General features: G+C 62.8%; 53 protein-coding genes (1 of these 53 only partly in view). 29 read left to right on the top strand and 24 right to left on the bottom strand.

Annotated features, from left to right (window positions below; genetic code table 11):
• Positions 1-122 precede the first annotated feature (122 nt).
• Positions 123-539 (bottom strand): cytochrome c oxidase subunit 4, encoded by a 417-nt coding sequence (locus ACFQ6H_RS08825; RefSeq protein ID WP_003941723.1) that lies wholly within the window; start codon positions 537-539, stop codon positions 123-125.
• A 39-nt stretch (positions 540-578) separates the two neighbouring features.
• Positions 579-1,643: a cytochrome c oxidase subunit II gene (locus ACFQ6H_RS08820; protein WP_378447998.1), complete on the bottom strand. Its 1,065-nt coding sequence runs from the start codon at positions 1,641-1,643 to the stop codon at positions 579-581.
• A 320-nt stretch (positions 1,644-1,963) separates the two neighbouring features.
• Here ACFQ6H_RS08820 and asnB point away from each other — a divergent pair, with 320 nt between their 5' ends.
• Positions 1,964-3,889 (top strand): asparagine synthase (glutamine-hydrolyzing), encoded by a 1,926-nt coding sequence (gene asnB / locus ACFQ6H_RS08815; RefSeq protein WP_378645480.1) that lies wholly within the window; start codon positions 1,964-1,966, stop codon positions 3,887-3,889.
• 65 nt (positions 3,890-3,954) lie between these two features.
• Here asnB and ACFQ6H_RS08810 read toward each other — a convergent pair whose 3' ends face one another.
• From ACFQ6H_RS08810 to ACFQ6H_RS08800, 3 genes are all read right to left on the bottom strand, one after another.
• Positions 3,955-4,929, bottom strand: coding sequence for a carbohydrate kinase family protein (locus tag ACFQ6H_RS08810; RefSeq protein WP_378538848.1), 975 nt, complete (start codon positions 4,927-4,929; stop codon positions 3,955-3,957).
• Positions 4,930-5,125: 196 nt separating this feature from the next.
• Positions 5,126-5,476: an iron-sulfur cluster assembly accessory protein gene (locus tag ACFQ6H_RS08805; RefSeq protein WP_007730053.1), complete on the bottom strand. Its 351-nt coding sequence runs from the start codon at positions 5,474-5,476 to the stop codon at positions 5,126-5,128.
• A 116-nt stretch (positions 5,477-5,592) separates the two neighbouring features.
• Positions 5,593-6,693: a glycerate kinase gene (locus ACFQ6H_RS08800; RefSeq protein WP_378645477.1), complete on the bottom strand. Its 1,101-nt coding sequence runs from the start codon at positions 6,691-6,693 to the stop codon at positions 5,593-5,595.
• A 134-nt stretch (positions 6,694-6,827) separates the two neighbouring features.
• Between ACFQ6H_RS08800 and ACFQ6H_RS08795 the strand changes: the two genes are divergently transcribed.
• The 6 genes from ACFQ6H_RS08795 (at position 6,828) to ACFQ6H_RS08770 (ending at position 11,946) form a co-directional block, all read left to right on the top strand.
• Positions 6,828-7,484 (top strand): DUF3043 domain-containing protein, encoded by a 657-nt coding sequence (locus tag ACFQ6H_RS08795; RefSeq protein WP_007730051.1) that lies wholly within the window; start codon positions 6,828-6,830, stop codon positions 7,482-7,484.
• A 2-nt stretch (positions 7,485-7,486) separates the two neighbouring features.
• Positions 7,487-8,074, top strand: a complete 588-nt coding sequence (locus ACFQ6H_RS08790; RefSeq protein ID WP_378645474.1) for a bifunctional adenosylcobinamide kinase/adenosylcobinamide-phosphate guanylyltransferase — start codon at positions 7,487-7,489, stop codon at positions 8,072-8,074.
• 110 nt (positions 8,075-8,184) lie between these two features.
• Complete coding sequence (gene cobT / locus ACFQ6H_RS08785) at positions 8,185-9,243, top strand: nicotinate-nucleotide--dimethylbenzimidazole phosphoribosyltransferase (RefSeq protein ID WP_378645489.1); 1,059 nt, start codon at positions 8,185-8,187, stop codon at positions 9,241-9,243.
• 2 nt (positions 9,244-9,245) lie between these two features.
• Entirely contained in the window at positions 9,246-10,013 is a 768-nt protein-coding gene (locus ACFQ6H_RS08780) for an adenosylcobinamide-GDP ribazoletransferase (RefSeq protein ID WP_378645471.1), read from the top strand.
• A gap of 9 nt (positions 10,014-10,022) precedes the next feature.
• Positions 10,023-10,997 (top strand): GlxA family transcriptional regulator, encoded by a 975-nt coding sequence (locus tag ACFQ6H_RS08775; protein ID WP_378645466.1) that lies wholly within the window; start codon positions 10,023-10,025, stop codon positions 10,995-10,997.
• A gap of 112 nt (positions 10,998-11,109) precedes the next feature.
• Positions 11,110-11,946, top strand: coding sequence for a dienelactone hydrolase family protein (locus ACFQ6H_RS08770; RefSeq protein ID WP_378645463.1), 837 nt, complete (start codon positions 11,110-11,112; stop codon positions 11,944-11,946).
• Here ACFQ6H_RS08770 and ACFQ6H_RS08765 read toward each other — a convergent pair.
• Complete coding sequence (locus ACFQ6H_RS08765) at positions 11,940-13,043, bottom strand: branched-chain amino acid aminotransferase (RefSeq protein ID WP_378538854.1); 1,104 nt, start codon at positions 13,041-13,043, stop codon at positions 11,940-11,942. The two genes, ACFQ6H_RS08770 and ACFQ6H_RS08765, sit on opposite strands and share 7 nt — an antisense overlap.
• Before the next feature lie 32 nt (positions 13,044-13,075).
• Positions 13,076-14,176 (bottom strand): glycine cleavage system aminomethyltransferase GcvT, encoded by a 1,101-nt coding sequence (gene gcvT / locus ACFQ6H_RS08760; protein WP_378645460.1) that lies wholly within the window; start codon positions 14,174-14,176, stop codon positions 13,076-13,078.
• 156 nt (positions 14,177-14,332) lie between these two features.
• Between gcvT and ACFQ6H_RS08755 the strand changes: the two genes are divergently transcribed.
• Positions 14,333-15,850 (top strand): leucyl aminopeptidase, encoded by a 1,518-nt coding sequence (locus ACFQ6H_RS08755; RefSeq protein ID WP_378645457.1) that lies wholly within the window; start codon positions 14,333-14,335, stop codon positions 15,848-15,850.
• A gap of 55 nt (positions 15,851-15,905) precedes the next feature.
• Here ACFQ6H_RS08755 and ACFQ6H_RS08750 read toward each other — a convergent pair whose 3' ends face one another.
• On the bottom strand, positions 15,906-16,256 hold the full coding sequence (locus tag ACFQ6H_RS08750) for a hypothetical protein (RefSeq protein ID WP_003941713.1): 351 nt from the start codon (positions 16,254-16,256) through the stop codon (positions 15,906-15,908).
• A gap of 364 nt (positions 16,257-16,620) precedes the next feature.
• Here ACFQ6H_RS08750 and sucB point away from each other — a divergent pair, with 364 nt between their 5' ends.
• The 5 genes from sucB to ACFQ6H_RS08725 all read left to right on the top strand — a co-directional run bounded on the left by sucB (position 16,621) and on the right by ACFQ6H_RS08725 (position 22,056).
• Positions 16,621-18,363, top strand: a complete 1,743-nt coding sequence (gene sucB, locus ACFQ6H_RS08745) for a 2-oxoglutarate dehydrogenase, E2 component, dihydrolipoamide succinyltransferase (protein ID WP_378645454.1) — start codon at positions 16,621-16,623, stop codon at positions 18,361-18,363.
• A 120-nt stretch (positions 18,364-18,483) separates the two neighbouring features.
• Entirely contained in the window at positions 18,484-19,371 is an 888-nt protein-coding gene (locus ACFQ6H_RS08740) for a TIGR01777 family oxidoreductase (RefSeq protein WP_378645451.1), read from the top strand.
• 29 nt (positions 19,372-19,400) lie between these two features.
• Positions 19,401-20,162, top strand: coding sequence for a lipoyl(octanoyl) transferase LipB (lipB, locus tag ACFQ6H_RS08735; protein WP_378645448.1), 762 nt, complete (start codon positions 19,401-19,403; stop codon positions 20,160-20,162).
• Between the two features lie 51 nt (positions 20,163-20,213).
• Complete coding sequence (gene lipA, locus ACFQ6H_RS08730) at positions 20,214-21,224, top strand: lipoyl synthase (RefSeq protein ID WP_378447986.1); 1,011 nt, start codon at positions 20,214-20,216, stop codon at positions 21,222-21,224.
• A 76-nt stretch (positions 21,225-21,300) separates the two neighbouring features.
• Positions 21,301-22,056 carry a DUF4191 domain-containing protein gene (locus tag ACFQ6H_RS08725; RefSeq protein WP_003941625.1) on the top strand — a complete coding sequence of 252 codons (756 nt, stop codon included), beginning with the start codon at positions 21,301-21,303 and terminating at the stop codon, positions 22,054-22,056.
• A 72-nt stretch (positions 22,057-22,128) separates the two neighbouring features.
• On the opposite strand, the gene ACFQ6H_RS08720 is transcribed toward ACFQ6H_RS08725, so the two are convergent.
• Positions 22,129-22,602: an RDD family protein gene (locus ACFQ6H_RS08720; protein ID WP_172932084.1), complete on the bottom strand. Its 474-nt coding sequence runs from the start codon at positions 22,600-22,602 to the stop codon at positions 22,129-22,131.
• Positions 22,603-22,815: 213 nt separating this feature from the next.
• On the opposite strand from ACFQ6H_RS08720, the gene glnA reads away from it, so the two are divergent.
• Positions 22,816-24,252 (top strand): type I glutamate--ammonia ligase, encoded by a 1,437-nt coding sequence (gene glnA, locus ACFQ6H_RS08715; RefSeq protein ID WP_003941609.1) that lies wholly within the window; start codon positions 22,816-22,818, stop codon positions 24,250-24,252.
• Between the two features lie 329 nt (positions 24,253-24,581).
• Here glnA and ACFQ6H_RS08710 read toward each other — a convergent pair whose 3' ends face one another.
• The gene (locus ACFQ6H_RS08710) at positions 24,582-25,202 is read right to left on the bottom strand and encodes a YdeI family protein (protein ID WP_378645446.1); all 621 of its coding nucleotides are present in this window, start codon (positions 25,200-25,202) and stop codon (positions 24,582-24,584) included.
• A 118-nt stretch (positions 25,203-25,320) separates the two neighbouring features.
• On the bottom strand, positions 25,321-26,286 hold the full coding sequence (locus tag ACFQ6H_RS08705) for a helix-turn-helix transcriptional regulator (RefSeq protein ID WP_378645443.1): 966 nt from the start codon (positions 26,284-26,286) through the stop codon (positions 25,321-25,323).
• Positions 26,287-26,396: 110 nt separating this feature from the next.
• Here ACFQ6H_RS08705 and ACFQ6H_RS08700 point away from each other — a divergent pair, with 110 nt between their 5' ends.
• Positions 26,397-27,338, top strand: coding sequence for an alpha/beta fold hydrolase (locus tag ACFQ6H_RS08700; RefSeq protein WP_378645441.1), 942 nt, complete (start codon positions 26,397-26,399; stop codon positions 27,336-27,338).
• 42 nt (positions 27,339-27,380) lie between these two features.
• Here the strand turns inward: ACFQ6H_RS08700 and ACFQ6H_RS08695 are convergent, their stop codons facing one another.
• The 3 genes from ACFQ6H_RS08695 to ACFQ6H_RS08685 form a co-directional block, all read right to left on the bottom strand.
• On the bottom strand, positions 27,381-27,632 hold the full coding sequence (locus ACFQ6H_RS08695; RefSeq protein ID WP_378645438.1) for a hypothetical protein: 252 nt from the start codon (positions 27,630-27,632) through the stop codon (positions 27,381-27,383).
• 319 nt (positions 27,633-27,951) lie between these two features.
• The gene (locus ACFQ6H_RS08690; RefSeq protein ID WP_378645436.1) at positions 27,952-28,410 is read right to left on the bottom strand and encodes a DUF5994 family protein; all 459 of its coding nucleotides are present in this window, start codon (positions 28,408-28,410) and stop codon (positions 27,952-27,954) included.
• A 96-nt stretch (positions 28,411-28,506) separates the two neighbouring features.
• Positions 28,507-28,665, bottom strand: a complete 159-nt coding sequence (locus tag ACFQ6H_RS08685) for a hypothetical protein (RefSeq protein ID WP_378645433.1) — start codon at positions 28,663-28,665, stop codon at positions 28,507-28,509.
• Positions 28,666-28,996: 331 nt separating this feature from the next.
• On the opposite strand from ACFQ6H_RS08685, the gene ACFQ6H_RS08680 reads away from it, so the two are divergent.
• From ACFQ6H_RS08680 to ACFQ6H_RS08660, 5 genes are all read left to right on the top strand, one after another.
• Positions 28,997-30,184 (top strand): anion permease, encoded by a 1,188-nt coding sequence (locus ACFQ6H_RS08680; RefSeq protein ID WP_378645430.1) that lies wholly within the window; start codon positions 28,997-28,999, stop codon positions 30,182-30,184.
• A 14-nt stretch (positions 30,185-30,198) separates the two neighbouring features.
• The gene (locus ACFQ6H_RS08675) at positions 30,199-30,480 is read left to right on the top strand and encodes a hypothetical protein (protein ID WP_003941641.1); all 282 of its coding nucleotides are present in this window, start codon (positions 30,199-30,201) and stop codon (positions 30,478-30,480) included.
• Between the two features lie 34 nt (positions 30,481-30,514).
• Positions 30,515-30,841: a DUF3349 domain-containing protein gene (locus ACFQ6H_RS08670; RefSeq protein ID WP_020908123.1), complete on the top strand. Its 327-nt coding sequence runs from the start codon at positions 30,515-30,517 to the stop codon at positions 30,839-30,841.
• A gap of 11 nt (positions 30,842-30,852) precedes the next feature.
• Entirely contained in the window at positions 30,853-31,191 is a 339-nt protein-coding gene (locus tag ACFQ6H_RS08665) for a DUF3349 domain-containing protein (RefSeq protein WP_378538868.1), read from the top strand.
• Positions 31,192-31,341: 150 nt separating this feature from the next.
• Positions 31,342-32,370 carry an alpha/beta hydrolase gene (locus ACFQ6H_RS08660; RefSeq protein WP_378637076.1) on the top strand — a complete coding sequence of 343 codons (1,029 nt, stop codon included), beginning with the start codon at positions 31,342-31,344 and terminating at the stop codon, positions 32,368-32,370.
• A 72-nt stretch (positions 32,371-32,442) separates the two neighbouring features.
• Here ACFQ6H_RS08660 and ACFQ6H_RS08655 read toward each other — a convergent pair whose 3' ends face one another.
• Positions 32,443-32,835, bottom strand: a complete 393-nt coding sequence (locus tag ACFQ6H_RS08655; RefSeq protein ID WP_378645427.1) for a VOC family protein — start codon at positions 32,833-32,835, stop codon at positions 32,443-32,445.
• Positions 32,836-32,891: 56 nt separating this feature from the next.
• Here ACFQ6H_RS08655 and ACFQ6H_RS08650 point away from each other — a divergent pair, with 56 nt between their 5' ends.
• Together ACFQ6H_RS08650 and ACFQ6H_RS08645 are read left to right on the top strand one after the other, a co-directional pair.
• Positions 32,892-33,671 (top strand): helix-turn-helix domain-containing protein, encoded by a 780-nt coding sequence (locus ACFQ6H_RS08650; RefSeq protein ID WP_378645424.1) that lies wholly within the window; start codon positions 32,892-32,894, stop codon positions 33,669-33,671.
• Positions 33,672-33,673: 2 nt separating this feature from the next.
• On the top strand, positions 33,674-34,024 hold the full coding sequence (locus ACFQ6H_RS08645) for an inorganic pyrophosphatase (protein ID WP_378645422.1): 351 nt from the start codon (positions 33,674-33,676) through the stop codon (positions 34,022-34,024).
• On the opposite strand, the gene ACFQ6H_RS08640 is transcribed toward ACFQ6H_RS08645, so the two are convergent.
• Genes ACFQ6H_RS08640 through ACFQ6H_RS08630 form a run of 3 tightly spaced genes read right to left on the bottom strand, consistent with a single transcriptional unit; the run spans position 34,017 to position 36,935 of the window.
• A complete protein-coding gene (locus ACFQ6H_RS08640) occupies positions 34,017-35,126 on the bottom strand; it encodes an LLM class flavin-dependent oxidoreductase (RefSeq protein WP_378645419.1) in 1,110 nt (369 codons plus the stop codon). The two genes, ACFQ6H_RS08645 and ACFQ6H_RS08640, sit on opposite strands and share 8 nt — an antisense overlap.
• Positions 35,126-35,971: a hydroxyethylthiazole kinase gene (thiM, locus tag ACFQ6H_RS08635; RefSeq protein ID WP_378645416.1), complete on the bottom strand. Its 846-nt coding sequence runs from the start codon at positions 35,969-35,971 to the stop codon at positions 35,126-35,128. The genes ACFQ6H_RS08640 and thiM overlap by 1 nt, the downstream gene beginning before the upstream one ends.
• Before the next feature lie 43 nt (positions 35,972-36,014).
• Complete coding sequence (locus ACFQ6H_RS08630) at positions 36,015-36,935, bottom strand: sulfurtransferase (protein ID WP_378645413.1); 921 nt, start codon at positions 36,933-36,935, stop codon at positions 36,015-36,017.
• Between the two features lie 128 nt (positions 36,936-37,063).
• On the opposite strand from ACFQ6H_RS08630, the gene ACFQ6H_RS08625 reads away from it, so the two are divergent.
• The 6 genes from ACFQ6H_RS08625 to ACFQ6H_RS08600 all read left to right on the top strand — a co-directional run bounded on the left by ACFQ6H_RS08625 (position 37,064) and on the right by ACFQ6H_RS08600 (position 42,246).
• On the top strand, positions 37,064-37,750 hold the full coding sequence (locus ACFQ6H_RS08625) for a GntR family transcriptional regulator (protein ID WP_378645411.1): 687 nt from the start codon (positions 37,064-37,066) through the stop codon (positions 37,748-37,750).
• A gap of 179 nt (positions 37,751-37,929) precedes the next feature.
• Complete coding sequence (locus ACFQ6H_RS08620) at positions 37,930-39,093, top strand: ABC transporter substrate-binding protein (RefSeq protein ID WP_378645409.1); 1,164 nt, start codon at positions 37,930-37,932, stop codon at positions 39,091-39,093.
• Positions 39,094-39,112: 19 nt separating this feature from the next.
• Positions 39,113-40,147 (top strand): FecCD family ABC transporter permease, encoded by a 1,035-nt coding sequence (locus ACFQ6H_RS08615; protein ID WP_378538878.1) that lies wholly within the window; start codon positions 39,113-39,115, stop codon positions 40,145-40,147.
• A complete protein-coding gene (locus ACFQ6H_RS08610) occupies positions 40,140-40,931 on the top strand; it encodes an ABC transporter ATP-binding protein (protein ID WP_378645407.1) in 792 nt (263 codons plus the stop codon). The genes ACFQ6H_RS08615 and ACFQ6H_RS08610 overlap by 8 nt, the downstream gene beginning before the upstream one ends.
• The gene (locus ACFQ6H_RS08605; RefSeq protein WP_378645405.1) at positions 40,928-41,575 is read left to right on the top strand and encodes a hypothetical protein; all 648 of its coding nucleotides are present in this window, start codon (positions 40,928-40,930) and stop codon (positions 41,573-41,575) included. The genes ACFQ6H_RS08610 and ACFQ6H_RS08605 overlap by 4 nt, the downstream gene beginning before the upstream one ends.
• Positions 41,572-42,246 (top strand): hypothetical protein, encoded by a 675-nt coding sequence (locus ACFQ6H_RS08600; RefSeq protein ID WP_378538881.1) that lies wholly within the window; start codon positions 41,572-41,574, stop codon positions 42,244-42,246. The genes ACFQ6H_RS08605 and ACFQ6H_RS08600 overlap by 4 nt, the downstream gene beginning before the upstream one ends.
• A 9-nt stretch (positions 42,247-42,255) precedes the next feature.
• Here ACFQ6H_RS08600 and ACFQ6H_RS08595 read toward each other — a convergent pair whose 3' ends face one another.
• The 4 genes from ACFQ6H_RS08595 to ACFQ6H_RS08580 form a co-directional block, all read right to left on the bottom strand.
• Positions 42,256-42,774, bottom strand: coding sequence for a hypothetical protein (locus ACFQ6H_RS08595; RefSeq protein WP_378645403.1), 519 nt, complete (start codon positions 42,772-42,774; stop codon positions 42,256-42,258).
• A gap of 18 nt (positions 42,775-42,792) precedes the next feature.
• Positions 42,793-43,821: a cupin domain-containing protein gene (locus ACFQ6H_RS08590; RefSeq protein ID WP_378645401.1), complete on the bottom strand. Its 1,029-nt coding sequence runs from the start codon at positions 43,819-43,821 to the stop codon at positions 42,793-42,795.
• 59 nt (positions 43,822-43,880) lie between these two features.
• Positions 43,881-44,702 (bottom strand): alpha/beta fold hydrolase, encoded by an 822-nt coding sequence (locus tag ACFQ6H_RS08585; RefSeq protein WP_378538884.1) that lies wholly within the window; start codon positions 44,700-44,702, stop codon positions 43,881-43,883.
• 185 nt (positions 44,703-44,887) lie between these two features.
• Positions 44,888-46,015: an NDMA-dependent alcohol dehydrogenase gene (locus tag ACFQ6H_RS08580; protein ID WP_378645398.1), complete on the bottom strand. Its 1,128-nt coding sequence runs from the start codon at positions 46,013-46,015 to the stop codon at positions 44,888-44,890.
• A 166-nt stretch (positions 46,016-46,181) separates the two neighbouring features.
• On the opposite strand from ACFQ6H_RS08580, the gene ACFQ6H_RS08575 reads away from it, so the two are divergent.
• The gene (locus tag ACFQ6H_RS08575; protein ID WP_378645395.1) at positions 46,182-47,042 is read left to right on the top strand and encodes a spermidine synthase; all 861 of its coding nucleotides are present in this window, start codon (positions 46,182-46,184) and stop codon (positions 47,040-47,042) included.
• A gap of 9 nt (positions 47,043-47,051) precedes the next feature.
• Here the strand turns inward: ACFQ6H_RS08575 and ACFQ6H_RS08570 are convergent, their stop codons facing one another.
• Positions 47,052-50,066: a bifunctional [glutamine synthetase] adenylyltransferase/[glutamine synthetase]-adenylyl-L-tyrosine phosphorylase gene (locus ACFQ6H_RS08570; RefSeq protein WP_378645392.1), complete on the bottom strand. Its 3,015-nt coding sequence runs from the start codon at positions 50,064-50,066 to the stop codon at positions 47,052-47,054.
• Positions 50,063-50,320, bottom strand: the 3' end of a protein-coding gene (locus ACFQ6H_RS08565; protein WP_003941637.1) for a glutamine synthetase family protein. 1,083 nt of this gene lie beyond the right edge of the window; 258 of the gene's 1,341 nt are visible here — the last part of the coding sequence; the start codon falls outside the window, past its right edge; its stop codon occupies positions 50,063-50,065. Before ACFQ6H_RS08565 ends, ACFQ6H_RS08570 begins: the two co-directional genes overlap by 4 nt.

Raw genomic sequence — 50,320 nt, 5'->3', positions numbered from 1 at the left:
TTGTTTTTTTTTATTGTGTAGTTTTAATCCGTGCCCCTTCCCCACCAACACACCCTCAAACCGACAACAGTCCGCCCTCTCGTCTGCGGCCCGCCCCCGCCTCTGTTCGAGTGCAGGTGAAACTAGTGCTTCTCGGGTCCGGTGTAGTACTCGAACACCAGGCCGGCAGCTGCGGCCAGCACACAGACAACTGCGACTGCGATGAGCCACGGCTGGAAGTACGCCAGCGACACTGCCGCGAGTGCAGCAGCGGCGGCCAGCAGGATCGGCCAGAAGCTACCCGGGCTGAAGAAGCCCAGTTCTCCTGCACCGTCCGAGATTTCAGCGTCGTCGTAGTCCTCGGGACGGGTGTCCAGACGACGAGCAACGAAGCGGAAGTAGGTACCCACGATGAGCGTCAGACCTGCAGACAGGACGATGGCCGTCAGTCCGGCCCACTCGATACCTGTGCGTGACAGAGCGGTGAACACTCCGTAGATGATCGCGACGAGAATGAAGAACATCGTCAGGATCTCGAAGAGCTTGGCTTCGATCTTCATATCAGCACTTGTCCTTGTTCAGTGAAGAGGCTGGCCGGCTCAGTTGCCTGCAGTGGCGACGGTTGCCTGACGGTACTCGCGGTCGGTGTTGAACGGCGTGGTCGACGTAGCCACCGGCGACTGACCGATTGCCTGCAGAGCCTCAGCGGTCGTCAGACCACCATTGCCCTCCGCGTCACCCTTGCGCAGTTCGATGTACTTGGCGAAGTCCTCCGGCGAAACCGCACGAACCTCGAAGTTCATCATCGCGTGGAACGTGCCACACATTTCTGCACAACGCCCGACGAATGCGCCTTCCTTCTCGATCTCACTGATCTGGAAGATGTTGTCCGAGTGGTTCTCTTTGGGGTTCGGGAGAACGTCACGCTTGAACAGGAACTCGGGCACCCAGAATGCATGGATGACGTCCGAGGAAGCGAGTTCGAACTGGATTCGCTTGCCGGTGGGCAGAACGAGGATCGGGATCTCCTGGCTGGAGCCGACGGTCTCGATCTTGTCGTAGTGCAGGTAGCTCAGGTCCTCGGTGCTGTTGCCGTGGATCGGGCCGGGAACTTCTTCGCCGTGATCGTTGACAGTGGAGCCCTCGGTCTTGGCAGCCTCTTCGGCCTCGACGTCGATTCCGTTGTACTTGGCGGAACCGTCACCGAACTCGATGGAGCGGTAGCCGAACTTCCAGTTCCACTGGAAGGCCGTGACGTCTACGACGACGTCAGGGTTGTCCGTCTTGTCCAGAACATGGTTCTGAACGATGACGGTGAAGTAGAAGAGAACCGCGATGATGACGAAGGGAACTGCCGTGTAACCGAGTTCGAGCGGCACGTTGTATGCCGTCTGACGCGGGAATTCCGGCGAGTCCTTCTTCTTACGGTGGAAGATGACGGCCCAGAAGACCAACCCCCACACCAGCACACCCATGACGAGGGCGGCTACAACCGACCACGTCCACAGCTCACGCATGCGCGTCGCTTCCGGGGTGATGCCCGAAGGCCACCCGAAACGAAGCACTTCGTTGTCGATGGAGCAACCCGACAGCAGCAAGGCAGCAATGCCCAGAGATACTGCCAGCCCCGCTCGCCGAAGGATCCGACCTTGCGCCACGTTCACGCCTTCCTGATCGCCACAAAATTCAACTAGGGCATGCCCGGAGGGAAGGCCCAATTACTACGCAGCGTAGACCAAAGCCGGGCGCTATCCATCCTCGGGTCCTCGCCCGTGTCGCGGCGGACGTCACACAGCTCTCTCAGGTGCTGCTCAGGAACGGCTCAGGTCGTTTGGGCGACACACATCACGTCGATTCGTTCCGCCGCGATCGGCAGAGACGTCGATCTGCGGCATACTTTCGACAAGAGTTCGTTGACCTCTCCCCGACACTCGTGTCCGGGAGCCTTCTGTACGAAAAATTCTGAATCGAGGAACCGGACGCTGTGTGTGGACTGCTCGGGCTACTGACATCTGGCGGAACCAGCGAGGACGCCGTCTCGCGGGTCGACCAGGCGATGCATTGCCTTCGTCACCGCGGGCCGGACGAACACGGGACGTGGAATGACGACCACCTCGTCTTCGGGTTCAACCGCCTGGCGATCATCGACATCGCTCATTCCCACCAGCCGCTGCGTTGGGGCCCGCCGGAGAATCCGGAGCGCTACGCGCTCACGTTCAACGGCGAGATCTACAACTATCTGGAGATCCGCGCCGAGCTGGTCAAGGACCACGACGCGAAGTTCTTCACCGAGGGTGACTCGGAAGCCATCGTCGCTGCATTCCACTACTGGGGTGAAGATGCAGTCCGGCGCCTGCGCGGAATGTTCGCGTTCGCGATCTGGGACACCGACACACGTGAGCTGTTCATCGCGCGCGATCCGTTCGGTATCAAGCCGTTGTTCATCGCGACCGGCGGCGGCGGCACCGCGTTCGGCAGCGAGAAGAAGAGCCTGCTCGAACTTACCGATCTGATCGGCATCGGTACCGAACTGGATCCGCGCGCCATCGAGCACTACACCGTTCTGCAGTACGTACCGGAGCCGGAAACACTGCACAAGCAGATCCGACGCCTGGAATCGGGCAGCTTCGCGCGGGTGCGTCCGGGCGAGGAGCCCACGTTCACGCGGTACTTCACGCCGAAGTTCCCGGCCAAGCCTTTTGCGCCGGGCACGGAGAAGGCGCGCTACCAGGAAATCGCCGAGGCACTCGAGGATTCGGTTGCCAAGCACATGCGCGCCGACGTCACCGTCGGTTCATTCCTGTCCGGCGGTATCGACTCCACTGCCATCGCGGCGCTGGCGATGCGTCACAACCCCAACCTGATCACCTTCACGACAGGTTTCGAACGTGAGGGCTATTCCGAGGTCGACGTTGCTGCAGAATCCGCCGCAGCGATCGGCGCGAAGCACGTCGTCAAGGTGGTCTCCCCCGCCGAGTTCGCCGCTGCCATTCCCGAGATCGTCTGGTACCTCGACGACCCGGTGGCCGATCCGGCATTGATTCCGCTGTGGTTCATCGCGAAGGAAGCTCGCAAGCACGTCAAGGTGGTGCTGTCCGGCGAGGGCGCCGACGAGCTGTTCGGCGGCTACACGATCTACCGTGAACCGTTGTCGCTCAAGCCTTTCGAGTACCTCCCCAAGGGGCTGCGTCGGGCCGCGGGCAAGTTGTCCGAACGCATCCCGGACGGCACTCGCGGCAAGAGTCTGCTCAACCGCGGCTCCTTGACGCTCGAGGAGCGCTACTACGGCAACGCTCGTAGCTTCAACGACGCTCAGCTTCGCGCCGTCCTGCGCGACTTCCGACCCGAGTGGACTCACCAGGACGTCACCGCGCCGATCTACGCGCAGTCTCGGGACTGGGATCCGGTTGCCCGGATGCAGCATCTCGACCTGTTCACGTGGTTGCGAGGCGACATCCTCGTCAAGGCCGACAAGATGACGATGGCCAACTCGCTGGAACTGCGTGTGCCGTTCCTCGATCCCGAGGTCTTCGACGTCGCCTCACGCGTTCCGCTCGATCAGAAGATCACGAAGGACACTACCAAGTACGCGCTGCGTCAGGCCTTGGAAGGTATTGTGCCGCACCATGTTCTGCACCGCGCCAAGCTCGGATTCCCGGTTCCCCTGCGCCACTGGCTTCGCGGCACCGAACTCTTCGACTGGGCACATCTGCAGATCGAAGAGTCGGGAACCGACCACATCTTCGACAAGCAGGCCGTCGTGAAGATGCTCAACGATCACCGCGAGGGCGTTTCGGACCACAGCCGACGCCTGTGGACCGTCTTGACCTTCATGGTCTGGCACGGAATCTTCGTGGAGAAGCGCATCGTGCCGCAGATCCAGGAACCGGTGTACCCGGTCAATATCTAGGCCTTCGGCCCCGTGAGCGGTTAGGGAGTCTCCGGACTCCTCAACCACTCACGGGGCGCAGCCCCCTAGGGCAGAATCGTTGCGATCTCGTCCGCTGCCGCGCTGCCGTACGCCTCGGTGAGACGCTTGAGGGCCTCGTCGCGGTTGAACACCCACTCCTGGGTTCCGACGGTCTCGAGGATCAACACAGCGACCAGCGATCCCAGCTGGGCGGCACGCTCGAAGCTCAGACCAGCGCCGTGTGCGAGCAGGAAGCCGGCACGGAAGCCGTCGCCAACACCCGTCGGATCAACCTTGCCCGTCTCGGGCACTACGTCGACGCGCACCCAATTACCTTCGGCATCAACAATTTCCACACCCTTGGAGCCGAGGGTGGTGACGCGGATGCCGACCTGTGCGCGGATCTCTTCCTCACTCAGACCCGTCTTCTGCTGAAGCAGACCCCACTCGTACTCGTTGGTGAACAAGTACTTCGCACCGTGGATGAGCGCCTTGGCCTCGTCACCGGACAGGCGGGCAAGCTGCTGCGACGGATCAGCTGCGAACGGAATTCCGAGCAGGCGGCATTCGTCGGTATGGCGAACCATTGCTTCGGGGTCGTTTGCGCCGACCAGCACAAGATCCAGCGCACCCGCGGTCTTGGCCACTGCTGCGAGTTCGATCTCGCGGGCCTCGCTCATCGCGCCGGGGTAGAACGACGCGATCTGCGCCATGTCCTCGTCGGTGGTGCACACGAAACGCGCGGTGTGTGCCTTGTCCGAGATGCGGACCGCGCTGCAATCGACGCCGTTGTCCTCGAGCCAGGTGCGGTATTCGGCGAAGTCCGCGCCGACCGCACCGACGAGCAACGGCGATCCACCGAGCACGCCCATTGCGTAGGCGATGTTGCCGCCGACGCCGCCGCGGCGGATCACGAGGTCGTCCACCAGGAAGCTCAGCGAAATGTGGGCGAGCTGATCGGCGAGGAGCTGATCGGCGAAGCGGCCGGGAAAGCGCATCAAGTGGTCGGTGGCAATGGAACCGGTTACCGCAATAGTCACGGATCGTGGCCTTTCAGCGAAGTGAGTACAAGAATGAAAGAGGAGCAAAAGTTCACGTTACTGCCCGTAGCGCCGTCTTTGGCACCCGAGCCGTCAGATCGGAACCGCCTGGGTACGAGTCACCACAAACAACTGACGCGAAACCGAATGTCGGTTCCGCGTCAGTTGTTTGCGAATTGAGTTGTGATCGACGGACTCAGTTGAACGAGTCACCGCAGGCGCAGGAGCCTGTTGCGTTGGGGTTGTCGATCGAGAAGCCCTGCTGCTCGATGGTGTCGAGGAAGTCGATGGACGCACCTTCGACGTACGGCGCGCTCATCCGGTCGACAACCAGGTTGACGCCGTTGAAGTCGACGGTGAGGTCACCGTCGAGCGTGCGGTCGTCGAAGAACAGCTGGTACTTCAGTCCGGCACAGCCGCCGGGCTGCACTGCGATACGCAGCGCGAGGTCGTCGCGACCCTCCTGATCGAAGAGTGCCTTCGCCTTGGCGGATGCGGCCTCGGTCATCTTGACGCCGTGGGTGGCGGTCTCGTTCTGCACAGTCATGGGCTCTCCCTAATGTTCGTACCAACCCGTGAACGCTTCAACGGTACGCCGCTGCCGACTTATTCCCGCCAGTCCTTACCGGGTGCGATTCGTCTTCATCCTATCCGGTCTTCCCGTCACGGCAACGGCGCGTCGACGCTGGTGGATTCTGCGCTCTGTTGACCGCGCCAGATGTTCCACTCGCGCGCCGTATGTTCGGTGAGTCCCTCGAGACACGCCGACGCTTCGTTCATCGCACGTTCCACCGAACCCGCGAACTCTGTCACCGATTTCGCTGCGACGATCGAGGTCGACGCGTAGTCCGCCTCGTCGAGCGTCACCTGGCCGGCAAAGACGAGCGTCGGAACGCCGTGCGCTGCCCCGGCCGAAGCGAGCGTTGTGACGAGTTTGCCTCGCAGCGATTGGTGGTCGAACTTGCCTTCGCCGGTGATCACCAGGTCGGCAGACTCCAATAGCGCTGCCTGCCCGGTCCGATCGGCGACGACGTCGGCCCCGGATTGCCGCTGCGCACCGAGCGCGAACAGCGCAGCACCGATACCACCTGCGGCGCCGGCGCCAGGAAGATCCGACACTCCCTTCCCGCTGATGGACTCCAACTGTTCTGCCCACATCGCATTTCTCGCTTCGAGGACGGCGATTGCCTCGGCGTCGGCGCCTTTTTGCGGGCCGAACACCGCTGCCGCACCGTGCTCGCCGAGAAGTACGTGTTCGACGTCGGTGGCCGCGACCAACTGAACGCCCGCCGCAGCCGCCGTTGCAGCCTCCAGGCCGCCCAGCGCCTCCACCAGTCCACGTCCCCCGTCTGTGCAGCAACTCCCACCAAGTCCAACGACGATCGTCTTCACGCCTTCCTCGAGCGCAGCCGCGATCAGTTCTCCGACACCGCGACTGTGCGCGGCGAGTGCGCTCGCACGCGTCGGTGGACCTCCGAGCAGGCCGAGCCCGACTGCTTCGGCCGACTCGATGTACGCCGTGCCCGAATCCAGCAGCCACTTCGCGTCGACGCCCGCGGTCAACGGTCCGGACACCCGCGCGGACCGGATATCGCCCCCCGCCGCGGCCAAGACGTCGACAAATCCCGGTCCCCCGTCGGATTGTGGCGCGGTGACGACGTCGTCATCGGGTCGGCCGCGTCGCCAACCGGCAGAAATGGACTCGGCCGCCTCGACGGCGGTCAGGGTCTCGCCGAATGAATCTGGAGCAACTATTACTCGCATAGCCGAAGTCTAAGAGTGCCGAATGACCCCGATGTTTCGGTTTCTCGAGCGTTTGAGCGTCTTGCGCGATTGTGATTTTCAGAAAGACCGAGGTCGGTTTCCCAGACCGTGCACTTATCCAATAGCCTGGAGGTGTGAAATTGCTACGCCGCGGTGACTCAGACAACTCCGACAAACGTGACGTCGAGGGCACTGAGGCATCCTCGGCCTCCGAAGAGGCGCCCATCGAGCAGGTGGGCAAGGGCCGCCCAACACCCAAGCGTCGTGACGCCGAGGCGAAGAGGCGTGGCCCGGTTGCGCCTGCCCCGCTGACCGCGAAGGAAGCCCGCGCCCGCCGCAAGGCGACCCGCGGATCCAAGGAGGACCGCAAGGCCGAAGCCGCCGAGCGTCGCGCATCGTCGGCAGACCGCCGCGCCCGCATGCTCGCCGGCGAGGACAAGTACCTGCTCCCCCGCGACAAGGGCCCGGTTCGCGCCTACGTCCGTGACTTCATCGATGCTCGCCGCAACCTCGTCGGGCTGTTCATGCCGCTCGCATTGATCCTCATCATGACGATGTTCGTCACGCCCGCACTCCAGCAGATCGTCACGCTGGCAATGCTCGTGATGATGCTCTTCATGGTCGGTGAAGGCATCTGGCTCGGACGCATGATCAACAACCGCGTCGCCGAGCGCTTCCCCGACAGCACCGACGGCGGATTCAAGCTCGGCTGGTACGCGTTCGTTCGCGCGTCGCAGATCCGTAAACTGCGCGCACCGAAGCCTCGTGTGGGGCCGGGCGACGCAATCTGAGTGTGACGAAGACGTATAGAACTTTGGTCCTCGGCGGCGCGCGGTCTGGCAAGTCCGCGCACGCCGAGGATTTGGTTTGTGCAGGCCATTTACCCGAAGATTCGGCACCGATCCGGTACCTGGCGACAGCGAAGCGCGATAACTCCGACGCCGACTGGGAAAGCCGGATCGATCAGCACCGGAGCAGACGGCCTACTCACTGGTCGACCGTCGAGACCGCGGATGCAGGTGACCTCGCGGCACAGCTCGAAAGCGATTCACACACAGCGACGTTGGTCGACGATCTGGGAACGTGGCTGACCACGGAACTGGACCGTCAGAGCGCCTGGGACGCACCGCGCGGCACCATCACGCCCGCTGCGGACAGCCTTGTCGCCGGCGTCGAGAACTACCGCGGATCCCTGGTACTGGTCAGCCCCGAAGTGGGTTTGGCCGTGATTCCCGAGACCCGGTCGGGACGATTGTTCCGCGACGAGATCGGCACTCTCAACGCTCGTATCGCCGCGGTGTGCGATCGTGTCGTACTAGTGGTTGCAGGGTTACCGCTCGTCTTGAAAGATACTGCTGCACAACCGGAAGGCACGATGTGAGTACCGACGCCAATTCAGGGGCCAATCCAGTTGCCGACCCAGAATCCAACCCTGACGTCGCGCCTGTCAGTAGCGCCGACTTCGAACCTGTCACCCCGCCCGACCGCGACGTGCGCGCGCAGGCCGACGCACGTCAGCGTGATCTGACCAAGCCGGCCGGCTCACTGGGCCGCCTGGAGGCTCTCGCCGGTTGGGCATCGGCATGCCAAGGAGTTTGTCCTCCACATGCTTTCGCTCGACCTCGCGTCGTCGTCTTCGCCGGTGATCACGGAATCGCCCGCAACGGTGTCTCCGCCTATCCCCCTGAAGTGACCGCACAGATGGTCGCCAACTTCCTCGGGGGCGGCGCGGCAGTCAACGTCCTCTCCGAGGTTGCCGGCGCCACCGTTCGCGTCGTCGACATCGCGGTGGACGGCGATACCGATCCGGCCGTCTCGAACCACAAGGTACGCAGGTCTTCCGGGTCCATCGACCGCGAAGACGCCATGTCGAACGAGGAAACCCTCCAGGCCATCGCTGCCGGCCGAGCGATCGCGGACGAGGAAATCGACGGGGGCGCAGACCTTCTCATCGCCGGCGACATGGGCATCGGCAACACCACACCCGCCACTGTGCTCATCGCCGCCCTGACGGACAGCGAACCCGTGGCGGTCGTGGGTCGAGGTACCGGTATCGACGACGCCGGGTGGATCCGCAAGACTGCCGCGATTCGCGATGCTCTCCGACGCGCTCGTCCGCACGTTCGCGACACAGTCGCGCTGCTGCGCACGTCTTCGGGTGCCGACCTTGCAGCGATGGCCGGCTTCCTGGCCCAGGCAGCGTCGCGTCGTACGCCGGTGATCCTCGACGGCGTCGTCGTCACCGCAGCCGCCATGGTCGCCGACGAGCTGGCTTTCGGCGCACGTGAATGGTGGGTCGCCGGGCACCGCTCCACGGAACCCGCACACACCATCGCGTTGACGCGAATGGGTCTCGAACCGATCGTCGAGTTCGACATGCGACTCGGCGAAGGGTCAGGCGCAGTCACCGCGCTCCCGATCCTTCAGGGCGCAGTGGCGATCCTGAGCAAGATGGCGACATTCTCCGAGGCCGGTGTCAGCACTCAGGGCAGCGCGCCCGCTGAAGAGCCCGAGTCGATCGACCTGACCAAAACCGTTACGGCGGAGTGAGCGTGGCGGGCCCGCTGTCCGGTGTGCCACTGGCCTTCTCGTGGCTGACGGTCCTCCCGGTTCGTGGCCCCTCCGACATCGATCGCGCTGCCGGGCGTCGCGCCATCACCGCCGCTCCGCTGACCGGAATCGCTCTCGGGATTGCCGCGACGTTTCTACTCTGGGGCGCAACCAGCATCGGCCTTAATCCCTATCTCGCGGGCTTACTGACGGTCGGCGCACTCGCTCTCGGAACCCGCGGGATGCACGTGGACGGACTGGCAGACTCCGTCGACGGACTGGGTTGTTACGGTCCACCGGAGCGCGCCCGCGAGGTCATGCGCAGCGGCGGTGCCGGCCCCTTCGGGGTCGCTGCACTGTTCATCTTCCTTGGTCTGCAATCGGTCTCCTTCGGCGTCCTTGCTGTTGCCGACTCCCCCACGCAGTGGATCGCGGTCCTCGTAGCTGTCGCTGCGGGCCGAGTCGCCGTCGTTTTTGCCTGCCGCCGAGGCGTTCTCGCGTCGAGCCCGAGCGGATTCGGTGCGCTCGTCGCCGATTCGCAGCCGCTGTGGGCCGCACTCGTATGGTCGGTTCCACTGATCGCCGTTTCTGCCTTTGCCACCGACCGGTGGTGGCTCGGCCCTCTCGTCACCGCGTCGGCGCTGCTGATCAGTGTGCTGTGTGTGCGTCACTGCGTCCGGCGATTCGGCGGACTCAACGGCGATGTTCTCGGATTCGCGCTCGAACTCACGGTGACGCTGACGGCCGTCGGCCTCACTCTCGGACTGTGATCTGACGTCGTGCGAGTCGGAGTCCTGGCTTACGAGGGTTGCCTGGCGGCCGAGATCTTCGTTTTCACGGATCTTCTGCTGATCGCCAATCGCGTCGCCGATGGAGCGTCCACCGACCCCTTCGAGGTATCGGTCATCGCCGCGTCCGGCTCGCCCGTCGTTGCGGCGGGCGGATTTTCGATCGGCGCACAGGAGGGGCATCACGACATCGATCACCTGGTGGTGCCAGGGTTCGAACTTGTACCGTCCGAAGATCCCGCGACGCGCTTGTCGCTGTGGGACAGAGAAATCGACTTCATCCGTGCCTGCGAGGCGCGGGGCGTTCGTGTGTCGTCAGTGTGCGTCGGCGCATATCTGCTGGGCGAGGCCGGGCTTCTCGACGGACGCCGCGCTACGACGTCGTGGCTGTACGGTGCCGACCTCGCGAGTCGATATCCCGATGCGACGGTTCGAACCGATTCGCTGATCGTCGATGACGACGGCGTCACCACCACTGCGGCGTTCACTGCAGCGCTCGACCTCGCCTCAGCACTCGTGCGCGAGCATCTCGGCGACAAGATTGCGCGAACGACGGCAAGAATTACTCTGGCGCCGGATAACCGAACCAGTCAATCTCCGTACGTTGTCGACTCGATGCTGCCCGTGAAACACACACAGTTTGCCGAGGCCGTCGGAAGCTGGTTGGTCGAACGGATAGCGGAGCCTTACGACTTGGATCAGCTGTCGGCAGCTTTCCGCGTCAGCACCCGAACAATGCTTCGGAAGTTCGGAGACGAGACCGGGGAATCGCCCCGCGCCTACCTACAGCGTGCACGGGTGCGAAAGGCCAAACGCCTGTTGGAATCAACCGATTGGCCACTCGGAAAAATCTTGGGACACATCGGTTATCAGGATCCTGGAACCTTCCGTCGACTGTTCGCCGACCGTGTCGGAATTAGCCCTGCTGACTATCGAAAGCGGTTCCGCGACGGCGGCACCGGATAAGTCGCGCGTGGCGAGCCCGCCCGAAAACGTGGCGAACCGCCCTCTTCTGTAGTTGATCCCGCACCGAAAGACTGTGCAGAGGAGAAACTTCGACCAATTGGGAGGGCCCAGCATGCCGAACCGAAGCATGACAAAAGATGATCCGCTCGAAGACTTCGACCGGCGAACCATCACGATCGACGCAGTGTCGAAGTCCGTGTACGTGGCTGGCACCGGACCCGCAGTAATTGTCATGCCGGAAATGCCGGGCATCAGCCCGCATGTTGCTCGATTCGCCCGCTGGGTGCGCGACGCCGGTTTCACGGTGTTTGTTCCGTCGCTGTTCGGCCGAGACGGCGCGGTTCCCACAGTGGACGAGGGAGTCTCCGTTTTCAAGAGAGCCTGCGTCAGCGCAGAGTTCCGCGCTCTCGCTGCCGACGAACCGAGTCCAGCGGTCCGTTGGCTGCGTTCACTCGCCGCTTCGGCCCACGAGGAGTGCGGTGGCCCTGGAGTCGGCGTGATCGGGATGTGCTTCACCGGTAACTTCGCGCTGTCGATGATGCTCGAACCCTCGGTCATTGCGTCGGTTCTCGCCCAACCGTCGTTACCGCTCGATCGACCAGGCGAAACCGACAGTGGGCCCGAAGAACTCGACGCCGTGCGCTCGAGACTCGACGCCGAAGACCTCACGGTGCTTGCCTACCGCTTTCAAGGCGACCCGTTCTGCCGCGCACAGCGATTCGCGGCCTACTCGACGGCGTTGGGCGAGCGCTTCGTCGGGAAGGTTCTGCCCGACGAAGCGGCCAACGCGGCAACGTCACCGTTCTTCGAACACGTCATTGCCAATCCGCACAGTGTGGTGACAGCTCACCTCGTCGACGAGGCCGGATCACCCACCACCGTCGCACGAGACGAAATTCTGCAGTTCTTCCGCGAGCGATTGCCCGCGGAACGAACCGGCGATCAGTGAAGTTTGGTCATCCAGCCGTGGGTGTCGGCGAAGGTGCCGCGCTGGATACCCGTGAGGGTGTCGCGCAGTGCCATCGTCACTTCACCCGGCTCGCCGTCGGCGATGGTGAACTCGCCCTCGGCGGACTTGACTCGTCCGACAGGAGTGATGACTGCTGCTGTGCCGCAAGCGAAGACCTCGGTGATTTCACCGCTCTTGCACTTGGTGCGCCATTCGTCGGTGCTGATCTTGCGCTCTTCGACGGAGAAGCCGGAATCGGCGGCGAGGGCGAGCAGCGAGTTGCGCGTGATGCCGGGCAGCAACGATCCGGACAGCGACGGCGTCACGAGGCGAGCGTCGGGACCGGAGCCGAAGACGAAGAACAGGTTCATTCCACCCATTTCCTCGACGTACGTGCGCTCGATGGCGTCGAGCCACACCACCTGGTCGCAACCCTCGTCGGCGGCCTGCGCCTGGGCGAGGAGTGAAGCGGCGTAGTTGCCTGCGAACTTGGCCGCGCCGGTACCGCCGGGGGCCGCGCGAACGTATTCGGTGGACAGCCACACGCTGACCGGCTTGACGCCGCGCGGGAAGTACGCGCCGGCGGGCGATGCGATCAGCAGGTAACGGTACTCGTCGGCGGGACGGACACCGAGGCCGGCTTCGGTGGAGAACATGAACGGACGGAGGTAGAGCGCGTCCTCGCCGCCGGCAGCGGGAACCCAGTCGAGATCGACGTCGATCAGTTCGGTGATGGAATCGACGAACATCTGTGCCGGCAGTTCCGGCATCGCCAGACGGCGCGCAGATGCTGCGAAACGCTCGGCGTTGGCCTCGACGCGGAACGAACTGATCTCGCCACCCGGCTGACGGTATGCCTTGAGGCCCTCGAAGATGGCCTGTCCGTAGTGCAAAACCATTGCGGCCGGATCGAGCTCGATGTTTCCGTACGGCAACACCTGGGCGTCGTGCCAGCCCTTGCCCGCGGTGTAGTCGATCGAGACCATGTGGTCGGTGAAGTGCCGCCCGAAGCCGGGCGCCGCCAAAATGTCACGGCGCTCGGCGTCGGACTTCGGGGACGAGCTCTGAACACGAACGAAATCGGCGGCACCTGTCATGGGCGCAATCCTATCGAACGTGAAAAAGCTCTCTACTTGGTGTTGGTCTCCACGAACGGAGGAGACACCACGACGCACCGAAGAGCACGACCACGGACGTCGACTTCGATCTCGTCGCCGGCCGCGATATTGGCGCCGGAATCCAGGAGCGCCAACGCAATTCCCACTTTGAGCGACGGTGAGAACGTTCCGGAGGTGGTCTCGCCGATTGCCTCGCCGTCACGCAGAACACCGAGGCCGGCCCGCAGCACACCACGGTCGAGAGCCTTGATCCCCCAGAGTTTGCGGGCCGGGCCGGCGGCCTTCTCGTCGGTCAGGGTCTCTTTGCCCCAGAATGTCGGCTTCTTCCAACCGATCGCCCATCCGCAGCGCGCTTCGAGCGGGGAAATCTCGAGCGAAAGCTCGTGCCCGTGCAGCGGATAGCCCATCTCGGTACGAAGAGTGTCGCGGGCTCCGAGCCCGGCGGCCTGCCCACCCTCGGCGCGCACTGCCTCGAGAAGCGCGCGGAACAACGGCTCACTGTCCTCCCACCGCGGCAGGAGTTCGTAGCCGACCTCACCGGTGTAACCACTGCGGCACACACGAACAGGCACGCCGTTCCATTCCGCATCTTCGTACGCCATGTACTCGATCTCGGTGGGAAGCCCGAGAGCCGTCAGAACCGCCACCGATTTCGGACCCTGCACCGCCAGCACACCGTAGGCACGATGCTGATCCTCGATGGTGATTCCGTCCGGTGCTACAGCGACCAGAGCCGCAACAACGACCGCGGTATTGGCTGCGTTCGGGACGAGGAAGATCTCGTCGTCGCTGACGTAGTACGCGATGAGGTCGTCGATGACGCCACCGGACTCGTTGCAGCACAACGTGTACTGAGCCTTACCCGGTCCGATCTTGTTCAGATCGTTGGTGAGTGCGGAGTTCACGAATTCCGCGGCGCCCGCCCCACGCACGACGGCCTTGCCGAGGTGACTGACGTCGAAGAGTCCGACATTCTCACGCACAGAGGTGTGTTCGGCCACGACGCCCGCGTACGAAACCGGCATCTGCCACCCCCCGAACGGCGCGAACGTCGCGCCGAGTTCGACGTGGACGGGGTGGATCGGGCCCTGCAACAGTTGTTCGTCGGTCATGGCCCACAACCTATCGGACTTCGCCGATCGAAACATGTCCGCAGTGAGAGCTCACCTGGCCGAGACGGTCCCCCGTCCGGAATCCGCAGAGGGCCTAACATCGACTCAGGCATCCGCCAGAACCGGACGCATCGCACTCACCTCACAGGAGACACCTTGAGCACTCGCACAGCCCGATCGTTGGGACCCGACCTCGTTCTCGCCGGCACAGTCGCCAAGCGCGCAGAGATATTGGTCGTCGGCCTGACGTCGGGTCCGGACGGCCCCGAAATAGCACTCAGCGAAGGCATCGTCGCCGAAGACGTACTCGCCGAGATCCTCGACAGCCTCATCGCCGTCGGCGCCACCGGCAAGCCCGAGCAGCTCACCCGCGTCCCGGCACCGAGCGCACTGTCGGTCACCAGCGTCCTCGCCGTCGGACTCGGCTCCGCCGACAAGCTCGGCAGTGAGCAGATCCGCAAGTCCGCCGGCGCCGCAGCTCGCTCGCTGTCCGGCATCGACACCGTCGCAACCACGCTCTCGATCCTCGATCTCGGCGCAACAGCCGAGGGATTTGCGTTGGGCGCGTACAGCTTCACAGAATTCAAGTCGTCCATGACAGCGCCCGGACCTGATTCGCAGCCACTCGCACGCGTCGAACTTCTGGTGCCGTCGCCGCGCGCCAAGGAGACCAAGGCAACGTTGGCACGGTCGGCTGCCATCGCCGAGGCCGTCGCCACCGCACGCGAGTTCGTCAACACTCCCCCGAGCCACCTCTACCCTGCCGAGTTCGCCGCGCGCGCCAAGGCACTGGGCGTCGAGGCCGGGCTCACCGTCCAGGTTCTCGACGAGAAGGCACTCGAGAAGGGTGGCTACGGCGGAATCATCGGCGTCGGCAAGGGCTCGTCACGCCAGCCGCGTCTCGTCCGCCTCGAATACGCGTCGAAGAAGCGTGGCGCCCGCAAGGTCGCACTGGTGGGTAAGGGCATCACCTTCGACACCGGCGGAATCTCCATCAAGCCCGCCGCTGGAATGGAGAACATGACCTCGGACATGGGCGGCGCCGCAGCCGTCATCTCCACCGTCGTGCTTGCCGCCAAGCTCGGCCTGCCCGTCAACGTCGTCGCATACGTGCCGATGGCCGAGAACATGCCGTCCGCGACCGCGCAGCGTCCCGGCGACGTGCTGACCCAGTACGGCGGAATCACCATCGAGGTCGTCAACACCGACGCCGAGGGCCGTTTGATCCTTGCCGACGCGATGGTCCGCGCGGGTGAGGACAACCCCGACTACATGATCGACACCGCCACCCTGACCGGTGCGCAGATGGTGGCGCTCGGCAACCGCACGCCCGGCGTCATGGGCACGGACGAGTTCCGTGACCGCGTCGCATCCATCTCGCAGAGCGTCGGCGAGAACGGCTGGGCCATGCCGCTGCCCGAGGAACTGCGTGGAGATCTCGACTCCAAGGTCGCCGACATGGCCAATGTCACCCCGCACCGCTGGGGCGGCATGCTGGTCGCAGCTCATTACCTCAAGGAATTCGTTCCCGAGGGTGTCCAGTGGGCGCACATCGACGTCGCGGGTCCGGCGTACAACACGTCAGGACCGTGGGGTTACACCGGCAAGGGCGGCACCGGAGTTCCGGTTCGCACGATGATCTCTGTCCTGGAGGACATTGCGGTCAACGGCTGACCCCTTGCTGTGCGCCTTTATTAACCCCCCGCGGTTAATAAAGGCGCACAGCAGTTCAGGCGCCGTCGCGCAATTCCTGCTCGCGGGCACGCTTGCGTTCGATTCGCTTACGCTCGTCGTGATCACGCATACGCTGCGGATATCCCGTTTTTCGCACGTCGTAGACCGGGATCTTCAAGTCCTGTCCCAATTTGCGGGCGCCGCGTTCGCCGCCGACACGACGACGAGTCCACTCCCCGTCCTTCGCGACGAGGACGACGGTCACCTCGGTCACCGTCGTCTGAGGTTCCACGTACGCCTCGACGCCTTCGTGTGAGTGCGCCCAGTTCGCCAGATGATCCGCATCACTTTGCGCTGCGGCCTGAGCCGCACTCGGCGGACGCTTGAAACGATCGAACAGTCCCACGGTCGTACTCTCCTCGGTACCGACGCCGCGGATGCACCCCGGCGATATGTCAAGTTTGCCAGGCGATGTCCGTTCTGCCTGCGCACGACATACCGTTTGGTCCGCTTACGACGTTACAGCCGGACCCCCGACGCATACCTACTCACCAGTAGCCGACACACCCGAAACGGACGGCATCCCCCTCATCGGACACGCCCGGCGTATCAATGGAAAGATGAACGACGGTGACGCCGCGTCCGCGCGTCGACATCGGCAAAATAGCTACAAGTAGCCGCACGTCGCGCGCCACTCGAGCACAATGCATTACGACCACAAGTCGACAAAATTCAACAACCCGAACACAACTGTCGAGGAGTCAAAAGACATGGCCTTCTCCGTCCAGATGCCAGCCCTAGGTGAGAGCGTCACCGAGGGAACTGTCACACGGTGGCTCAAGCAGGAAGGAGACACGGTCGAAGTCGACGAACCCTTGCTCGAAGTCTCCACGGACAAGGTCGACACCGAGATTCCGTCTCCCGTCGCCGGCGTCCTGACCAAGATCGTCGCGCAGGAAGACGACACCGTGGAAATCGGTGGCGAGCTCGCCCAGATCGGTGAAGCCGGCGAAGCCGCAGCTCCCGCGGCAGAGGCACCCGCCCCGGCCGCAGAAGAAGCTCCCGCCGAGGAAGCTCCGGCTGCCGAAGCTCCCGTCGAGGAAGCTCCCGCCGCCGAGGCACCCGCTGCTTCCGGCGGTTCCGCTGAAGGTACTGCCGTGACGATGCCCGCCCTCGGCGAGTCCGTCACCGAAGGCACCGTCACCCGCTGGCTCAAGGCCGTCGGCGACGAGGTTGCCGTCGACGAGGCGCTGCTCGAAGTCTCGACCGACAAGGTCGACACCGAAATCCCGTCGCCCGTCGCCGGAATCCTGCTCGAGATCAATGCGCAGGAAGACGACACCGTCGAGATCGGTGGCCAGCTGGCCGTCGTCGGATCCGGCGCACCCGCCGCGGCTCCGGCACCCAAGGCTGCTCCCGCCGCGCCCGCAGCACCGCCCGCTCCCAAGGCAGAGGCCCCGAAGGCTGAAGCACCCAAGCCTGCCGCCGCACCGGCCGCACCCGCACCGAAGCCCGCTGCGGCTCCCGCACCGGCGGCTGCACCCGCAGCTTCGGGTGACAGCAGCCCGTACGTCACCCCGCTCGTGCGCAAGCTCGCAACGGACAACGGCGTCGACCTCGCGACCGTCACCGGCACCGGCGTCGGCGGCCGCATCCGCAAGCAGGATGTGCTCGCCGCTGCGGAGGCCAAGAAGGCACCCGCTGCAGCTGCTCCTGCTCCTGCTGCTGCAGCTCCCGCAGCCGCACCGGCTGCCTCCGCAGCTGCAGGCGTCCGACCAGAACTGGCACACCTGCGCGGAACCACGCAGAAGGCCAACCGTATTCGGCAGATCACGGCCACCAAGACGCGCGAGTCGCTGCAGAACACCGCTCAGCTCACGCAGACCTTCGAGGTGGACGTCACCAAGATCGTCGCCCTGCGGGCCCGCGCCAAGGCCGGCTTCATCGAGCGCGAAGGCGTCAACCTGACGTTCCTCCCGTTCTTCGCCAAGGCAGTCGTCGAGGCACTGAAGTCGCACCCGAACATCAACGCCAGCTACGACGAAGCTGCCAAGCAGATCACCTACTACGACGCCGAGCACCTCGGCATCGCAGTGGACACCGATCAGGGCTTGCTCTCCCCCGTCATCCACAACGCCGGTGATCTCGGCCTGGCCGGCTTGGCCCGCGCCATCGCCGACATCGCCAAGCGTGCACGCTCGGGTGGCCTGAAGCCGGACGAGCTCTCGGGTGGCACCTTCACCATCACCAACATCGGCAGCCAGGGCGCGCTGTTCGACACCCCGATCCTGGTACCGCCGCAGGCGGCCATGCTCGGAACCGGCGCTATTGTCAAGCGTCCGATGGTGGTCACCGACGAGAACGGCAACGAGTCCATCGGCGTTCGTTCGATGATCTACTTGCCGCTGACCTACGATCACCGTCTCGTCGACGGCGCCGACGCCGGCCGATTCCTCACCACCGTGAAGCAGCGGTTGGAAGAAGCCTCGTTCGAAGCTGATCTGGGCCTGTAAGCAACTGCTCTTCCAGCCGGGGCGTCATCTCCATCAGGAGGTGGCGCCCCGGCTTTTTCAGTACGGTCGGAGATATACGTTCGGATATCGAAGCAGGCTGAATCGAAGGAGGCTTTCCGAATGCGAGTAGTCATCGCCGGCTCGTCCGGTTTGATCGGAACGGCCTTGGTGTCATCGTTGCGCTCCGACAACCACGACGTGGTACGTCTGGTGCGACGGTCGACCGCTGGACCCGACGAATCGCGTTGGGACCCGGACCACGACCGTCTGGACCTCTCCGTCCTGCAAGGCGCTGACGCCGTCGTGAACCTCTGTGGTGTCGGCATCGGCGACAAACGGTGGTCGGGTTCCTACAAGCAAGCGATCCGTGACAGCCGCATAGTTGCCACCGATGTCTTGGCCGAAGCTGTCGCGAGCCAGAATGTTCCCGTCCTCGCCAACGCCAGCGCCGTCGGCTATTACGGCGACACCGGCGACAAGATCGTCGACGAGGATTCGCCGGCAGGCACCGACTTTCTCGCCACGACGTGTCGAGACTGGGAGCTTGCCACCGAGCCCGCGCGCAGGGCGGGTGCTCGCGTCGTCAATCTGCGCTCGGGCGTCGTGATTTCACCCCACGGCGGCATGCTCGGTCGACTTCGGCGGATCTATTCGTTCGGCCTCGGTGGGCGACTGGGCAACGGTCGTCAGTACTTTCCGTGGATCTCACTCGAGGACGAGTGCGACGCGATCAAGTTCGCGCTCACCAATCCCGAACTCTTCGGTCCCGTCAACCTGACCGGTCCGGCGCCTGTCACCAACGCCCAGTTCAACGACGCCATGTCCCGCGCAGTTCACCGCCCGGCGCCGTGGATCGTGCCCGGGTTCGCCCTCGAAGCCTTGATCGGAGAATTCGCCAAGAGCGGCATCCTCGGTGGCCAGCGCGCCATTCCCGCAGCTTTGGAAAAGGCGGGATTCTCCTTCCGCCACAACACGATCGGCGAAGCGCTGGCGGCCGCACTGGGTTGAGTCCGAAGTCGGGCGTAATCTCTACTTCCATGAGCAGCGCTGCCGTCTCCGCCCGGTTCTCGAAACTGCCGATCGCCGTCGAGCAACTCGGATCGATCGACTACAACGCCGCGTGGGACCGTCAGCGTGAGCTCGCGGCAACGCGGGCAGACGACATCGGATCAGACACGCTCCTCCTCCTCGAACATCCCCCGGTGTACACGGCTGGGCGACGCACGGAACCGGACGATCGACCTGTCGACGGCACACCGGTCATCGATGTCGACCGCGGCGGCAAGATCACCTGGCACGGCCCCGGTCAACTGGTCGGGTATCCGATCGTGAAGTTGGCCGAGCCCATCGACGTGGTGCGATACGTACGACGCATCGAGGAAGCGCTGATCACGGTGTGCACGGACCTCGGCCTGAACTGCGGGCGGATCGACGGCCGCTCGGGCGTCTGGCTGCCTGCCGAACTCGCCAACGGGCAATGGAAGCCCGAACGCAAGGTGTCAGCCATCGGCGTTCGCGTTCAACGTGGTGTCGCGCTGCACGGTTTCGCCCTGAACTGCAATTCGGTCCTGACCGGATTCGACAACATCATTCCCTGCGGAATCCGTGACGCGGGGGTGACGACGCTGTCACACGAACTCGGTCGCGACGTCACCGTGGACGAGGTCACTCCCGCCGTCACCATGGCCGTGATCGCTGCTCTCGACGGAACCATGCCCGTCACCGAATGCAACGTCGAGCGCGTCACCTTCGAAAGCGCCTCGCCTACTCCGACTTTTACTACCGTTCAGTACAGCTGACGGGCTCGCCCGAACCCCGTTGCAGTAATCACCGGGCGTAGGATCACTGTCGTGACTATCGCCCCAGAAGGACGTAAGCTGCTCCGTCTCGAGATCCGAAACGCGGAGACGCCCATCGAACGCAAACCCAACTGGATCAAGACCCGAGCAAAGATGGGCCCCGAATACTCGGAGCTCAAGGGCCTGGTCAAGCGTGAAGGTTTGCACACCGTCTGCGAGGAAGCGGGCTGCCCCAACATCTACGAATGCTGGGAAGACCGCGAAGCCACCTTCCTGATCGGCGGCGAGCAGTGCACACGCCGCTGCGATTTCTGCCAGATCGACACCGGCAAGCCCGAGGCTCTCGACCGCGACGAGCCCCGTCGCGTCGCCGAAAGCGTTCAGGCCATGGGACTTCGGTACTCCACGATCACCGGCGTCGCCCGCGACGACCTCCCGGACGGCGGCGCCTGGCTCTACGCCGAAACCGTCCGCAAGATCCACGAACTCAACCCGGGCACCGGCGTCGAAAACCTGGTTCCCGACTTCAACGGCAAGCCGGAACTGCTCGACGAGGTCTTCGCCTCACGTCCCGAGGTGCTCGCACACAACCTCGAGACCGTTCCCCGCATCTTCAAGCGGATCCGTCCCGCTTTCCGGTACCAGCGCAGCCTCGACGTCATCACTGCGGCACGCGAGTACGGACTGGTCACCAAGTCCAACCTGATCCTCGGCATGGGCGAAACCCCGGAAGAAGTCACCGAGGCGATGGCAGATCTCCACGCCGCCGGCTGCGACATCCTCACCATCACCCAGTACCTGCGCCCCTCACCTCGGCACCACCCCGTCGAGCGGTGGGTCAAGCCCGAGGAGTTCGTCGCACACTCGAAGGCTGCAGAAGAGATGGGCTTCGCCGGCGTCATGGCCGGTCCGTTGGTTCGCTCGTCGTACCGCGCCGGCCGCCTGTATGCGCAGGCCATGGCACATCACGGCCGTGAACTTCCCGAGGCGCAGCGTCATCTGACCGAGGGCGGCGACGCTTCCCAGGAAGCCAGCTCACTCATGGCGCGCCTGAATCGCTGATCCACTTTTTGCTGTGCGCCTTTATTAACCGCGGGCGGTTAGTAAAGGCGCACAGCAATGGACGTATCCTGGGTACATGGCGAACGGCAGCAAATCCGGTAAGGGCAAACCCACCAAAGAGGCAAAGGCTGCAGCGAAGGCTGCCCGCAAGCAGGCTTCCAAGGAACGCAGAACTCAGCTCTGGCAGGCGTTCCAGATGCAGCGCAAGGACGACAAGCTCCTTCTGCCGCTGATGATCGGCACCCTGGTGGGTGCGGCTCTGGTCTTCTTCCTGGTCGGTCTCATCTGGGGCCTTCAGTGGTTCCTGCTGCCGATCGGCATCGTTCTCGGCCTCCTCGGCGCCTTCATCATCTTCGGTCGCCGCGTCCAGAAATCGGTGTACAAGAAGGCTGAGGGCCAGGCCGGCGCCGCCGCGTGGGCACTCGACAACATGCAGGGGGCGTGGCGCGTCACGAACGCCGTCGCCGGCACCACCCAGCTAGACGCCGTTCACCGCGTCGTCGGACGACCGGGTGTCATCCTCGTCGCAGAGGGCTCGCCGCAACGCGTCAAGGGCCTCCTCGCGCAGGAGAAGAAGAAGACTGCGCGCCTCATCGGTGACACCCCGATCTACGACATCATCATCGGAAACGACGAAGGCCAGGTTCCGCTTTCGCAGCTCCAGCGTTACCTGAACAAGCTGCCGCGCAACATCGACACCAAGCGCATGGACAACATCGAAGGCCGACTCGCTGCGCTCAGCGCACGCGGCGGCGGAGCAGCGCTTCCCAAGGGTCCGATGCCCGGAGGCGCGAAGATGAAGGGCATGCAGCGAACCATTCGTCGTCGCTGACACTCCCCCACTGCAAAACGAAAGACCCGGGCCCATAGGGACCCGGGTCTTTCTTCGTTCGAGAAGTTGGTGTCAGCGCGACTTCACGAGCAAAGTGCCGGTCGCGCGGTCCTGCATACCGCGACCGTCGATGTCGGTGATCGTCGCGGGAATCACGAACACGAGAAGTGCCTGACGCCCGAGCGCGCGCACGAAGCCCACTCGGATCGGGCCTTCGATTCGCGCAACCTGAAGTCCGAGAACGAATTGCCCCGGTGTGAAGTTGAACAGCGCCACGGTGACGACGCCGACGGCGAACCACACCATCAACGTGATCGTGGAGGTCATACCGTCGAAGAAGTCGCCGGTGATGAGCGAGGCCACTCCCACGGCCATAACCCAATCCACCAACAGTGCGGCGATACGACGGCCCGAACCGACCAGAGATCCGGGGCCCTCCTGGGGGAAGCCGAGAAACTCGCCGCGATAAGACTGCTCACGACCGTCCGCATTCTTCGGCAAAGCTGCTTCAGGCCCAGAGAGCCAAGTTCCGGTGATTCGTGCCATGCTGTCCAGGATAGGCGTCGCAGCACCGTAGTCCAGATTTGCCGGGTTTTAACTGTGTGGCCGGTCACATGGACTTCGGAAATCCCCAGGATGCTGCGACGCGTAACACTGCCGAAACAAAGGGTTGACGAGCGGGCAACACCAGCTCCCTACCGTCTGCCTCGACGGATTCAACCGACATCACTTGGCTGAAGCGACTTAAGGAGCACAAGCGTGGCGTTCACCACGGCCGAAGAGGTCATCAAGTACATCGCGGACGAGAACATCGAGTACGTCGACATTCGGTTCAGCGACCTGCCCGGCGTCCAGCAGCACTTCTCGATCCCGGCGTCTGCTTTCAACCAGGACGTGTTCGAGGACGGCCTCGCATTCGACGGATCTTCGGTCCGCGGATTCCAGTCGATCCACGAGTCCGACATGATGTTGCTTCCCGACGTCACCACGGCGCAGATCGATCCCTTCCGCAAGGCGAAGACCCTCAACATCAACTTCTTCGTGCACGACCCGTTCACCCGTGAGTCCTACAGCCGCGACCCGCGCAACGTTGCCCGCAAGGCCGAGGAGTACTTGGTCAGCACCGGCATCGCGGACACCGCATTCTTCGGCGCCGAGGCCGAGTTCTACATCTTCGACTCGGTTCGCTACGACTCCGGCATGAACTCCGCTTTCTACGAGCTGGATTCCATCTCCGGTTCCTGGAACACCGGCGCAGAGACCAACGCCGACGGCTCCCCGAACCTCGGCTACAAGGTTCGCGCCAAGGGTGGCTACTTCCCCGTCGCTCCGTACGACCACTACGTGGACCTGCGCGACGAGATCTCCACCAACCTGACCAACGCGGGCTTCGAGCTCGAGCGCGGCCACCACGAGGTCGGCACCGGCGGACAGCAGGAGATCAACTACAAGTTCAACACGCTGCTCGCAGCGGCCGACGACCTGCAGCTGTTCAAGTACATCGTCAAGAACACCTGCTGGCAGCACGGCAAGTCCGCAACCTTCATGCCGAAGCCGCTCTTCGGTGACAACGGCTCGGGCATGCACGTCCACCAGTCCCTGTGGAAGGACGGCAAGCCCCTCTTCCACGACGAGTCCGGCTACGCAGGCCTCTCGGACATGGCTCGCCACTACATCGGCGGTATCCTGCACCACGCTCCGTCGCTGTTGGCCTTCACCAACCCGACCATCAACTCGTACCACCGTCTGGTGCCGGGCTACGAAGCCCCCATCAACCTCGTGTACAGCCAGCGCAACCGCTCGGCAGCTGTCCGTATCCCGATCACGGGCAACAACCCGAAGGCAAAGCGTCTCGAGTTCCGCGCACCCGACTCCTCGGGTAACCCGTACCTCAACTTCGCTGCACAGATGATGGCCGGCCTGGACGGCATCAAGAACAAGATCGAGCCGATGGCTCCGGTCGACAAGGACCTCTACGAGCTTCCCCCGGAGGAGGCTCGCAACATCCCGCAGGCTCCGACCAGCCTCGAGACGGTCATCAACCGCCTCGAAGCCGATCACGAGTACCTGACCGAGGGTGGCGTCTTCACCACCGACCTGATCGAGACCTGGATCTCGCTCAAGCGTGAGCAGGAAATCGCTCCGGTCAACCTGCGTCCGCACCCGTACGAGTTCGAGCTTTACTACGACGTGTGATCCGCATCCTGACGTAAGTCAGACCTGCGAATACCGAGTGCACCCGTCCCGCGTCTGTGGGGCGGGTGCACTTGTTTCGGTCCGATCGAATGTGTCCGCCACACGGTGGTCGAGGAATCCACTTGCTTGACCCTGAGTTAGGTGGCAAGAGCACGGACAGGATTCTGAGGAGCGCACAAAAGCTCGCCGCCGGCTCAGAGTGTGATGATCGAGAACCAGATATCGACCTCGCCAGCCCAGAGAACGTCTGTGGCTGGATTCTGCGCCGATGTAGACCCTCTCGGGCAAATGATGACCGGCCTTCATACCGGACGCGGTCGAATCGCGGATCAGCCGCGGGCGCGTTGACCGATCGCCGCTCTGTTGACGATATGGGCGATTCGATCCACCCGTGTTGCGTCTCGAGCGGCGCTGACGATCCACCACAACATCTGTTTGCGCGCGCTGGGCGGAAAACTGTCCCAGTTGCTTCGAGCTTGCGGGTCTCGGTCCAGCGCCGCCTGCAAGTCAACTGGCTCCTCGAGGTCTTCGACTTGGTCGAGAATCGTCCACCAACCGGTGGATTTCGCGGCGACAATGGCACGGCGACCAGCAGCGGTCATGAGGCCATGCGCCTCCATCTCGGCTGCGCGTTCGCGGTTGAGTCGGGTCCAGGAACTCTTGCGTCTACGCGGCGTGAACAGTTGCAAATTGCGCTCTTCGTCGAAAATGGTGTTGGTGGAATCGATCCAACCAAAGCAGATGGCTTCCTCGACGGCCTGAGGGTAGGGGCAGCGTGGTCGGCTGGTGGTGGTACGCCAGGAGCACAACCACACACCTCGGGCTGACGTGTGATTGTCCGTCAACCAGGTTCGCCACTGTTCCCGAGTCTCGGCGTGAATGATCGGGTAGTCGAACTTCCATGTTGGGGGGTGGACGGAAGCCGGTGGCGATGATTTCGAATCGGTCACTTACTCTCCAAGCTCAGAGGGAAACGGATACGTGTCTCGGTAGACGAGGGGCCTGCGCAGGGAACACGTCCCCGCGGCAGTCCGGGCATGAATGGTCTTGTCGCGCAATCCTCTTCTGTCATGGTGGCGAGACCCTGAGGTGACGGGCGAGCCGACTGACGGTGTCGGCGAGCTCGGTTGGTTCGATGACCACCACTGGGGCGGTGAGCGCAATGCGCGCAACCGTCATGGCGAGCCTGCCGAGATCTTCGCTGCGGATCTGGACAAGGCAGCGGTCCGCTGCCACCTCGATCGGTGTGTGGTCAATCCATCTGAGTACGCCCTCGAGGTCGGCGAACGTGGCTTCGATGGCGAGTTTTGCATCGTGGTGACGAGGCGGCGAGCCGACTGATCTCGCGACGAAGCCTGCCGCGTCACCGCCCGGGATCTCACGTGGCGTGAAATGACTGCCTGCCAGCCAGGGCTCCGAGAGCCGGTCCAGTCGAAATGTTCGCCAGTCCGCACGATGGTGGTCCCACGCTACGAGATACCAACGACGTCCCGCCGTGACAAGGCGGTGCGGCTCGACGAGCCGTCTGCTGCTCTCGCCATCACCTCGCCGATAGTCGAAGCGAACGTGCTCATGGTCGCGACATGCCGCAGCGAGCACACTGAGTGCTTCGGGGTCGACGTCGTCGTCATCTGCCCGCCGCATGGAACTGACGCTCGAATGCAGTGCCGACACACGTCGGCGTAGTCGATGGGGCAAGAGTGTTTCGATCTTCGTCAGCGCGCGCAGCGACGTTTCTTCGATGCCTCCGATGGCGGCCTCGGCGGCGTAGCGCAATCCGACGGCCACCGCCACGGACTCGTCATCGTCGAGGATCAGGGGCGGCACGTGCGCCCCCGTCGCAAGTCGGTAGCCCCCGTATTTTCCGGACGTGGAATCAACCGGATAGCCAAGGTCGCGCAGGCGATCGATGTCGCGGCGCACCGTCCGCTGCGTGACATCGAGTCGTACGGCAAGTTCGGCACAATGCCAGAAACGATGGGTCTGAAGGAGCGAGAGCAGTTGCAGTGCTCTGCCTGTGGGATCGTTCCGCATTTCTTCAGATTGCCAGTGATCTAGGACATTATGTGTCCACGATGCTCCCTATCGTCGGAGCAACCGGTCGATCCAGACACAAGATCGGTACTCAACTCGAAGGAGCATCCGTGAATCCATCCGACTTTCCTCGGCCCGTCGTTATCCCAGTCAACGGCGTGGAACTCGAAGTCTTCGAAGCAGGGCAACACAATTCAGGGAAACCCATCGTGCTGTGTCACGGATGGCCAGAGCACGCCTATTCTTGGCGATACCAGGTGCCCGCCCTTGTCGAGGCGGGCTACCACGTCATCGTCCCGAACCAGCGCGGCTACGGCAACTCATCACGTCCGACCGCAGTGACGGACTATGACATTGAACATCTGGCGGGAGATCTCATCGCACTGCTCGATCACTACGGCTACGAAGATGCCACCTTTGTCGGTCACGATTGGGGCGCCTTTGTCGTGTGGGGCCTGACCCTGTTGCACCCGGACCGGGTAAACAAAGTGATCAACCTGAGCCTGCCCTACCAGGATCGCGGAGAGCAGCCCTGGATCGAGTTCATGGAAGCCGTGCTTGGCGGTGACTTCTACTTCGTTCACTTCAATCGACAGCCGGGCGTCGCGGACGCCGTGTTCGAAGACAACACCTTCCGGTTCCTCCGCAACCTGTACCGGAAAGACGAACCCCTCCAGGAGCCTCAGCCGGGTATGGCGCTGATCGATCTCGCCAGAGCAGAGACGCCACTCGGTGAGCCTCTGATGAGTGATAGCGCACTGGCCGTTTTCGTCTCCTCCTTCGAATCGACAGGATTCACGGGCAGTGTGAACTGGTACAGGAACCTTGACCGCAATTGGCATTTGCTGGCGGAGGTGGACCCGATCATCCAACAGCCCGCACTGATGATCTACGGCGACCGTGACGCGATCGCGAGGGCAGAGAACCTGACAGAGTTCGTGCCCAATGTGGAAGTAGTCAATCTCGACTGCGGTCATTGGATCCAGCAAGAAAGACCCGATGAGACCAACCAAGCGATCTTGAACTGGCTGGAACGGCAGGATGCCACATAGTTTCAGGGCTTCGTGCGGTCTCAGTGAAAATGTCAGTCTCATTCAGGTCCAGTAGGGGGCTGGATCCGGACCGGCCTTTTTCGAGATTTGACGAGAGCGTCGGTAAGCAAGCCATGCACTCAACCCGGCGATGATCACATCGGCCGTTCCGACAAGGCACAGGGAAATCCATATCGAGGCGAGAATGAATCCGCCGCCGTACAGAAGAACCAATGCCCCGAATCCGTCCATGCAGTCCATTCCACTGTCGGCGCAGTCCTGAAGCCCAGCTGCACCGAGTAGGGAAATGTTCACAGTGGCGATGCTACGGACCGGTGCGTCCCGAACTGCCGAACAACCCGGCGGACTCGGCGATGCGAACGCAGTTCAGCCCGAACAGGGAGGAATCCCCACCCCCGTGGGGAGGGTGGGGCTTCCTTCGGTCCGGCGCTCACACACAGCGGGAGGGCGGTGGACATGCCGGACCGACGACACGGCAGGGAGTCAAGCTGCCGCGCCCAAGCGCTGACCGGAAGGAATGCGCCTGGGTCTGTGGTTACGAGAACCATCAAATCAGACAAACTGGACACATGTTCAGGATTCGAAGAATTCGACTCCGCCCTTCAGAAAGATCTCACTGCACCCGATAAATTTCGCTGCGGCAAGGATCCACCAACCGCCGCATGACCTCGTACGCGCGGTCCGGATCCGTGTACGGCGGAATCATCATCAGAACGAGTTGACGACCATAGATGTCGTCGAGATACATCAAATCGTGGGGTTGGCCAGGGTACGGACCCCGCACTTCCAGTCCGTCGACTTCGTCGATACGTCGCTGCGCGCTACTGATCGTGTTCCAGTCGAACGCAACCCTCGCGATCGGCCCCAGCCGCAACGAAAGTGCGGATATCAGATCGTGAAGCTCCGCCGTGACGTTCGTGGTCCACGGGAACCACGCGCCGTCCACAGGTGCCTTGACGGCACCTTGCCCGCGAAGCAGGAACCGCGGGGTCCGCGTCGGCGAAGGGAAAGGTTGCCCGATATGGCGCTGCGGCGCTTCCCTTGCATAGTCGAGAGTGCTGATGTGCGCCATGACGAGGCTCCTTGACGGAGGATTCGTGGAACCGCCAGGCAGAGGCGCCCGGTCGTGGGTTCCATACCTTCAGGCTACTCCGGTGCACAACGCCGACTATGCACCGACGGAAATGATCACGCCGGTATCGCCATACGGGAACGGCCCCTTCCCGATGTAACCGAGAGTGTTGAAGAACTTCGAAATAGGCACCATCACACCGTATTTCGCTTTGATTTTGCTGCGGATCTCGTCGAACTCTGCTCCACCGCTCACCAACTGCGGTCCCGGCGACCGGCGAAGTGCCGTCGACAACCTTCCCGCGATTGTTGCATGGCACGACGGTAACCCGTGTGTTGTTCCGCAGCCGCTTCGCCTTACCCGATTTCGAGGAAGTCCAGAACCCAATACGTCCGTCCGACAATTGGCGTATGCCTCCACAAACTCCACGACCATGCACGCGAATGAATTTTCTCTACCCCAGGAGTTTCAAAACGGACAATTATCCGGACGAAGATGAACAACAAGTGCCGAGTGGTGGAAATGTCGCGGAACGACCCCATCTCAGGTCGATTTGCGGCCCGCCGATGTTGGAACATGACTTCTCGTGAATGCGGAACTCATCGTTCTCCTCGTCGTCGTCGTAACCGCTCTGGGGTTCGACTTCACCAACGGTTTTCATGACACTGGCAACGCTATGGCCACGTCGATTGCAACCGGAGCCCTCAAGCCCAAGGTGGCAGTCGCTCTGTCTGCTTCCTTGAACCTGGTCGGAGCTTTCCTCTCGGTAGAGGTTGCTGCCACCGTGGCCAAGGGCGTGGTGAACCTCGGAAATGTGGGTGGCCAAGCGCTGCTCACCATCGTCTTCGCCGGCCTTGTCGGCGGCATCATCTGGAACCTGGCAACGTGGTTGCTCGGTATCCCCTCGAGTTCCTCGCATGCGCTGTTCGGCGGTCTGATCGGCGCCGCCATCGCATCTCTCGGAATGAGCGGTGTCGCCTGGAGCGGCGTCCTCAGCAAGGTTGTCATCCCCGCAGTTCTCGCCCCCGTCGTAGCCGGCTTGGTTGCCGCGGCCGGAACCTGGCTCATCTACCGCCTCACCTCCAACGTCGGTGAGGAAACCAAGGACAAAGGTTTCCGACTCGGCCAGATCGGTTCGGCTTCGCTCGTTTCCCTCGCCCACGGCACCAACGATGCTCAGAAGACCATGGGCGTCATCTTCCTCGCCCTAGTCGCCCACGGAACCATTTCCGCCGACGCGGACATGCCGTTCTGGGTCAAGCTCACCTGCGCGCTCGCGATCGCTGCCGGAACCTACCTCGGTGGTTGGCGAGTTATCCGCACACTAGGCAAGGGACTTGTCGAGATCGCTGCACCGCAGGGAATGGCAGCCGAAGCGTCCTCTGCTGCAATCATTCTCACGTCCAGCCACCTAGGTCTTCCTCTCTCCACCACCCATGTGGCGACGGGTTCCATCATGGGAACCGGTCTGGGACGCAAGGGCGCCGAAGTTCGTTGGGGCGTCGCCGGACGTATGGCGGTCGCCTGGTTGATCACTCTCCCGTCCGCTGCGATCGTCGGCGCTCTGTGCTGGGGACTGGCCAACATCGTCGGCGGCCTACCCGGTGTCCTGGTCGTCTTCGCCGTGCTCATCGCGTTGGCCGGCTGGATGTACGTGCGCTCCCGCAAGGAGCCCATCGATCCGAGCAACGTCAACGCCGAGTGGGACGGCGGCCTGGTACCCGCAGAGGTCCCCGGTCCGGACGCCCGCGTCACCACCGACGTCAAAGCCTGAAAGAGGGAATCGACATGGATATCTTGAAAAACACCGTCGACTCGCTCTGGCAGGTCGTACTGGTCGGCCTCCTGCTGGGCGCCGGACTCCCGGCAATCTTCGCGATCGGCCTGAAATCCCTCGACGCCGGGCAACGTGGCAGTGGGGGCGGGAGCACTGCAGTCGCGGCTCGCAGTCCGTTGGCCGTGGCAGGCGCAGTGGTGTGCTTCGCGGTAGTGCTCATCGCGATCGTCACCGGAATCCTCTTCATCATGCAGGGCTTCCTCAGCCACACATTCGGCATCGAGATCTTCTGATCCCGTGCGACCTCACGAGCGGAAAGACATCACCGTGACTGCACCGACTCCATCCCTTCCTCAATCCATTCTGGAATGGCTTCGCGCCGGCTACCCCGAAGGCATACCGCCCAAGGACCGCATTCCGCTGGTCGCATTGCTACGACGCAAGCTCTCGGACGCGCAAATTCGAGACATTGCCATCGGCGCTGCACTCGCAGAACTGAGCGACGTCAACAGCGACCAGGTGATCTCGAGCGACGAGATCAGCGCTCAGATCGCAGATCTGACGAGCCAGACGCCCTCGGACGAGGACATCGCGCGCGTTGCCTCGGTCCTGGCTGCCGCCGGGTGGCCACTCGCTGATCTCGATAACGACTGAAGCTCGCTTCGTTGAGCCTTCCACCACTTCTGGCTTCGATACTCGGCTGGCTGCGTGCCGGGTATCCGAACGGTGTGCCGGAGCAGGACTACGTCCCTTTGATGGCCCTGCTCCGGCGGCAGTTGTCCGACGCAGAGATCGCCGTTCTTGCCGACGATCTCGTCGCCGAGTTTCCGGTCCCTGTCGATCCGATCGACTTTCCGATTCCGGTCGATCCGATCGACATCGGCGTCCTCATCACCAAAGTCACCGACGACATGCCGCACGAATCGGATGTCGCTCGGGTACGGGAACATCTGATTCGTGGAGGTTGGAAAATCGACGCTCAACCTCCGGTAGACGACTCCTGACGGCACTTCGTAAATCGGACCAGTTTGATAACGAACCGATAACGGAGCCGTCGGCGCCAATACAGACCACTTAGTGTCATCAGGAATTCCGTGCCTCGGGGGGCTCGGTCGGATTTCGGTGTGCAAGCACCGTTGGGGCGGGAGTGATTTATGCACGAGGTACGCACGGATCTTGCAAACAACCGAGATTCTTCGAAGAAGCGAATTTCGAAACGAATCAAGCGTCGGATCCTCGGCCTCGCAGCGACAGCACTCGCGCTCCCCCTGACCGCAGGCCTGATCAGCGGATCAGTAGCAAGCGCGGCACCTGCTCGCACCGCCCCGGCCGGTGGTTACGAGGACGTATTCGTCGACTCCTCGATGGGCCCGATCAAGGTCCAGATCCAGTGGGCTTCGCGCGGCGGCAACGCGGCTCTCTACCTTCTCGACGGTTTGCGTGCACGCGACGACCGAAACGCATGGAGTTTCGAGACCAACGCTCTCGAACAGTTTCGCGGCGACAACGTCACCCTGGTCATGCCGGTCGGCGGGCAGTCCAGCTTTTACTCCGACTGGTATGCGAACAGCAATTTGAATCGCCAACCGGTCACGTACAAATGGGAAACCTTCCTCACCCAGGAACTTCCCGCCTATCTGGAATCGCGCGGAGTCTCCCGAACCAACAACGGTGTGCTCGGATTGTCCATGGGTGGCAGCGCGGCACTGACGCTCGCCGCCTATCACCGCGATCAGTTCAAGTTCGCCGGATCGCTCTCGGGATACCTCAACATCTCGGCTCCAGGCATGCGTGAAGCAATCCGCGTGGCCATGGTCAGCGCAGGGTCCTTCAATGTCGATGCCATGTGGGGACCGCCGTGGAACCCCGCTTGGCTCCGCAACGACCCCTTCGTGTTTGCACCCGAGTTGGCTGGGCTCTCCCTGTACATCTCCGCCGCGAGCGGCCTGCCCGGGCAGTTCGATCAACCGCGTCGGCCCGTCGACTTCGTGAATACCGGTAGTGCCATCGGGCTCGAGGCCCTTGCCCTGATGAACTCACGGGCATTCCAACTGCGCATGAACTCCCTGGGAATTCCGGCAACGTACAGCTTCCCGGCCAACGGCACTCATTCGTGGCCGTACTGGGGTGCAGAACTGTGGAAGGCCCGAGGCCAGATCCTCGACACCCTCAACGCTTGGTGAACTGACAACTACTCGATCACCGACAACCGCAGGCCTCGACCGACAATCGGTCGAGGCCTGCGTCGTTCGAAATCAGAGCGCGGCAAAGAGATCCACGGTATTGCCGTCGGGATCGAGAAGAACGGCGTAACGCTGCCCCCACACGGCATCGAACGGCGCCTTGTGTCCGGGGAAGTCGGCTGTGATGCGCTGATACGCCTCGTCTACGGCATCAGGTGTGCCGAAATCGAATGCCAAAGCGACAGGGTGTCGCCCCTCCCCGACAGCGAAGTCAGGATCGAAGCTTGCGATGGTGGACAGCGCGTCCCACGCCAGCCGAAGCCCACTGTCGAACGTGAACTCCACATGGGGAGCATCCGCGGGTGTTTCCGGAATGTCGAGCCCGAGGGTTCGGTAGAACGCGAGGGAACGAGCGAGATCGTTGGTGACGATTCCGACGAGATCGAGTCTCGGAGAGACGGACACGGTATTTCTCCTGTTTCGGGTCGAGAAGTGATCGGCGAGTGTGTGACGATGATCTGATGACCGGCACTGACACCCTCGCTCTTGACGGTAGTCGGACGGTAGCGTCGAGTCTTGAACAAAACGGCCACACCTATCTCGAGACTCGGATCACCGGTTCCGCCGGCCTCTTCAGTTGCACGTGGAAAAGCACTACCGACCCCCATGCGTCCACGGAAGCAAAGCGGATTCTTCCCGATCTCTGCGCCGACTTCATCGTCGACAGCGACGGAAAGTCGTGGCTCGTCGGACCTGCCACCGGTGCCGATCTGGTTTCGGTCGCCGCCGGTACGACGATGTGGGGCATCCGGATCAATCCGCCCGCTCTGCGGAGCCTGCTCGGCGCCGCGGCCGACGCGGTGCAGGATTCGAAGATCGCCTTCGACGACATCCTGACTTCCCGACAAGCTCGGGTGCTTGCCGACGCCCTTCGCCACGAGGCAGTCGACGCCAATCTGCTGGACCAGCTGTGGCGGGGACTGGAACCGGACTACGGAATCGAACGAGGCTATTGCGCGCTCATCTCCTCACCTACGACGCCGATACGAGAGATCGCCGCAGACCTCGGTGTTTCCGAACGTCATTTCCGACGCTCGATCACGTCTTCGGTCGGACTGTCCCCCAAGCTGATTCAGAAGGTACAACGCATGCAGAATGTACTAGCTCTCAGCCGCAGCGCAGATCTCACGTTGTCCTCGCTGGCCGGCCGCGCCGGATACGCCGACCAAGCCCACCTCGCGCGCGATACGCGAACGCTGGCCGGTCTGACGCCGACTCAGCTACTGCGCGAGCACCGGTAGGGATGAACGAAGACCTGTTCTCCGCCCTCGATCACCTGGCTGCCACGTCGACCGTCGTGATCGATCGGCCCCGCGGGTCGGCACACCCGCGGTACCCCGCGGCGATCTATCCGCTCGATTACGGCTATCTCGACGGCACGGTCAGCGCGGACGGCGACGGGATCGATCTGTTCCGAGGCTCGGCCGTCGGAACCGGCGTTATCGCCGTGGCTGTTGTTGCCGACATCGTCAAGAAGGACGTGGAAGTCAAAATCCTTCTCGAATGCACTGCGGATGAAATTGACACTGCTGCAGCATTTCTCTGTGACACGTTAGGTCTCGGTGCCACGATCCTGCAACGCGCTGTCAGCTGAGTTCGTCGAATCGCGGAACAAGATACTCCGCAACCCACTTCGCTTCCTCGATCAGCGGCCAGCCCGCCAGAATCAGTGCAGTCAAACCGGTTCGGCTGCGAAGCGTGCGCACCGAGTCCGTGATCGAATCCGGATCACCGACGTAGTACACCGCCGACGACCCGGTGCCGAAGATGTCGAGCGGCGACCACGCCGTGATACCTGCGTACAGACCGTCACCGACGTACAACTCCTCCGGTTCCGGAAGTCGGCCGGCCGCAATCTTGTCCGCCCAGCCCTGTCGCTGTGCGTCGCGAGCAGTGAAAGTTTTGAGGTCCTGTTTCCCCTGAGTACGACGACGCACTGCGTTGTCCAAGACATGGGCGATCTGCTCGACGCCTGTTTTCTCGAACAAGGAGCGGAACCGGTCGTGCGCCTGCGCCTTGGTGGGGCGAACGATCACTCCGGTGAGCGCACCGAAGTCGGTGAATTCGCGTCCGGCGGCCTCCGCCGCCACCCGTGCGGCAGAGAACTTGTCCTCGATGAACGAAGTTTCGCGCAGCATCGCCAAGTAGGTGTCGAGCACCTTGCCTGAATTCGCCAGGCCTGCAGGCGAATCACCGGTTCCCCACAGCGGAACCTGATGCCCTGCGGGCGCATCGATACGCAGCGGCGTGTTGGGAAAGTTCGACTCGGTCCCTTCGGAGTAGATGCGGCGGAAGTCTGCCCAGTACTGCTCCCCCAACTCGTAACGCTCGTCGTGGGGCACGTTCATGTCGTACTTGGTCAGGATGTTCTCGCGTCCGTTGACCGAGTTGATCAACAGCCGGCCGCCGCTGAAGGCGTCGAAGGTCAATGCCTTCTCCGCCAGCAGGCGCGCCGGCGTCATGTTCGCGTAGACAGCGACGAGGAACTTCATCCGCGTGGTGTGCGCTGCGGCCCAGGTCGCCGAGATGAACGGATCGTTCGGCCAGGTGGCAACCAGAGCACCTTCGAATCCGCCGTCGTCGATGGTCTTCGCGAGCTCGATCTGCCTGGCCCCGTCCACGGGGAACAGCCCACCGGGGCTCCACGGGTAGTCCCCGTCGGCCTGGGTGAGATACCAAAATGTCTTGACGCCCATCAGTTCTGCACTCCAGCCGGCAGGTCGAACGATTCGATTCGGGCACGTGAGCGGATGGTGTCCGCATTCACGGTGTAGAGCGCATCGAGGTATGCGACTGCAAAAGACCCTGGGCCTGAGGCATTCTCCTCGGCGATCTCCGATGCCACGGCAACATGCGTGTGCGCAGCAACCAATCCGTCCAGCGCGGTCGGCGTCACGGCGAGGTAGGCGGCGACCAGGCCGCCCAGAGAGCAACCGGTACTGGTCACGCGTGGCAACAGAGCGCTGCCGCCGGAAACTCGGACGCCCAGGGTGTCACCGCCCGCATCGCGGCCGACGATGTAGTCGACCGGTCCGGATGCCGACACGGCATCCGCATGCTTCAAGAGTGACAGAGCGGCGGGCACTGCGTCGGCGGACGCGGAGGCACTGTCGACGCCGCGGGTGTCACCGCCGAGTCCCGCAAGCGCGATGATCTCCGACGCGTTCCCGCGGATGGCGTTGGGGTGAAAGCGCAGCAGGTCCACAGCGATACCGCTCCGCCAGGGCAGTCCGCCTACACCGACGGGATCCAAAACCCATGGCGTACCGGCATTTCGGGCCGCTTCCGCTGCTATCAGGAAGGCTTCGGCAGTCCCGTCGTCCGGTGTTCCGAGGTTGACGAGCACTCCCCCTGCGACGGCAGCGAACCCACCCGCTTCGTGGACATTGTCGATGTGAGCATTGCTTGCGCCGGCAGCGAGCAGGACGTTGGTCAAGAAGTTTGCCGAAACGATGTTCGTCAGCGATTGAACGAGCGGTACCTGATCGCGGAGTGCGTCGATCGCCGACGCGACGGTTTCGACAGAGACAGTGTCAGACATGAGAATTCCTTCAGGACGGGAAGTAGTTGGGGACTGCGGCGATTCAGGACCGCGGACATCGAACATCCGCAATCGCGCCGCCGGGCTCACTGCCGACAACCATCGGCAGGGTCGGATCTGCAGTCCATTCCTCCAACGAGCCGTCGTAGACTTTGACATCCTCGTGGCCGCTTCGGATCAGTGCAAGTGCGGTCAAGCACGCCGAAACTCCACCGCCGCAATAGATCACGACAGGCTCGGTGACGGCTGGCAGAACATCGGCCGATCTCGACAAAACTTCGTCCACCGGAAGCATCCGGGCGTCGGCGTCGAGAAGGCTCTTCGCGGACAGATTCACACTTGACGGAATATGTCCGCGCCGCGAGTATCGCGTCTTCTCCGTTCCCTCGTACTGCTCAGGTGCCAGAGCACACACCAGCGTTCCGGCTTCTTCTCCGGAGGACAGTGAGGCAACCCGCGGTAGATCGACCCACAGTCCGAGGTCCGTCACGCTCCAACGCGTCGAGGCCGACGTGTGGGTTACGTCGTCGCCGCTCACGAGAGCAAAGCCGAGTCGCGTCCAGTCGGCGAGGCCACCGTCGAGGACTCTTGCTTCGATGCTGGCGTTGCGAAACACCCACCAGAGCCGTGATGCCCAGGTGGTCGATCCCTGGTCGTAGATCACGATTGCCGCACCCGGCTCGATACCGCTCGATTGAAGATCGGTAACCAACTGCTCCGGTGACGGACGCGTGAAATGCAGCGCCGCTTCCCTATCGGAGAAGACGTCCATGAGGTCGACGTGCCGAGAACCCGGAATGTGAGAAGAGACCCAGCCGGCGTACCCGGACTCCGGTCGGTAGTCACCATCGAATCGTGCGGGAGGAAAGCGAACCGTCGCGTCGAGCACAGAGACGCCTCCCTCACGCAGCATCGCGTCGAGTTCAGCGGCACCCACCAGCGGCGACGCGGTCTCTCCAGCCACTTCGGACCCTCTCCCTCGGAAACGAACAATCACGAACCTAAATGAGTACTAGCGTATACGCAAGTACTCACTCGTCGTCGATGGCATAATCGAACGCGCTCTACTTGCATGCACAGGAATGGGGACACATGGATCTCGACGCCGATACGAGCACCACCGATCTACTGGTGCCGGAGGCTGCGCTCGGGCGGTCCGATCAGACCTCGCGGCAGTACCTGCGCCTGCGTGCCGACATCCTGGCCGGCAAGTTCCCCCAGGGCGCTCCGCTGCACGAGACTCAATTGTGCGAATCGTACGGCGCATCGCGCACCCCGATCCGTGAGGCACTCAACTGGCTCGCACACGACGGTCTGCTCGAACGAGCCGCCCGCGGTTTTCGGGTCCGTTCGGGCACGCCGGAGGACGTCATCGAGATCTACGCAGCGCGGGTAGCCCTCGAATCGGAAGCGGCCGGCGCCGCCGCACTCCGTCACAGCGATCTCGACCTTGCCCGCCTGGACGGACTGCACGAGTTCTGCTGCACTGCAACGGAAGGCTCCGAGGTTCGGTCCGGGAACTTCAAGTTCCACGAGGCACTCTGGCAGGCCGCCCACAATTCCACGATCACCTCACTGCTGATCCGCCTCACCACCCAATTGCGAATCTACGACAGCGGACCGCCGTCGAACTACGGCGAACCGGACCTGCTCAATTCGGAGCATCAAGAGATCCTGAACGCCATCCGCGCGAGGGACGAATCGTCAGCTCGTGGTCACATGCGCAACCATCTCGAGCGCAGCCGTGACCAGCGGATAAGGATGTTCGCCAGCCGCTGACCTCAGACAGTCCAGCCCGCACGACTCCCCACAGTGGAAGTCGTGCGGGCTTTCGCATGTCGCCCAGAACACATATTAGGGTAGTCAAGCCTTAGTAAACGTATGCTAGCCTAACTGAATCTAGGAATTGATTTCAGTTTTCGGTATCCATCACCGTGACAATACTTTTCGGAGAAAGCATGCGTGCGTTGCAGAACTCGTCCCCACTCGGAAGCGCCATGACGCGCCGCCAACTGATCAGATCGATGGGCGTGGCAGCGGCCGCGCTCGGCGCTTTCGGTGCCACGGCGTGCTCGAACCGAACCCCGGTCGACTCGGCATCCGAGACCGAGGGCACGTCCGGTCCGTTCACGGTCGTCGACCAGTACCAGAACACCATCACCTTCGACACTCCGGTCGGAAGAATCGCGTCGGCCATCATCCCGGTGCCGTCGATGATCGCGGGCTCCGATCAATCGATATCACGCAACGTCGGTGTCAATTCGAGCGCCATCTCACTTGCCAAGAACGGCATGCTCGCTACGATGTTCCCCGAATTCCTCAATACACCAGTAGTTTCCGGACCCGACTTCGTTCCGAACGTCGAACAGATACTGTCGTTGAACCCCGATGTCGTCATCCAGTGGGGCGACAAGGGCGACGACATCGTTGCTCCGCTACGCAACGCCGGACTGAAGGTCATCCTGCTCAAATACGGAACGCAAGAGGACCTCGAAGCCTGGATCAACATCTTCGGCGATCTGCTCGACAAGAAGGAAGAAGCGCGGGCGATCCTCGCCTCGATGTCGAACGACCGCAAGACCGTCGAATCGATTGCGACAGCGAACTCGGCCAAGGCTCCGCGCGCGATGTACTTCTACAGCACCCCCGAAACCAAAGTTTCCGCCGACAACACGTACATGGACTTCTGGATCACCCTTGCCGGAGGAAAGAACGTCGCCCGAGGCGCAGGTAAGGGAACAAGCGTCGCCGTCACCAAAGAGCAGATTCTGACCTGGGATCCGGAAGTACTGGTACTCGGCAACTTCGATGCCGCGACTCCTCAGGACGTCTACGACGACCCCAACTGGGCATCGTTGACCGCAGTGAAGAACAAGCGGGTATACAAGGCTCCGATCGGCGGATTCTCGTGGGACCCGCCGTGCAACGAATCCAATCTGATGTGGCTGTGGGTAGCGCAGATCTTCTACCCCGACTCCAGTCTGGATCTCGACCTCCGCAGTCGCATTCGCGCCACGTATTCCGCGTTGTACGCCTACACGGTCACCGATATCGAGATCGATCGTATTCTGCACCTCGAAGCCAACTCGGTGAGCAACGGTTATGACGCGTTCCGCTCTTGAGGGCACGCTGCCCGCACAAATGCCGCGAAAAGAACGCAATCACAAGGCTTTTCTTGTTCCCATCGTCCTGACCGTCGGGATTCTTGTCGTCGGGCTTTGCGCATTGGCGCTGGGCCGGTACACGATCCCGGTCAACGAGGTAGCTCGAATCCTCATCGATCGCGTCATTCCGCTCGAGCAAACGTGGACCGACGTCGAGGCTCAAGTTGTTCTCGGCGTGCGATTTCCTAGATTGCTCCTCGGAATGCTCGTCGGAGGGGGCCTCGCGCTCGGCGGATCCGCCCTACAAGCTGTGTTCCGAAACCCTTTGGTCAGTCCCCAGGTGCTCGGTGTCTCTTCCGGTGCTTCGTTCGGTGGGGTACTGGTTCTCATGCTAGGCCTCGGTTCCACGTTTCTTGTCGGTGGAGCATTCCTGTTCGGTATCGCGGCGCTTCTCATGGTCTCCGCAATCGGCAAAACGCGTTCCGGAAGTTCAATTCTCATGATCGTCCTGGGCGGGGTGGTCACCAGCGCGTTCTTCTCCGCGCTGGTTTCACTGATCACCTATCTGGCCGACCCGTACAGCACTTTGCCCTCGATCGTCTTCTGGCTCATGGGTTCTCTCGCCACAGCCGATATGGGAAAAGTAGTGATCGCCGCAATTCCCATCCTTCTCGGAAGCGCCGTCATTTTGGGTCTGCGGTGGCGAGTGAACATACTCTCCCTCGGCGACGACGACGCCGCCTCCTTGGGCGTCAAACCCCACCGTCTACGCATGCTGCTGCTGGTCATGGTTGCGTTCATGACCGCGGGAGCAGTAGCCGTCTCCGGCGTGATCGGATGGGTCGGCCTGGTCGTACCGCATCTTGCCCGGCTGTGGGTGGGGCCGGACCATCGCATCTCGATGCCGACGACGTTTGTTCTCGGCGCTGCCTACCTGACGGTGATCGACACGCTTTCGCGCACTATCAGTCCGGGTGAGATCCCGCTGGGGATTCTCACGGCCATCATCGGTGCACCGGTATTTGTCGTCCTCCTCCGCAAGTCGAGCAGACAGGGGTTCGTGAATGCTTGAACTCCAGGACCTCGGATTCCGATTTCCTCAGCGAGACTGGGTGTTCCGCCACACCGATCTCACCATCGCCTCGGGTTCGATCACCTCGATCCTCGGACCGAACGGTAAGGGCAAGACGACGCTCCTTCGATGCATCGCCGGATTGACGCGCCCCGAGGAGGGTCGCGTTCTGCGCGACCCAAACATCGGATACGTGCCTCAAGCAAGCCCGTCAACCTTCGCCTACTCAGTCTTCGACATGGTTCTGATGGGACGCGCAAAGAAGGTCTCTACCTTCGGAACACCCAGCAAATCGGACCTCGTGTTCACTCGCCGAGTCCTCGAGAGGGTGGGAATCGAACACCTGGCTTCCGCGAGGTTCACCGAACTGTCCGGAGGTCAGCGCCAATTGGTACTCATCGCCCGTGCGCTGGCCACGGACTGCGCGTTCATGATTCTCGACGAGCCCGTCTCCGCGCTGGACCTGAGAAATCAGGCACAGGTTCTCGGACTTCTCCGTGAGCTCGCGGCCGAGGGTATGGGAATCCTGCTGACCACACACCATCCCGAGCATGCGCTGCACCTCGGCGGAGACGCCGTGATCATGTACGGCCCGGACGAAATCGTACGCGGCGAGGTGACGGAACTGGTGACAGGAAAGAACTTGACCCGTCTCTACGGTATCGACGTTGCCACAGAGGTTGTCCTCGACCGCGACTCCCCACGCACCGTGGTCTACACCCGCTACGACAATTTTGCGAAAGTCATCAATGACTCACACCTCGAAGGAAGCTCACTGGCATGACTACCGAAAGTGACACGGTCACAGACCCAGTCACCACCCCTGTACTTCACTTGGTGATGGGTTCCGATGCCGGCATGGCCGGCGGTACCGACACCACCGCGATCATCGCCGATGTCGATGTCTACTCACTCGACTCACTGAACCTCTCGCGTGTCCGAGGACTGATCGTGAACGGCAATTGTGATCAGATCTACCTCGAACGTCGACGCGAGATTCTCACGGACTTCGTCGCCAACGGCGGCCGCATCGCTGTGATGGGTCATCCGCTCACCGATTTCCTGCCGGACCTCGGTCAGTGGCGCAAACTCCAGTATTCGGGACCGAAGGACCTTGCCATCTCCGCCGGAAGCCCCCACCCCGTGTGGGAGGGTGTCGATCCCGTCGATCTCAGTTTCCGGCGCGAGGTGTCCGGCTTCTACGGCCGCGGGTACAGCCAGAAACTGCCGGACACGGCAATAGTCACCAACTACATCGGCAGAGCCGGTCTCCCGGTCGACTACGTCTACCGCCTCGGCCGCGGCGAAGTGCTGGTCCATGGCGGTATCGATCTCAGTGTCTACCAGTATGATCCCAACACTTCGTCACGCGTCTTCCCCCAGCTACTCGCCTGGCTTGCCCAAGGCGACGGAACGGATCTCCGATGACCACACTCGAAGCCTTCAACCGCACTGATCGCGCTCCCCTCTCGACTCGCGGGCTCGCGATCGTGCACGGCGGATCGCATTTTCACCTGCAGACCATCAAGGATCCAGCGGTGGTCGCCTACCAACCGGACTTCCACTACCTCCCCGACCTAGGGCCGGGTGATCTCGACGAGGTGCAGACGCTGATTCTCTCCGACCGTCTGCATCCCGAGTTGCTCCGCGCGCATGCCGACGAGTTCCTGAGCGTGGCAGATCGCGGTGGGACCCTCGTCGTCCTCGGTGAAAATGCCGCCCACACTTGGCTTCCCGGTGTGACGTGGACCCCTCGCCCGACTAACTTCTGGTGGTGGCGAACCGGAGAAGATCCAATGATCCGCACTCGCAGCCACGATCACACATCATGGAAGTACCTGACCACAAAATCCGTGATCTGGCACCACCACGGGCTTCTGCACACCGACTCCGACGTCGTTCCCCTGTTGGTCTCGGAGGAGAGCGACGACAACGGCAACCCGCACGACGCCGGAATGATGCTCTTCGAAGACACCACCTCGACCGCAGGCCGGATCATCGCGACGACGCTCGATCCGACCTATCACCACGGAAATAACTTCATGCCCGGGTCGACGCGTTTCCTCTACGCACTACTGCGATGGGTGGACCACACCTGAGCATGCCGGTCAGACCGAGAGCGTGTCCTCGACGTCGTACACGCTCTCGGCCGGACTCGACATCACTCGGTCCGCCATCTCCTGCTTGAGCACTGTCAGCCGCGCCTCGTCTTCGACCGTCCGGTCACCTTTGCGGGCGAGAGTGATGAACTCGTCGACGACAAATCCCTCCCGAATGGTCAGCGTGACGCTCGCGCCGCGATAGTCGACCCGAAATACATACAGTGCGAGTGTATTTCCACGTTCAGGTCTGGCCAGGGAACTGTCGACGGTGTACCTCCCTTCTGTCACCGCGCGCGTGACCAACTCGAACACATCGCGCACTCCTGGTCCGCCATGTGCGGTGGCCACAACCAGGTCGCGACGCTCGACGGAGCCTCCCCCGCCGAGCACACCGAGAGCGCGCTCGAGAACCTTGTAAGCATGCGCCACGCCGCCCGGGGCCTGCGGACCGTGATAGCGGAGGGCATCCTCGTACGTGAAGTCGAGCGTCGTCCCGTGATCGGTCACGGTGAGCGTGCTGGTCATGATGGGCGTCCTTGCCGGTCAGTCCTGGTCGATCGGATTGTTCCGCGAGACGATGAGCGGATCGATCGGGGTGAAAGGAAATTGCGGCAGATCGCGTTCCGGAACGCCGAAGGAGGCCGAGAGAACGCTGCGTGAGAACGCGGAAGCCGTTGCACGGTAGCCTATGTCGCCCGGCGTCGGCTGGTCGAAGAAGATGAGGAAGTTGATGTCCTCGTCGCCTAGAACCTCGATGTGGTGGGGATAGGCACGCGGAACGAAATACACCTGACCGGGCTCCAGTAGGTAGGTGTCGAGTGACCCGTCGGGATCGAGAACCGTCATCCGTCCATGACCACGATGCACGTATCCCATCTCGGCAGTGACGGGATGCCAATGGGGCTCACGCATTCCGCTCTCACGAATAGTCAACGAGTACATCGAAAGATCCTCCAGCGCTGCCCAATACTGCTTGCGCGCCACCTTCGCCTGTCCGTACGGATAGGCGAGAGGGGCGATCTGGCCGTCGAGGTCGAAGAGATGCGCGTTGGGAAGGCTGGCGGTATCGGGAACGACGGCGGGGCCGTCCCGCCGCACTATCTGGGACGCATCGGCTCTACCGAAGACATCGAAGGCTGATGCGGCGAGATCGTACGTGTTGCCGAGCACCGCGTTCGACATTGCGCTGACGCTGCTCTGCAACGAAAAGTGCTGCGGCAGAGAACTACGCAGGGCAGCGATGATCTCCGCCTCCCCCTCGCCGACATTCTCGATGTGATAGATCGCCCCGGATTCGACGTGATACATCTGCCCCGCTCGCACCACGAAACTTGCGAACTCATCAGCATTGCCCAACATCGAGACAAGGACAGTTCCGCTCGTGACGTAGGCGATCTGGTTCGCGTTGACGTTCCATTGAGGTTCACGGATCGCGCCGGGGCCGAGAATAATTCGTTTGATCGACAGACCGGACAGGATCGGCAACGAACTCGTGTCGAGCTGCGAGATCGAGCCGAGGTCGTTCTCGAAGACGCTGGGACCATGGCGAAGCGAAGCAACGTGTGTGGTCATGGCAATTTAAACCTTCCGACTGTGGTCCTTCCGACTCCGGTCCTTCCGCCTCGCTGACGTCAGTCCTCGATGAAGGCGAGAATGTCCTGGTCGAGGGTCTCCTGATACGAGCCGTAGATCCCATGCGGTGCACCCGGATATACCTTCAGCGTGCCGTTCTTCACCAGCTTGATTGCTTTCTCCGCCGCCGCGCCGATCGGCACGATCTGATCGTCGTCCCCCTGAGCGATGAAGATCGGAACGTCGATGGATTCGAGATCGGCAGTCTGGTCAGTCTCCGAAAATGCCTTGACGCAGTCGTAGGCCGCGGCGAGGTTAACCAACATCCCTTGTCGCCAGAAGTCGTCCTTCGCTCCCTGCGAGACATCGGAGCCTTCGCGGTTCGCGCCGTAAAAGCTCTCGCTGAGGTCCTTGTAGAACTGCGATCGGTCCCCAAGCACGCCCTTGCGGATTCCGTCGAACACCTCGATCGGTGTGCCTTCGGGGTTGCTGTCCGACTGGACCATGATCGGTGGAACGGCGCCGGCAGTGACCACCTTGGCGACGCGCCCTTTGCCGTGCTGCGCCGCGTAACGGACCACTTCTCCGCCGCCGGTCGAATGGCCAACCAGGATCAGGTCTTTCAGGTCGAGGGTGTCGATCAGCTCAGCCAGGTCCTTGGCATATGTATCCATGTCGTTGCCGGTGTACGTCTTCGACGAGCGACCGTGCCCTCGACGATCGTGCGCAATTGTCCGGTATCCGGCGTCGGCGAACAACTTCATCTCGACCTGCCATGCGTCGGAACTCAGCGGCCACCCGTGGCTCAGGACGATCGGCCTGCCGGTGCCGTGCTCGGTGTAGTAGATCTCGGTTCCGTCGGAGGTGGTGATGTAGGGCATGTTCCGCTCTTCTCTGTCGAGTCGTGGAGTGAGGCCCGGACACGCTGCCCGACTTCCTCACCCTGCGAGTGCCCACTACGGGCGCGATCGACGCATCGATCGACAGAAATCACCACTGCTGGGTAAAACAGTCCGGCCCGACACCGCGGGGTGTCGAGCCGGACTGTTGTGTCAGATGAAAACGATCAGTAGTCGGCCTCGGTGTAGACGATCATGCCGCGCAGGTTCTTTCCCTCCAGCATGTCGGCGTAACCCTCGTTGATCTCCTCGAGCTTGTAGGTCTTGGTCACCAACTCGTCGAGTTTGAGTGCGCCGCTTCGGTAGTGATCGAGCAACTTGGGAATCTGGGACCGTGGCCCGACCCCGCCGAAGATGGCTCCCTGCAAACGCTTCTGCAGAAGGGTCAGCTCGAAGAGACTGAGCGTCACCTGCGAATCCGCGTAATGCCCCATTCCGACGACAACAACCTGGCCACCCTTGCCCGTCGCACTGAGCGCGGGCTGAATGATGTCGCCGTGAATCTCGCCCACGGTGATCACGGTGACGTCGGCCATCTTGCCCCAGGTGATCTCGCCGATCACCGGTAGCGCTTCCTCGAGTGAGGCAAACGTATGTGTGGCGCCGAATTCCTTTGCCTTGTCGCGTTTGAACTCGACGGGATCGATCGCGATCACAAATCGTGCTCCGGCAGACGCCGCACCCTGCACCGAGTTGATTCCGACGCCGCCGACGCCGACGACCACCACCGTGTCGCCGACCTTGGCTCCACCGATCGCGGTGGCCGATCCCCAGCCGGTGGCGACACCGCAGCCGAGCAAGGCCGCCTTGTCGAGCGGGATGTCCTTCTCGATCTTGATCACCGACGCCTCGTTGACGGTCACGTACGGCGAGAATGTTCCGAGCAGGCACATCTGGATGACCGGCTCGTCGTTAAGGGTGACGCGGTACGACTTGTCGGAGATCGCCTGCCCGGTCAACAGGCCGGCTCCCTCGTCGCAGATGTTCTGTAGCCCCTTCGCGCACGACGGACAACGTCCGCACGCCGGTATGAAGGCGAGAACCACGTGGTCGCCTTCTTCGACGCTCGCGACACCCGGGCCGACCTTCGTCACCACTCCGGCGCCTTCGTGCCCGCCCAAGGCCGGGTAGAAGGGCAGCGGGCTGGCGCCCGTACGCAAATGTTCGTCCGAATGGCACAGTCCCGATGCGGCGAGTCGGACCTGCACCTCACCCGAGACCGGGTCGCCCAGCTCGACCTCTTCGATCTCCCATGCCTGACCTGGCGCCTTGACTACCGCTGCCTTGACCTTCACCTGCACTCCTCGAAATTCTTCGTGATGCACGGACGACGAAAGAACGCGCCGGCATTTGTGTCACCGATCACACTCCAGGTACGAGTGTGCCTGAAGTAGCGCGAGAATACTGCCGGTCTGTGCGCCTTTTTGGTAGTGGGCGCTACCAAAAAGGCGCACGGCTAACATGGACACAGTGGCCAAGGGAACTCGCAAGACCAGAACTCGCAGCAGTGCTCCCGAGCGAGGCGAGTCCGGCCCAGTCGCCGGCACTTTCCCCATCGATACCGGGACGTGCGAGCTTGTCCGCGATCAGTACTCCGACGACAGTTGGATCATCCAGATCAACGGAGTGCCCAGTTCCCACGTGAACGTCGCGGATCCCACGGTGCTCGATTTCGAATACATGCGGTGGATCGCGCATCTGGTCGATTCCGAACGTGACAAGGCCGAGCGTCTGCGGGTCCTGCATCTCGGCGGCGGTGCCTGCTCCATGGCCAGGTACTTCGCCGCCACTTACCCCGACGCACGTCAGGTGGTGGTCGAAATCGACGGCGCTCTGGCAGAACTCGTGCGCGATTGGTTCGACCTTCCGCGCGCACCACTGCTGCGCATTCGTGTCGGCGAGGCCCGCGCCGTCACGGAAACTCTCACCGAGTCCACCCGCGACATCGTGATTCGAGATGTCTTCGCCGGCAGCACAACTCCGACTCCGCTGACGACGGCTCAATTCACCACCCATGTACGACGCATACTTGCCCCGGGCGGTATCTACATCGTCAACTGCGGCGACACCCCGGATCTGCAGGGCGCTCGGAGCGAGGCCGCGACCATTGGCGCACAGTTCGAACACATGGCGATCATTGCTGATCCCGCAATGCTCAAGGGTCGCCGCTACGGCAACATGATCATTGCGGGCAGCGACGTACCGATCGGCGGGCAACCAGCGCTCGCGCGCGAGCTGCTCGGCGGCGGCGTTCCCGCCCACGTGTGGCAGGACGCCGAAGTGCGTAAGTTCGCCGCGAACGCGCCGGTTCGGCAGGACTGAGCGAGAGCTCTACTCGCCGCCGAACACCCTCTCCACCACAGCTTTTGCCCGACGCGTGATGCGCAGGTAGTTGTCGAGGAACTCCCCTGCGTCGTCACCGTATCCGGCCACCTGCGCCACGGCCGCGAGGACGCGTCCGGGGCCGGGAAGCTGATCGGTCGGCTTACCGCGGACCAGAACGAGGCAGTTGCGTGCCTTCGTCGCGGTGATCCAGGCGTCACGAAGCAGTTCGACGTCGCCTTCGCTGAGCAGTTCCGCGGCGCCGATGGCGTCGAGAGTCTCCAGCGTCGATGTGTTGTGCAGCGACTCGATCTTGTCGGCGTGCCGCAACTGCAGCAACTGCACAGTCCACTCGATGTCGGCCAGGCCGCCGCGACCCAGTTTGGTGTGCGTTGCCGGATCGGCTCCGCGAGGAAGCCTTTCGGAATCGACACGCGCCTTGATACGCCGGATCTCGCGCACCGCCGCGTCACTGACGCCGCCTTCGGGGTAGCGGGTCTTGTCGATCATGTGCAGGAACCGCAGTCCCAATTCAGGATCACCGGCCACCGGGTGCGCACGAAGGAGTGCTTGAATCTCCCACGCCTGAGCCCACTTCGCGTAGTACGCGTCGTAAGACTCCAGCGTTCGTACCATCGGTCCGTTGCGACCTTCGGGGCGCAGTCCGGTGTCGACCTCGAGCGGTGGATCTGTACTCGGTGCCCCGAGAAGCTTGCGCACCTTGTCGGCAATGCTGTTGGCCCACTTGACCGCAACGGTCTCGTCGGCGCCCTCGCGGGGTTCGCACACGAACAGAACGTCCGCGTCGGATCCGTATCCGAGTTCGCCGCCGCCCAATCGGCCCATGCCGATGACGGAGAAACTGGCCGGCGCCTCGCTCCCGAGTTCGGTGACACTCGCCTTGATCACCGCGGAGAGCGACGCGTTGAGCACCGCAGCCCAGACCGAGGACAGTGCCTTGCAGACTGCAGGAACATCGAGCATGCCGAGAATGTCGGCAGAAGCGATGCGTGCAAGTTCGTGTCGGCGCAGCGAGCGGGCCGCGGCAACAGCGCGATTCGGATCACTGTGTCGACCGGAGGCGGTGAGGATCCCGCGAGCGACATCCTCGGGCTTCGGCTCGACCAGGCGCGGTCCACTCGGTGAATCCGCGAACAAGCGAATCACGTCGGGAGCCTTGATGAGCAGGTCGGGCAGGTACGCGGACGAGCCCAGCACGGTCATCAGACGCTCGGCGACCGCAGCCTCGTCACGGAGCAGGCGCAGGAACCACGTCTGGTCGACGAGCGCATCCGAGAGCCTGCGGTAGGCGAGCAGACCGGCGTCGGGATCCGGTGTGTCCGCGAGGGATTCGAGCAGAGTCGGCAGCAGGAGCGCTTGAATACGACCCTTGCGCGAAGCGCCACTGGTCAGTGCGGTCAGATGTCCGAGTGCATGCTCGGGCGCCGTGTAACCGAGAGCGGCCAACTGCCTCACCGCGGCTTCGGGCCCCAGGACCAGCGCTTCCTTGTCCATCCGCGCTACCGATTCGAGAAGCGGGCGGTAGAACAATTTGGCATGCAGGCGGCGAATACGATGCGAATTCCGCTTGATCTCGGCGCGCAGGACTCCGAGGGAATCCAGCCGACCGTCGGGTCGCATGTGTGCGGCGCGCGCCAACCAGCGCAGCGCTTCCTCGTCGTCCGGCGGCGGCAGAGTGTGCGTGCGCTTGAGCTTCTGCAACTGCAGACGGTGCTCGAGCAGACGCAGGAATTCGTACGACGCGGTCAGGTTCGCGGCGTCGTCGCGGCCGACGTATCCACCCGCGGCCAAGGCGGTCAGCGCATCGACAGTGCTCTGCACGTGCAACGAACTGTCGGCCCGTCCGTGCACCAATTGCAGGAGCTGGACGGCAAATTCGACGTCGCGCAGGCTTCCGCGGCCGAGTTTGAGTTCACGCTCACGCAGTTCGGGGGGAACCATTTCCTCGACGCGTCGACGCATGGCTTGAACTTCGGGGACGAAGTCCTCGCGCTCGGAGGCGATCCACACCATCGGGCTCATCGCCTCGGAGTACTGGTGACCCAGCTCCATGTCGCCCGTCATCGGACGAGCCTTGAGCAGCGCCTGGAACTCCCAGGTCTTGGCCCAACGCTTGTAGTACGTGATGTGGGATTCGAGCGAGCGAACCAGTTCTCCGCGCTTACCTTCGGGACGCAGCGCAGCGTCGACCTCGAAGAATGCGGAGGTTCCGATACGCATCATCTCACCGGCAACGCGGCTTGCCGTCGCGTCGGCCGGTTCGGCGACGAACACGACGTCGACGTCGGAGACGTAGTTCAGCTCGCGCGCACCACATTTGCCCATGGCGATCACGGCGAGCCGGATCGGACAACTGCCCTCAGGGCACACCGTTGCGATGGCTACCGCGAGTGCAGCGGTCAGCGCAGCGTCAGCCAGGTCGGAAAGCTGATGCCCCACAGTCTGATACGGCACCACCGGTTCGTTCTCGACGGTCGCAGCGAGATCAGCCGCGGCCAGGAGCATCAGCTGATCCTTGTAACTCTTACGCAGAGCAACAACAGCTTCCGGTCCGGTCACGGTGGCGCGGTAGGTCAGTGAGCCTTCGGTGGCGCCCTCGTCGAGCGTGGCACCCACGGCCTCGAGCAAGGCCGCAGTCGCCTCGTCCTTGGTCGGCAGAGCTGTGCCGTCGAGAAGTTTCCAGCCGATCGGATCCGCGGCCAGGTGATCGCCGAATGCCGACGACGCACCCACCAGCGCGAACAAACGGCCGCGCAGGCTCTTGTCCTTGCGCACTGCCTGATCGAGTTCACGCCACCCGTCGCCGAGCCCGTCCTTGATCCGCACAAGAGTGCGCAGAGCGAGGTCGGCGTTCGCGGCACGCGAAAGCGACCACAAGAGTTCGATGCTCTCGGCGTCGACCCAACCGAGCTGACGCAACTCGTCGGCGGCGGTGGGCTCGACCAGCCCGAGTCGACCCGGTCCTGGAACTGCTGATCTCGCAGCGGGCGGTTTCACCGTCACAGACCGAGGTAGGTCTTGAGCTCGAACGGCGTCACGTGGCTGCGGTATTCCTCCCACTCACGACGCTTGTTGCGCAGGAAGAAATCGAAGACGTGCTCGCCGAGTGCTTCGGCCACCAGTTCCGACTTCTCCATCTCGCGCAGAGCGCTGTCCAAGTTGCTCGGAAGTTCCTTGTAACCCATGGCGCGACGCTCGGCGGAGGTCAACGACCACACGTCGTCTTCTGCCTCGGGCGGCAAGGTGTAGCCCTTCTC

Origin of the sequence: Rhodococcus sp. NPDC056506, assembly GCF_042794945.1 — a bacterium.
Lineage (GTDB): Bacteria > Actinomycetota > Actinomycetes > Mycobacteriales > Mycobacteriaceae > Rhodococcus_F.
This window is presented reverse-complemented; position numbering and strand designations above follow the sequence as displayed.

Excerpts from the sequence above, each read along its gene's own strand:
- ACFQ6H_RS08770 (WP_378645463.1), top strand. The coding sequence starts at position 11,110 with ATGCCGAACCGAAGCATGACAAAAGATGATCCGCTCGAAGACTTCGAC.
- ACFQ6H_RS08660 (WP_378637076.1), top strand. The coding sequence starts at position 31,342 with ATGCACGAGGTACGCACGGATCTTGCAAACAACCGAGATTCTTCGAAG.
- ACFQ6H_RS08825 (WP_003941723.1), bottom strand. The coding sequence starts at position 539 with ATGAAGATCGAAGCCAAGCTCTTCGAGATCCTGACGATGTTCTTCATT.
- ACFQ6H_RS08640 (WP_378645419.1), bottom strand. The coding sequence starts at position 35,126 with ATGGGCGTCAAGACATTTTGGTATCTCACCCAGGCCGACGGGGACTAC.
- ACFQ6H_RS08610 (WP_378645407.1), top strand. The coding sequence starts at position 40,140 with ATGCTTGAACTCCAGGACCTCGGATTCCGATTTCCTCAGCGAGACTGG.
- ACFQ6H_RS08615 (WP_378538878.1), top strand. The coding sequence starts at position 39,113 with ATGCCGCGAAAAGAACGCAATCACAAGGCTTTTCTTGTTCCCATCGTC.
- ACFQ6H_RS08765 (WP_378538854.1), bottom strand. The coding sequence starts at position 13,043 with ATGACAGGTGCCGCCGATTTCGTTCGTGTTCAGAGCTCGTCCCCGAAG.
- ACFQ6H_RS08705 (WP_378645443.1), bottom strand. The coding sequence starts at position 26,286 with ATGCGGAACGATCCCACAGGCAGAGCACTGCAACTGCTCTCGCTCCTT.
- ACFQ6H_RS08620 (WP_378645409.1), top strand. The coding sequence starts at position 37,930 with ATGCGTGCGTTGCAGAACTCGTCCCCACTCGGAAGCGCCATGACGCGC.
- gcvT (WP_378645460.1), bottom strand. The coding sequence starts at position 14,176 with ATGACCGACGAACAACTGTTGCAGGGCCCGATCCACCCCGTCCACGTC.
- ACFQ6H_RS08650 (WP_378645424.1), top strand. The coding sequence starts at position 32,892 with ATGACCGGCACTGACACCCTCGCTCTTGACGGTAGTCGGACGGTAGCG.
- ACFQ6H_RS08585 (WP_378538884.1), bottom strand. The coding sequence starts at position 44,702 with ATGCCCTACATCACCACCTCCGACGGAACCGAGATCTACTACACCGAG.
- ACFQ6H_RS08590 (WP_378645401.1), bottom strand. The coding sequence starts at position 43,821 with ATGACCACACACGTTGCTTCGCTTCGCCATGGTCCCAGCGTCTTCGAG.
- ACFQ6H_RS08575 (WP_378645395.1), top strand. The coding sequence starts at position 46,182 with ATGGACACAGTGGCCAAGGGAACTCGCAAGACCAGAACTCGCAGCAGT.
- ACFQ6H_RS08725 (WP_003941625.1), top strand. The coding sequence starts at position 21,301 with ATGGCGAACGGCAGCAAATCCGGTAAGGGCAAACCCACCAAAGAGGCA.
- ACFQ6H_RS08600 (WP_378538881.1), top strand. The coding sequence starts at position 41,572 with ATGACCACACTCGAAGCCTTCAACCGCACTGATCGCGCTCCCCTCTCG.
- ACFQ6H_RS08800 (WP_378645477.1), bottom strand. The coding sequence starts at position 6,693 with ATGCGAGTAATAGTTGCTCCAGATTCATTCGGCGAGACCCTGACCGCC.
- ACFQ6H_RS08805 (WP_007730053.1), bottom strand. The coding sequence starts at position 5,476 with ATGACTGTGCAGAACGAGACCGCCACCCACGGCGTCAAGATGACCGAG.
- ACFQ6H_RS08645 (WP_378645422.1), top strand. The coding sequence starts at position 33,674 with ATGAACGAAGACCTGTTCTCCGCCCTCGATCACCTGGCTGCCACGTCG.
- ACFQ6H_RS08605 (WP_378645405.1), top strand. The coding sequence starts at position 40,928 with ATGACTACCGAAAGTGACACGGTCACAGACCCAGTCACCACCCCTGTA.
- ACFQ6H_RS08625 (WP_378645411.1), top strand. The coding sequence starts at position 37,064 with ATGGATCTCGACGCCGATACGAGCACCACCGATCTACTGGTGCCGGAG.
- lipB (WP_378645448.1), top strand. The coding sequence starts at position 19,401 with ATGAGCAGCGCTGCCGTCTCCGCCCGGTTCTCGAAACTGCCGATCGCC.
- ACFQ6H_RS08595 (WP_378645403.1), bottom strand. The coding sequence starts at position 42,774 with ATGACCAGCACGCTCACCGTGACCGATCACGGGACGACGCTCGACTTC.
- sucB (WP_378645454.1), top strand. The coding sequence starts at position 16,621 with ATGGCCTTCTCCGTCCAGATGCCAGCCCTAGGTGAGAGCGTCACCGAG.
- ACFQ6H_RS08690 (WP_378645436.1), bottom strand. The coding sequence starts at position 28,410 with ATGGCGCACATCAGCACTCTCGACTATGCAAGGGAAGCGCCGCAGCGC.
- ACFQ6H_RS08740 (WP_378645451.1), top strand. The coding sequence starts at position 18,484 with ATGCGAGTAGTCATCGCCGGCTCGTCCGGTTTGATCGGAACGGCCTTG.
- ACFQ6H_RS08675 (WP_003941641.1), top strand. The coding sequence starts at position 30,199 with ATGGATATCTTGAAAAACACCGTCGACTCGCTCTGGCAGGTCGTACTG.
- ACFQ6H_RS08720 (WP_172932084.1), bottom strand. The coding sequence starts at position 22,602 with ATGGCACGAATCACCGGAACTTGGCTCTCTGGGCCTGAAGCAGCTTTG.
- thiM (WP_378645416.1), bottom strand. The coding sequence starts at position 35,971 with ATGTCTGACACTGTCTCTGTCGAAACCGTCGCGTCGGCGATCGACGCA.